General features: G+C 71.1%; 46 protein-coding genes (1 of these 46 running past the window's edge). 32 read left to right on the plus strand and 14 right to left on the minus strand.

Translation table 11 applies throughout. The features are described from left to right. The 5 genes from ACZ69M_RS27970 to serA all read left to right on the plus strand — a co-directional run. Positions 1–209, plus strand: partial view of a putative bifunctional diguanylate cyclase/phosphodiesterase gene (locus tag ACZ69M_RS27970; RefSeq protein WP_470054045.1) — the 3' portion only. Its footprint begins 2794 nt before the window's first position; 209 of the gene's 3003 nt are visible here — the last part of the coding sequence; its start codon lies off the left edge, out of view; its stop codon occupies positions 207–209. Positions 210–435: 226 nt separating this feature from the next. Further along, on the plus strand, positions 436–2289 hold the full coding sequence (locus tag ACZ69M_RS27975) for an acetolactate synthase large subunit (RefSeq protein ID WP_470054047.1): 1854 nt from the start codon (positions 436–438) through the stop codon (positions 2287–2289). A gap of 27 nt (positions 2290–2316) precedes the next feature. After that, positions 2317–2847: an acetolactate synthase small subunit gene (ilvN, locus tag ACZ69M_RS27980; protein ID WP_054234575.1), complete on the plus strand. Its 531-nt coding sequence runs from the start codon at positions 2317–2319 to the stop codon at positions 2845–2847. 115 nt (positions 2848–2962) lie between these two features. Beyond that, a complete protein-coding gene (gene ilvC, locus ACZ69M_RS27985) occupies positions 2963–3961 on the plus strand; it encodes a ketol-acid reductoisomerase (RefSeq protein ID WP_067370909.1) in 999 nt (332 codons plus the stop codon). Positions 3962–4228: 267 nt separating this feature from the next. Further along, positions 4229–5818 carry a phosphoglycerate dehydrogenase gene (gene serA / locus ACZ69M_RS27990; protein ID WP_352049359.1) on the plus strand — a complete coding sequence of 530 codons (1590 nt, stop codon included), beginning with the start codon at positions 4229–4231 and terminating at the stop codon, positions 5816–5818. Positions 5819–5886: 68 nt separating this feature from the next. On the opposite strand, the gene ACZ69M_RS27995 is transcribed toward serA, so the two are convergent. Both ACZ69M_RS27995 and ACZ69M_RS28000 read right to left on the minus strand, forming a co-directional pair. Further along, the gene (locus ACZ69M_RS27995) at positions 5887–8853 is read right to left on the minus strand and encodes a helix-turn-helix transcriptional regulator (protein WP_470054050.1); all 2967 of its coding nucleotides are present in this window, start codon (positions 8851–8853) and stop codon (positions 5887–5889) included. Positions 8854–9449: 596 nt separating this feature from the next. Further along, complete coding sequence (locus ACZ69M_RS28000) at positions 9450–11015, minus strand: MFS transporter (protein ID WP_470054052.1); 1566 nt, start codon at positions 11013–11015, stop codon at positions 9450–9452. 96 nt (positions 11016–11111) lie between these two features. On the opposite strand from ACZ69M_RS28000, the gene ACZ69M_RS28005 reads away from it, so the two are divergent. Continuing rightward, complete coding sequence (locus ACZ69M_RS28005; protein WP_352049362.1) at positions 11112–11699, plus strand: TetR/AcrR family transcriptional regulator; 588 nt, start codon at positions 11112–11114, stop codon at positions 11697–11699. 4 nt (positions 11700–11703) lie between these two features. On the opposite strand, the gene ACZ69M_RS28010 is transcribed toward ACZ69M_RS28005, so the two are convergent. Continuing rightward, complete coding sequence (locus ACZ69M_RS28010) at positions 11704–12900, minus strand: MFS transporter (RefSeq protein ID WP_470054054.1); 1197 nt, start codon at positions 12898–12900, stop codon at positions 11704–11706. A gap of 47 nt (positions 12901–12947) precedes the next feature. Here ACZ69M_RS28010 and pdxR point away from each other — a divergent pair, with 47 nt between their 5' ends. Beyond that, positions 12948–14360: a MocR-like pyridoxine biosynthesis transcription factor PdxR gene (gene pdxR / locus ACZ69M_RS28015; RefSeq protein WP_470054056.1), complete on the plus strand. Its 1413-nt coding sequence runs from the start codon at positions 12948–12950 to the stop codon at positions 14358–14360. A gap of 276 nt (positions 14361–14636) precedes the next feature. Here pdxR and ACZ69M_RS28020 read toward each other — a convergent pair whose 3' ends face one another. Next, a complete protein-coding gene (locus ACZ69M_RS28020; protein ID WP_470054058.1) occupies positions 14637–15920 on the minus strand; it encodes a PucR family transcriptional regulator in 1284 nt (427 codons plus the stop codon). Between the two features lie 163 nt (positions 15921–16083). On the opposite strand from ACZ69M_RS28020, the gene ACZ69M_RS28025 reads away from it, so the two are divergent. The 3 genes from ACZ69M_RS28025 to ACZ69M_RS28035 all read left to right on the plus strand — a co-directional run bounded on the left by ACZ69M_RS28025 (position 16084) and on the right by ACZ69M_RS28035 (position 19051). After that, complete coding sequence (locus tag ACZ69M_RS28025; RefSeq protein WP_470054060.1) at positions 16084–17010, plus strand: proline dehydrogenase family protein; 927 nt, start codon at positions 16084–16086, stop codon at positions 17008–17010. 49 nt (positions 17011–17059) lie between these two features. Beyond that, positions 17060–18691, plus strand: a complete 1632-nt coding sequence (pruA, locus tag ACZ69M_RS28030) for an L-glutamate gamma-semialdehyde dehydrogenase (protein WP_470054062.1) — start codon at positions 17060–17062, stop codon at positions 18689–18691. 114 nt (positions 18692–18805) lie between these two features. Continuing rightward, entirely contained in the window at positions 18806–19051 is a 246-nt protein-coding gene (locus ACZ69M_RS28035) for an alpha/beta fold hydrolase (protein WP_470054064.1), read from the plus strand. Positions 19052–19269: 218 nt separating this feature from the next. On the opposite strand, the gene ACZ69M_RS28040 is transcribed toward ACZ69M_RS28035, so the two are convergent. Further along, positions 19270–19476 (minus strand): DUF5988 family protein, encoded by a 207-nt coding sequence (locus ACZ69M_RS28040; protein ID WP_054234564.1) that lies wholly within the window; start codon positions 19474–19476, stop codon positions 19270–19272. A gap of 156 nt (positions 19477–19632) precedes the next feature. Next, entirely contained in the window at positions 19633–21567 is a 1935-nt protein-coding gene (locus tag ACZ69M_RS28045) for a glycoside hydrolase family 97 protein (protein WP_470054066.1), read from the minus strand. Between the two features lie 117 nt (positions 21568–21684). On the opposite strand from ACZ69M_RS28045, the gene ACZ69M_RS28050 reads away from it, so the two are divergent. Together ACZ69M_RS28050 and ACZ69M_RS28055 are read left to right on the plus strand one after the other, a co-directional pair. After that, a complete protein-coding gene (locus ACZ69M_RS28050; RefSeq protein WP_470054067.1) occupies positions 21685–21855 on the plus strand; it encodes a hypothetical protein in 171 nt (56 codons plus the stop codon). A gap of 240 nt (positions 21856–22095) precedes the next feature. Continuing rightward, positions 22096–22224 carry a hypothetical protein gene (locus ACZ69M_RS28055; RefSeq protein WP_352049372.1) on the plus strand — a complete coding sequence of 43 codons (129 nt, stop codon included), beginning with the start codon at positions 22096–22098 and terminating at the stop codon, positions 22222–22224. A 108-nt stretch (positions 22225–22332) separates the two neighbouring features. On the opposite strand, the gene ACZ69M_RS28060 is transcribed toward ACZ69M_RS28055, so the two are convergent. Further along, entirely contained in the window at positions 22333–23901 is a 1569-nt protein-coding gene (locus ACZ69M_RS28060) for a purple acid phosphatase family protein (RefSeq protein ID WP_470054069.1), read from the minus strand. Between the two features lie 142 nt (positions 23902–24043). Between ACZ69M_RS28060 and ACZ69M_RS28065 the strand changes: the two genes are divergently transcribed. The 4 genes from ACZ69M_RS28065 (at position 24044) to ACZ69M_RS28080 (ending at position 29293) form a co-directional block, all read left to right on the plus strand. After that, on the plus strand, positions 24044–25087 hold the full coding sequence (locus ACZ69M_RS28065) for a 3-isopropylmalate dehydrogenase (protein WP_054234560.1): 1044 nt from the start codon (positions 24044–24046) through the stop codon (positions 25085–25087). A 265-nt stretch (positions 25088–25352) separates the two neighbouring features. Beyond that, a complete protein-coding gene (locus tag ACZ69M_RS28070) occupies positions 25353–26441 on the plus strand; it encodes a branched-chain amino acid aminotransferase (protein WP_470054072.1) in 1089 nt (362 codons plus the stop codon). Between the two features lie 384 nt (positions 26442–26825). After that, on the plus strand, positions 26826–27896 hold the full coding sequence (locus ACZ69M_RS28075; RefSeq protein WP_470054074.1) for a hypothetical protein: 1071 nt from the start codon (positions 26826–26828) through the stop codon (positions 27894–27896). A 14-nt stretch (positions 27897–27910) separates the two neighbouring features. Beyond that, a complete protein-coding gene (locus tag ACZ69M_RS28080; protein ID WP_470054076.1) occupies positions 27911–29293 on the plus strand; it encodes a KamA family radical SAM protein in 1383 nt (460 codons plus the stop codon). Here ACZ69M_RS28080 and ACZ69M_RS28085 read toward each other — a convergent pair. Continuing rightward, entirely contained in the window at positions 29240–30673 is a 1434-nt protein-coding gene (locus tag ACZ69M_RS28085) for a cytosine permease (RefSeq protein WP_470054078.1), read from the minus strand. The two genes, ACZ69M_RS28080 and ACZ69M_RS28085, sit on opposite strands and share 54 nt — an antisense overlap. A 143-nt stretch (positions 30674–30816) precedes the next feature. Between ACZ69M_RS28085 and ureA the strand changes: the two genes are divergently transcribed. The 5 genes from ureA to cimA all read left to right on the plus strand — a co-directional run bounded on the left by ureA (position 30817) and on the right by cimA (position 36913). Then, complete coding sequence (gene ureA, locus ACZ69M_RS28090; RefSeq protein ID WP_470054080.1) at positions 30817–31590, plus strand: urease subunit gamma; 774 nt, start codon at positions 30817–30819, stop codon at positions 31588–31590. Beyond that, entirely contained in the window at positions 31587–33263 is a 1677-nt protein-coding gene (locus ACZ69M_RS28095; RefSeq protein WP_095852443.1) for an urease subunit alpha, read from the plus strand. Before ureA ends, ACZ69M_RS28095 begins: the two co-directional genes overlap by 4 nt. A 14-nt stretch (positions 33264–33277) precedes the next feature. Next, positions 33278–34315, plus strand: coding sequence for an agmatine deiminase family protein (locus ACZ69M_RS28100; RefSeq protein WP_470054082.1), 1038 nt, complete (start codon positions 33278–33280; stop codon positions 34313–34315). 80 nt (positions 34316–34395) lie between these two features. Beyond that, entirely contained in the window at positions 34396–34932 is a 537-nt protein-coding gene (locus ACZ69M_RS28105) for a TetR/AcrR family transcriptional regulator (protein ID WP_079065152.1), read from the plus strand. A 376-nt stretch (positions 34933–35308) separates the two neighbouring features. Then, positions 35309–36913 carry a citramalate synthase gene (cimA, locus tag ACZ69M_RS28110; RefSeq protein WP_470054084.1) on the plus strand — a complete coding sequence of 535 codons (1605 nt, stop codon included), beginning with the start codon at positions 35309–35311 and terminating at the stop codon, positions 36911–36913. Between the two features lie 629 nt (positions 36914–37542). Here the strand turns inward: cimA and ACZ69M_RS28115 are convergent. Further along, the gene (locus ACZ69M_RS28115; RefSeq protein ID WP_470054086.1) at positions 37543–39411 is read right to left on the minus strand and encodes a ricin-type beta-trefoil lectin domain protein; all 1869 of its coding nucleotides are present in this window, start codon (positions 39409–39411) and stop codon (positions 37543–37545) included. A 280-nt stretch (positions 39412–39691) separates the two neighbouring features. Here ACZ69M_RS28115 and ACZ69M_RS28120 point away from each other — a divergent pair, with 280 nt between their 5' ends. Continuing rightward, positions 39692–42709 carry a glycoside hydrolase family 3 protein gene (locus tag ACZ69M_RS28120; protein ID WP_470054088.1) on the plus strand — a complete coding sequence of 1006 codons (3018 nt, stop codon included), beginning with the start codon at positions 39692–39694 and terminating at the stop codon, positions 42707–42709. A gap of 149 nt (positions 42710–42858) precedes the next feature. Next, entirely contained in the window at positions 42859–44202 is a 1344-nt protein-coding gene (locus ACZ69M_RS28125) for a hypothetical protein (protein WP_470054090.1), read from the plus strand. Between the two features lie 97 nt (positions 44203–44299). On the opposite strand, the gene ACZ69M_RS28130 is transcribed toward ACZ69M_RS28125, so the two are convergent. After that, the gene (locus ACZ69M_RS28130; RefSeq protein WP_403693612.1) at positions 44300–44755 is read right to left on the minus strand and encodes a MarR family winged helix-turn-helix transcriptional regulator; all 456 of its coding nucleotides are present in this window, start codon (positions 44753–44755) and stop codon (positions 44300–44302) included. Between the two features lie 60 nt (positions 44756–44815). Here ACZ69M_RS28130 and ACZ69M_RS28135 point away from each other — a divergent pair, with 60 nt between their 5' ends. Next, positions 44816–45862 (plus strand): FUSC family protein, encoded by a 1047-nt coding sequence (locus ACZ69M_RS28135; protein WP_470054092.1) that lies wholly within the window; start codon positions 44816–44818, stop codon positions 45860–45862. On the opposite strand, the gene ACZ69M_RS28140 is transcribed toward ACZ69M_RS28135, so the two are convergent. Both ACZ69M_RS28140 and ACZ69M_RS28145 read right to left on the minus strand, forming a co-directional pair. Then, entirely contained in the window at positions 45863–46666 is an 804-nt protein-coding gene (locus ACZ69M_RS28140) for a response regulator (RefSeq protein WP_470054094.1), read from the minus strand. It lies immediately after the preceding gene. Further along, on the minus strand, positions 46663–47853 hold the full coding sequence (locus tag ACZ69M_RS28145; protein ID WP_470054096.1) for a sensor histidine kinase: 1191 nt from the start codon (positions 47851–47853) through the stop codon (positions 46663–46665). The genes ACZ69M_RS28140 and ACZ69M_RS28145 overlap by 4 nt, the downstream gene beginning before the upstream one ends. A gap of 158 nt (positions 47854–48011) precedes the next feature. Between ACZ69M_RS28145 and ACZ69M_RS28150 the strand changes: the two genes are divergently transcribed. The 4 genes from ACZ69M_RS28150 to ACZ69M_RS28165 are packed head-to-tail and all read left to right on the plus strand — an operon-like array spanning position 48012 to position 51788. Further along, positions 48012–48956, plus strand: coding sequence for an ABC transporter ATP-binding protein (locus ACZ69M_RS28150; protein WP_470054098.1), 945 nt, complete (start codon positions 48012–48014; stop codon positions 48954–48956). Then, positions 48953–50503 carry a DUF1349 domain-containing protein gene (locus ACZ69M_RS28155; protein WP_470054100.1) on the plus strand — a complete coding sequence of 517 codons (1551 nt, stop codon included), beginning with the start codon at positions 48953–48955 and terminating at the stop codon, positions 50501–50503. Before ACZ69M_RS28150 ends, ACZ69M_RS28155 begins: the two co-directional genes overlap by 4 nt. Continuing rightward, positions 50500–51375, plus strand: coding sequence for an ABC transporter permease (locus ACZ69M_RS28160; RefSeq protein WP_470054102.1), 876 nt, complete (start codon positions 50500–50502; stop codon positions 51373–51375). The genes ACZ69M_RS28155 and ACZ69M_RS28160 overlap by 4 nt, the downstream gene beginning before the upstream one ends. A 50-nt stretch (positions 51376–51425) precedes the next feature. After that, complete coding sequence (locus ACZ69M_RS28165; protein ID WP_470054104.1) at positions 51426–51788, plus strand: DUF4180 domain-containing protein; 363 nt, start codon at positions 51426–51428, stop codon at positions 51786–51788. A gap of 64 nt (positions 51789–51852) precedes the next feature. Here ACZ69M_RS28165 and ACZ69M_RS28170 read toward each other — a convergent pair whose 3' ends face one another. Continuing rightward, complete coding sequence (locus ACZ69M_RS28170; RefSeq protein WP_470054405.1) at positions 51853–52509, minus strand: class I SAM-dependent methyltransferase; 657 nt, start codon at positions 52507–52509, stop codon at positions 51853–51855. Between the two features lie 217 nt (positions 52510–52726). On the opposite strand from ACZ69M_RS28170, the gene ACZ69M_RS28175 reads away from it, so the two are divergent. The 4 genes from ACZ69M_RS28175 to ACZ69M_RS28190 all read left to right on the plus strand — a co-directional run bounded on the left by ACZ69M_RS28175 (position 52727) and on the right by ACZ69M_RS28190 (position 56675). After that, complete coding sequence (locus ACZ69M_RS28175) at positions 52727–53662, plus strand: ABC transporter ATP-binding protein (RefSeq protein WP_075031636.1); 936 nt, start codon at positions 52727–52729, stop codon at positions 53660–53662. After that, entirely contained in the window at positions 53659–54507 is an 849-nt protein-coding gene (locus ACZ69M_RS28180) for an ABC transporter permease (RefSeq protein ID WP_470054106.1), read from the plus strand. The genes ACZ69M_RS28175 and ACZ69M_RS28180 overlap by 4 nt, the downstream gene beginning before the upstream one ends. 105 nt (positions 54508–54612) lie before the next feature. Next, positions 54613–55983 carry a sensor histidine kinase gene (locus ACZ69M_RS28185; RefSeq protein WP_470054108.1) on the plus strand — a complete coding sequence of 457 codons (1371 nt, stop codon included), beginning with the start codon at positions 54613–54615 and terminating at the stop codon, positions 55981–55983. After that, positions 55980–56675, plus strand: a complete 696-nt coding sequence (locus ACZ69M_RS28190) for a response regulator (RefSeq protein WP_470054110.1) — start codon at positions 55980–55982, stop codon at positions 56673–56675. Before ACZ69M_RS28185 ends, ACZ69M_RS28190 begins: the two co-directional genes overlap by 4 nt. A gap of 101 nt (positions 56676–56776) precedes the next feature. On the opposite strand, the gene ACZ69M_RS28195 is transcribed toward ACZ69M_RS28190, so the two are convergent. Beyond that, positions 56777–57391 carry a YceI family protein gene (locus ACZ69M_RS28195; protein WP_470054112.1) on the minus strand — a complete coding sequence of 205 codons (615 nt, stop codon included), beginning with the start codon at positions 57389–57391 and terminating at the stop codon, positions 56777–56779. Between the last annotated feature and the right edge of the window lie 280 nt (positions 57392–57671).

The raw sequence follows: 57671 nt of genomic DNA on the forward strand, positions 1-57671 counted from the left end.
ACGGACAGGGGATGGCCTTCTCCGGACCGCTCGACGAGTACCGGCTGCGCAGAGCGCTGTCCTGCGGCCACTACCCGGTGCCGCACGGCCCCGCCGAGCCCGCGTTCGCGGGCGGCGGCGCGGGGGTGTATACGAGTGGTGTGCCCGCAGTCTTCGGAGGCGGTACAGCCCTCCGCTCACATAATGAGACTCCCGTCCCACCCACTTGACAGTCAGTGCGTGCCGGGGGGAGGGTCAATGCCATGCGCACCCGAATTCTCGTACTTGGAAAGCGCGTCGGCTGAAGCTGGTGACCACCGGACGGACCCGGAACACCCAGCGACCGCACCCGGCGCGCTCCCCTCGCTTGCCTCACGGCACGAGGGGTTTTTTGTTGCACAGGCACCAGTCGTACACCGCACAAAACTCGCAAAAACCCTCAGCATCGAGAAGAGAATGCCGATGACCGAGCAGGCCACCGGGGCCCATCACCCGCAGCCGCGGCCCCGTTCCGGAGGACAGTCCGCCCCCGAGCACGTCACGGGAGCGCAGTCCCTCATCCGCTCGCTTGAGGAGGTCGGGGCCGAGACGGTATTCGGCATTCCCGGCGGCGCGATCCTTCCGGCGTACGACCCGCTGATGGACTCCACGCGTGTGCGGCACGTGCTCGTGCGGCACGAGCAGGGCGCGGGTCACGCGGCCACCGGTTACGCGCAGGCCACCGGCAAGGTCGGCGTCTGCATGGCGACCAGCGGCCCCGGTGCCACCAACCTGGTGACGCCGATCGCGGACGCGCACATGGACTCGGTGCCGCTCGTGGCGATCACCGGGCAGGTCGCGTCCAAGGCGATCGGCACGGACGCCTTCCAGGAGGCGGACATCGTCGGCATCACCATGCCGATCACCAAGCACAACTTCCTGGTGACCAAGGCCGAGGACATCCCGAGGACGATCGCGGAGGCCTTCCACATCGCCTCCACCGGCCGCCCGGGCCCCGTCCTCGTCGACATCGCCAAGGACGCCCTCCAGGCGCAGACCACCTTCCAGTGGCCGCCCACCCAGGACCTGCCCGGCTACCGCCCGGTGACCAAGCCGCACGCCAAGCAGATCCGCGAGGCCGCCAAGCTGATCACCCAGGCCAAGCGGCCCGTCCTCTACGTCGGCGGCGGCGTCCTCAAGGCCAAGGCCACCGCCGAACTGAAGGTCCTCGCGGAACTCACCGGAGCGCCCGTCACCACCACCCTGATGGCGCTCGGCGCATTCCCCGACAGCCACCCGCTGCACGTGGGAATGCCGGGCATGCACGGTGCGGTCACCGCCGTCACCGCGCTGCAGAAGGCCGACCTGATCGTCGCCCTCGGAGCCCGCTTCGACGACCGCGTCACCGGCAAGCTGGACAGCTTCGCCCCGTACGCCAAGATCGTCCACGCCGACATCGACCCGGCCGAGATCGGCAAGAACCGCGCCGCGGACGTGCCGATCGTCGGTGACGCCCGCGAGGTCATCGCCGACCTGGTCCAGGCCGTGCAGAAGGAGCACAGCGAGGGCCACGCCGGCGACTACGCCGCCTGGTGGAGGGATCTCAACCGCTGGCGCGAGACCTACCCGCTGGGTTACGAGCAGCCGGACAACGGCTCCCTGTCGCCGCAGCAGGTCATCGAGCGGATCGGACAGCTCGCCCCCGAGGGCACCATCTTCGCGGCGGGCGTCGGCCAGCACCAGATGTGGGCCGCGCACTACGTCCAGTACGAGCAGCCCGCGACCTGGCTGAACTCCGGCGGCGCCGGAACGATGGGCTACGCGGTCCCGGCCGCGATGGGCGCCAAGGCCGGTCAGCCGGACAGGACGGTCTGGGCGATCGACGGTGACGGCTGCTTCCAGATGACCAATCAGGAGCTCACCACCTGCGCCCTGAACAACATCCCGATCAAGGTCGCCATCATCAACAACGGCGCCCTCGGGATGGTCCGCCAGTGGCAGACCCTCTTCTACAACCAGCGCTACTCCAACACCGTGCTGCACTCCGGCCCGGACGCGGACGGCAAGCAGCCGAGCGCCGGCACCCGCGTCCCCGACTTCGTGAAGCTGTCGGAGGCCATGGGCTGCTACGCGATCCGCTGCGAGTCCCCCGAGGACCTCGACAAGGTCATCGCGGAGGCGAACTCGATCAACGACCGCCCCGTCGTGGTCGACTTCATCGTGCACGAGGACGCCATGGTGTGGCCGATGGTCGCCGCCGGCACCTCGAACGACGAGATCATGGCCGCCCGGGACGTCCGCCCCGACTTCGGCGACAACGAAGACGACTGAGACCGAGAGAGAGCCGAGTCCACCACCATGAGCACCAAGCACACCCTCTCCGTCCTCGTCGAGAACAAGCCGGGTGTCCTCGCCCGGATCACCGCCCTGTTCTCCCGCCGCGGCTTCAACATCGACTCGCTCGCCGTCGGTGTCACCGAGCACCCCGACATCTCGCGCATCACCATCGTGGTGAACGTGATCGAGGCGCTGCCGCTCGAACAGGTCACCAAGCAGCTCAACAAGCTCGTCAACGTGCTGAAGATCGTCGAACTGGAACCCGGCTCGGCGGTGCAGCGCGAACTCGTTCTGGTGAAGGTGCGTGCCGACAACGAGACGCGCTCCCAGATCGTCGAGATCGTCCAGCTGTTCCGCGCCAAGACCGTGGACGTCTCTCCGGAGGCCGTCACCATCGAGGCCACCGGCGGCAGCGACAAGCTGGAGGCCATGCTCAAGATGCTGGAGCCGTTCGGCATCAAGGAGCTCGTCCAGTCCGGCACGATCGCGATCGGAAGAGGGGCGCGTTCGATCACGGACCGCTCGCTGCGCGCGCTCGACCGATCAGCCTGATCCTTGGTAGGGGCGGTCGGCGATCCCCGACCGCCCGTATACCGAGACCCGAAAACTTCCCTTCCCCCGCCCGCCGTACGGTGGGACGCAACACCGCACACCAAGGAGAACCCCAGTGGCCGAGCTGTTCTACGACGACGACGCCGACCTGTCCATCATCCAGGGCCGCAAGGTCGCGGTCATCGGCTACGGCAGCCAGGGCCACGCCCACGCGCTGTCGCTGCGCGACTCGGGTGTCGACGTCCGCGTCGGTCTGCACGAGGGCTCCAAGTCCAAGGCCAAGGCCGAGGAGCAGGGCCTGCGCGTGGTGACGCCGTCGGAGGCCGCGGCCGAGGCCGACGTCATCATGATCCTGGTGCCGGACCCGATCCAGGCCCAGGTCTACGAGGAGTCCATCAAGGACAACCTGAAGGACGGCGACGCGCTGTTCTTCGGCCACGGTCTGAACATCCGCTTCGGCTTCATCAAGCCCCCGGCCGGTGTCGACGTCGCCATGGTCGCCCCCAAGGGCCCGGGCCACCTGGTGCGCCGCCAGTACGAGGAGGGCCGCGGCGTTCCCTGCATCGCGGCTGTCGAGCAGGACTCCACGGGCAGCGCCTTCCCGCTCGCCCTGTCCTACGCCAAGGGCATCGGCGGCACCCGCGCGGGCGTCATCAAGACGACCTTCACGGAGGAGACCGAGACCGACCTGTTCGGTGAGCAGGCCGTTCTCTGCGGTGGTACCGCGGCGCTGGTCAAGGCGGGCTTCGAGACGCTGACCGAGGCCGGCTACCAGCCGGAGATCGCGTACTTCGAGTGCCTCCACGAGCTGAAGCTCATCGTCGACCTCATGTACGAGGGCGGCCTGGAGAAGATGCGCTGGTCGGTCTCCGAGACCGCCGAGTGGGGCGACTACGTCACCGGCCCGCGGATCATCACGGACGCCACCAAGGCCGAGATGAAGAAGGTCCTCGCGGAGATCCAGGACGGCACCTTCGCCAAGAACTGGATGGAGGAGTACCACTCCGGCCTGAAGAAGTACAACGAGTACAAGACGCAGGACGAGAACAGCCTCCTGGAGACCACCGGCAAGGAGCTCCGCAAGCTCATGTCGTGGGTCAACGACGAGGCGTAAGCCGTACGGCCGAAGGGGCCGGAGCATCCGCTCCGGCCCCTTCGGCCAGCCCTGGGTAACGCCCGTGAGCGCGCCGTTGTCCACCCCGTCCAGCCACGGACGGGTGATCCTTCCACGGAGGCGCAAGAAGGCCCCCGTTGCGGCACTACACTGCTGCACAACATACGCGTCAGGCCCACAGCGTCGTGCGTCTTCCACGCGGCTAGCAACCCTCCACCGCATGCGGCCGTCGGGACGGCCGTCCGCATTGGACCTGTGAGGACTCACGTGAGCTCGAAACCTGTCGTACTCATCGCTGAAGAGCTGTCGCCCGCGACCGTCGACGCCCTGGGCCCGGACTTCGAGATCCGGCACGCGAACGGCGCGGACCGCGCCGAGCTGCTGCCCGCGATCGCCGACGTCGACGCGATCCTGATCCGTTCGGCCACCAAGGTCGACGCGGAGGCCGTCGCCGCCGCGAAGAAGCTCAAGGTCGTCGCACGAGCCGGCGTCGGCCTGGACAACGTCGACGTCTCCGCCGCCACCAAGGCCGGCGTGATGGTCGTCAACGCCCCCACCTCGAACATCGTGACCGCGGCCGAGCTGGCCTGCGGCCTCCTCCTCGCCACCGCGCGCCACATCCCGCAGGCCAACTCGGCGCTGAAGAACGGCGAGTGGAAGCGCTCGAAGTACACCGGCGTCGAGCTCGCCGAGAAGACCCTCGGTGTCGTCGGCCTCGGCCGCATCGGCGCGCTGGTCGCCCAGCGCATGTCCGCGTTCGGCATGAAGGTCGTCGCCTACGACCCCTACGTCCAGCCTGCCCGGGCCGCGCAGATGGGCGTCAAGGTCCTCTCCCTCGACGAGCTGCTCGAGGTCTCGGACTTCATCACCGTGCACCTGCCCAAGACGCCCGAGACGGTCGGTCTCATCGGCGACGAGGCGCTGCACAAGGTCAAGCCGTCGGTGCGGATCGTCAACGCCGCGCGCGGCGGGATCGTCGACGAGGAGGCGCTGTTCTCGGCGCTCAAGGAGGGCCGCGTCGCCGGCGCCGGCCTCGACGTGTACGCGAAGGAGCCCTGCACGGACTCCCCGCTCTTCGAGCTCGACCAGGTCGTCTGCACCCCGCACCTCGGCGCCTCCACGGACGAGGCGCAGGAGAAGGCCGGTGTCTCCGTCGCCCGCTCGGTGCGTCTCGCCCTCGCCGGTGAGCTCGTCCCGGACGCGGTGAACGTGCAGGGCGGTGTCATCGCCGAGGACGTCAAGCCCGGTCTGCCGCTCGCCGAGAAGCTCGGCCGCATCTTCACCGCCCTCGCGGGCGAGGTCGCGGTCCGCCTCGACGTCGAGGTGTACGGCGAGATCACCCAGCACGACGTCAAGGTGCTCGAACTCTCCGCGCTCAAGGGTGTGTTCGAGGACGTCGTCGACGAGACGGTGTCGTACGTCAACGCCCCGCTGTTCGCGCAGGAGCGCGGCGTCGAGGTCCGTCTGACCACGAGCTCGGAGTCCCCCGACCACCGCAACGTGGTCACCGTGCGCGGCACGCTCGGCGACGGCCAGGAGGTCTCGGTCTCCGGCACGCTGGCCGGCCCCAAGCACCTGCAGAAGATCGTCGCCGTCGGTGAGTACGACGTGGACCTCGCGCTCGCCGACCACATGGCCGTGCTGAGCTACGAGGACCGTCCCGGTGTCGTCGGCACCGTAGGCCGCATCCTCGGCGAGGCGGGCATCAACATCGCCGGCATGCAGGTCGCGCGTGCCGCCGCGGGCGGCGAGGCCCTCGCGGTCCTCACCGTCGACGACACGGTCCCGCAGAACGTGCTGAGCGAGGTGGCCGAGGAGATCGGCGCCACCTCGGCGCGCTCGGTGAACCTCGTCTGACCTTCGCAGTACGCGGTACGGGGCCCGGTCACCTGAGGTGACCGGGCCCGGTCATGCGCGGGGGCCGGTCATGTGCGGGAGTCCCGGGGCGGCTCGACCAGCCCCTCCCGATAGGCGATGGCCACGGCCTCGGTGCGCCCCGAGGCGCCCAGCTTGGCGAGGATGTTGGAGACGTGCACGCTCGCCGTCTTCCCCGTGATGAACAGCTCCTCGCCGATCTGGCGGTTGGTACGGCCGCGCGCCAGCAGCCTCAGGACATCGCTCTCGCGGGCGGTCAGCGCCGGGACACGGTCCGCGGCCGACGGTGAGTCGGCGAGACGACCGCGCCGCATCAGGGCGTCCAGCTCCTCGCGCAGCGGTACGGCGCCGAGCCGGACGGCGGTGTCGCGCGCCGCGCGGGCCCGCTCGGCGGCCTCCTCCCGACGGTCCGCCACGAGCAGCGCCTCGGCCAGCCGTCTTTCGCAGCGGGCCAGTTCATAGGGATCGCCGTAGTCGAACGCGGCGACCGCCTCCTCCCAGGCGGCCACCTCGGGACCCGAGTGCGCGCGCAGCCACTCCGCCTCGGCGCGGGCGAGCCAGGCCAGCCCCTCCGGTCCCTGCCGCGAGCCGTCCTCCCCCTTCGCGGCCGTGCTCCGGGCCACCTCCACCAGCTCGGTCGCGAGGTCCGCCCAGTGCTGGGAGCCCGTCTCGTCGCCGGTCAGACGCAGCTCGACGGCGGCGTCCGCGACCGCCGACAGAGCCAGCGCCGCGAGCCGCACACCGATGTCGGGCCGCTCGTTGCCGGAGCTGTTCCTGAGCGATGCGACCGTCGCATGTACGGAGGCGACGGCGCCCTCGGGGTCGCCGCGCAGGGCTGCGGCGTCGGTCAGCACGATGCCCGCGACGACCGTAGCCATGAAGTCGAACGGTCCGTCGAGCAGCGCGCGGGCCCGCTCGGCGGCCCCCTCCTCGCCGCGCGCCAGGGCGACGTACAACGCGGGCCCGACGGCGAAGCCGCCCGCCGGTGGCAGCCGTCGGGCGTCGACGGCGGCGGCCCGCGCGCACTCGTCCCAGCGGCCCAGGGTGTAGAGGATCAGGGACTGGAGGTAGCGCAGCTCCAGCGCGTACGGGGAGGAGACGAGGCCGGAGCGGTTCGCCCACTCGAGTCCCTCGGCGAGCCAGGTCAGGCACTCGTCCAGGGCTCCGGCCTCGTAGGCCCCGATGGCGAGGTTGAAGTGGGCGCGCATCTCGATGGAGACATTGCCGGCGCGCCGGGCCAGGTCGCGGGCCTGCCGAAGCCGCTCCCGGCCCTCGGCCGTACGCCGGTTGTGGTCCTCCAGACCGACCAGGGAGATGATCAAGTCGGCCTGGGCGTCGGCGAGTCGGAGCTCCTCGGCGGTGCGCAGCGCCTGCCGGGCGACGCGCTCGGCGTCCTCGTCGTGGCCCATGTACCGCGCGGCCATGACATGGGTGGCCGCCGCCCACACCCAGGTGTGCGACGGGGGCTCGGCCGGGATCATGGCCAGTGCCTCGCTGCTGTAGGTGAAGGCGGCCTTCAGACTGTCGACGCGCATCAGATTGCCCGCGAGGGTGTAGCGGACGCGGGCGGCGAGTTCCGAGTCCGCGTCCGATCCCGCCCTGGCGAGGGCGGCGCGGGTGAGGGAGACCGCCCGGTGGGTCTGACCGGCGTGCGCGGCGGCGGCGGAGGCGCGCAGGGTGAGCGTGACCGGGTCGCCGTTTCGGGGGCGGGCGTCGGGGTCCACCGCGGGCCACAGTTCGAGCGCGGCCTCCACGTGGTGCAGCTCCTCGGCGGGCGCGCCGACCCGCTGGGCGTGGTCGGCGGCTTCCAGCGAGGCGGTCAGCGCGTCCGCGAGATCGTGGCTCTCCCGCGAGTGGTGGGCGCGCTCGGCCGCGCTTTCCGCCGTGTGACCGCGTCCGGCGAGGAGTCTGGCGAACGCGCCGTGCAGCCGGACCCGCTCGCCGGGCAGCAGATCGGCGTAGACGGCCTCACGGGCGAGGGCGTGCCGGAAGGAGTACGTGGCGTCGTCGCCGGGGACCAGCAGCTGCCGTCCTACGGCCTCCCGCAGCGCCGACTCCAGCTCTTCCTCGGGCAGTTGTACGGCGTCACGCAGCAGGTCGTGCTCGACGCGCCGCCCGGCGACGGCGGCCGTGCGCAGCACCTGCTGGGCGGTGTCGGAGAGTTGCTCGATCCGGATGAGCAGGAGGTCGGCGAGGCCGCTGGGCATGGCGGGCGCCGCCGGGTCGAGGTCGCCCGGCAGCGCGGCGAGCAGCTCCTCCGCGTAGAAGGCGTTGCCCTCGGCGCGGTCGACGATGCGGCGGACGGTGGTGTCGGAGAGGGCGTCCGTCCGCAGGGCGCGCACCAGGCGGGCCACTTCGGCGTCGGCCATGGGGCGCAGTTCGAGCCGCTCCACGGAGGGGAGCCGGGCCAGCTCGGCGAGCAGGGGGCGCAGGGGGTGGCGGCGGTGCAGGTCGTCCGAGCGGTACGAGGCGAAGAGGGCGAGGTGGTGGGCGGGGGAGCCGGGGACCGGATTCTGCAGGACGCCTCGGCTGAGGAGGAAGCGCAGGAGGTCCCTCGATGACTGGTCCGCCCAGTGGAGGTCTTCGAGGACCAGGAGGAGGGGGGTGATGTCGGCGGCGTCGGCCAGCAGGCCGGCGACGCCCTCGAAGAGTCGCAGCCGGCTGCCGGTGTCCGTGTCCGTCCCGCTGCCGGAGCCCAGCAGGCGGTCGACCGCCGGGTGTGCCGCGAGGGCGGCGGTGAACCGCTCGTCTCCGCCGAGCGTGCCGAGGATCTCGGTGAACGGCAGATAGGGCAGGCCCACGTCGCCGAGGTCCACGCAGTGGCCGGTGAGCACCGTCATGCCGGTGTGCGTGGCGTGTGCGGCGGCTTCCGTCAGGACGCGGGTCTTTCCGACGCCGGCGTCTCCGGAGAGGACGACGGCGCGGGGGGTGCCTGCGCGGGCGCGGTCCAGCACGCCGGTGAGCCGGGCGAGTTCGTCGTCCCGGCCGATGAACGGCGTACTGGTTGTCTGTGCCACGCCGCCATCCTGACACGCCTCACCGACAACGCCCCGCCCCCGTTCTCGCCCCCGCCGCCCCTACCCGTCCCATCCCTACTCGGGGGCTCCGCCCCCAAACCCCCCATCGGCCTGAACGCCCTCGTCCTCAAACGCCGGACGGGCTGGGTGGTGCGGGGCCGGAGCGGGTGAGGCATCGGCCTCCGGCCTGGTCCTCAAACACCGGACCGGCTGGATGACGCGGGCCGGCCCCGGGTCGCCAGGGGCGCGGGGAACTGTGCGGTCAGTCCCCGCCGGTCGGCGGGCAAGGTACTTGGGGTGGGTGGGGTTTCGGGGTGTAGCTCCGCCTGGGGGGGGCGGGGAACTGCGTGGTCAGTCCCCGCCGGTCGGTGGGCAAGGTACTTGGGGGGGTGGGGTTTCGGGGCGTAGCCCCGCCTGGGGGGCGCGGGGAACTGCGCGGTCAGTCCCCGCCGGTCGGTGGGCAAGGTACTTGGGGGGGTGGGGTTTCGGGGCGTAGCCCCGCCTGGGGGGCGCGGGGAACTGCGCGACCGGAGCCCGCCCCCCGTAGTCGGAGCGCACAGCCGGGGTTCCAAGGGCGTAGCCCTGGTGAAGGGGTGTCAGACGGGAGCCTGTTCGGGGTGCGGGGCCTCGGCCCCGACCTCCCGCACCCGCACGCGCCGCAACGTCACAGACGCCACCCCCGCCGCCCCCAGCAACAACACCGCCCCCGCGATCGCCGCCGCCTGCATCCCACTGGTGAACGCCTCCCGCGCGGCCCGCACCAGCGCCTCGCCCGCGCCGCCCGGCAACCCGTGGGCGACCGCCAGCGCGCCGCCGAGGGTCTCCTGGGCCGGCGCCGGGACGCCGGACGGAATCTCGTGGCGGTAGACGGCCGTACCGATGGACCCGAGGACCGCCATACCGAGCGCCCCGCCGAACTCGGCACCCGTCTCCAGCAGCGAGGACGCGGCGCCCGCGTTGCCGACGGGGACGGTGCCCAGCGCCAGATCCATCATCTGGGACATCACGGTGACGATCCCCGAGGCGAGGACTCCGGCCCCGGCGAGGACCAGCCACATCGAGTCGGTCCCGGTGAGGGCCAGCAGGCCGTAGCCGCACGCGGCGAGGACGAAGCCGCCGGACACGACGTGGGCGCGGTGGACGCCCTTCTGCACCAGTTGCGCGGCGACCGGCGCGGCGACCCCGACCAGGACCGTCGGCAGCAGTGACCACAGCGCGGCCTCCATGGAGCTCTTGCCGAGGACCGACTGCAGGTACTGGGTGGTGAAGTACGCCGACCCCATCATCCCGAACGCGGAGACCAGGTTGAGCGCGACGGCGGGCGCGAAGCCCCGGCCCCGGAACAACTCGGGGGAGATCAGCGGGGACTTGGCGGTGCGCTGCCGCTGGACGAAGAGCGCGGCGAAGACGAGACCGACGACGATCGAGGCGCCGTACTCGAACTTCCAGCCTTCGGACGGGATTTCCTTCACGCCGTAGATGACGGGCAGCACGGCCGCCATCGACAGCGGCACGCTGAGCAGGTCGAAACGGCCCGGTTCCGGGTTCCTGGACTCGGGGAGCAGGATCGGGCCGAGGACCAGCAGCAGCACCATCGCGGGCAGGTTGACGAGGAAGACCGAGCCCCACCAGAAGTACTCGACGAGGACACCGCTCATCACCGAACCGAGCGCGATACCGCCGGTCATGACGCCGGACCACAGACCGATCGCCTTCGCGCGCTGCCCGGGGTCGGTGAACATCGTGCGGATGATCGCCATCGTCGACGGCATGAGGGTGGCGCCACCGATGCCGAGGACCGCGCGGGCCGCGATCAGCATTTCGGCGCTGTCGGCGTAGGCGGCCATGACCGAGGCCGTGCCGAAGGCGGCGGCGCCGAAGAGGAGGAGCTTGCGGCGGCCTATGCGGTCGCCGAGCGAGCCCATCGTCATCAGCAGTCCGGCGAGCACGAAGGCGTAGATGTCGAAGATCCACAGCTGCTGGGTGCCGCTCGGCTCCAGGTCCGCGCTGATCGCGGGGATCGCGAAGTAGAGGACCGAGACGTCCATCGAGACCAGGAGCAGCGGAAGCATCAGGACGCCGAGGGCGGTCCATTCGCGGCGGCCGGCGAGGCCTCGGCCGGGTGCGGGGGTGGTGCTCGTCGAGTGCTTCGAGTTCGTCATGCCAGGGACTGTACGGACGTCTTAAACGCTTGTCTAGTACGCTTGTTTAAAACGAGCGTATGGGACAGTTGTCTGGATCGGGGTACGCTGATCGGCATGGGACACCGTGAGGATCTGCTCGAAGGCGCCAAGCGCTGCCTGCTGGAGAAGGGGTTCGTGCGCACCACGGCGCGCGACATCGTGAAGGAGTCCGGGACGAACCTGGCGTCCATCGGCTACCACTACGGGTCGAAGGACGCGCTGCTGACGCAGGCCTTCGTGGAACTGGTGCAGGAGTGGGGCGAGAAGTCCGTCCATCATCCGGAGCACGAGGACACGCCCGGGGGTTCCGTGGAGCGGTTCCACAGCGTGTGGGCGCGGATGCTGGAGTCCTTCGAGGAGTTCCGCCCCGTCTGGGCGGCCAGCATGGAGATCGTGACGCAGGGGGAGCGGGTTCCGGAGCTGCGGAATCTGATGGCGAAGGCACAGATCGAGGGACGGTCGGGGCTCGTCGCGATGCTCACGGGCCTGGACGAGGAGACGCTCGACGAGCGCACCGTCCAGTCCCTCGGCGGCTTCTACCAGGCGCTGCTCAACGGTCTGATGGTGCAGTGGCTCTTCGACCCGGCGAGCGCCTCCACGGCGGACGACCTCACGGAGGGGCTGCGACGGGTGATCGAGGGGGCGACCGGCTCGCGGGACTGAGGCCTCACCCGGCCACGACTCCGCCCGGCGTGGCGCCGGACCCGCGATCGGCTCGCGCATCGCGGGAGGCCGGGATCAGCGCCGCCAACATCAGTGCGGCGGTGACGGCGAAGGCCGACGGATACCCCGTCACCCCGGCCAGCACGCCGAAACCCGCCGCCCCGACGCCCATACCACCGTCGTACGCGACGTTCCACAGCGCTGTGACGGTGCCGTATCCCGAGGCCGGGACGCGCGCGTACATCAGGCTCAGCGTGGTGTTCTGGGCGATTCCGAAGCCGGTGCCGAAGACCGCGACCCCGACGAGGACCGCGACGGGACTGCCGGTGACCGCCGTGATCGACAGGCCCCCGGCCGAGAGGACCAGGCCGGGCACGAGGAGCCGCGCGGGCCCGTGCCGGTCGCCGTACCGGCCCGCCGCCAGGCGGGCCGCGGTCGACGCGGCCGGCTGCACGAAGAGGGCCACGGCGACGACCGTGCCGTACGCGGCGGGGACCGCCAGCGGCAGGAACGTGACGACGATCCCGGCGGCGAGGGCGGTGGTCGCGAAGACGGCCCCGGGCCGCATCAGACCACCGGTGCGCAGCCCGGCCAGCACCCCCACCGGTTTCCCGGAGGCCGGCTCCCGGTCCGGCAGGCCCGGTACGGCGGCGATCGCGGCCAGCGCCGCCACGCCCGCGGCCACGGCGACCGGCCCGTACCCGGCGTGCGCGGCGAGCCACACGCCGAGCGGCAGCGCGATCAGCGACGGCACTCCGGAGACCACGCCCACCAGCGCGAGGCCCTCCCCCCGCCGCTCGGCCGGAATGAGCGACGCGGTGAGCGCGCCGCCCGCGACGAGCGTGAGCGCGAAGCCGAGGCCGCGGACCAGACAGACCGTCACGATCCACGCCATGCCGTCGGAGACGGTCAGGACCAGCGCGGGAGCGCCGAGCAGGGTGAGCCCGGCGATCAGCGCGACCCGGTAGCCGTAGCGGCCGACCAGGCGGGGAGCGGCCAGTTCACCCAGGACCGTGGAGAGCATCAGGGCGCCGGTGGCCAGGCCGGCGCCCGACGCCGTGGCGTAGCGGGGCACGACCGACAGGAGCAGGAAGAAGCTCGTCGAGGCCCCGACCATGCTCACGAAACGGAGCAGCAGGGGACGGGTGAGGAGAGGGGGCCTCGAAGCTGCCGCGGGGATGCGGGGCGTGGTCGCTGTCATGGAAACGACGCTAGGCAGCTGCCGGACCCCCGGTAAGCTCCAATTCCATGCCGTTGCAGTGGGCCGGTCTGTCACCCGAACTGCTGCTGTCCGTCGACCGGGAGAGCGGCGAGCAACTGCGCGCCCAGCTCGAACGGCAGCTGCGGGACGCGATCCGCACGGGCCGCCTCGGCGCCGGCGAGCGGCTGCCCTCCTCGCGTGAACTCGCCCGCGAGATGGGGCTGTCGAGGGGCCTCGTCCAGGACTGCTACGCCCAGCTCCAGTCCGAGGGCTACCTCGTGACGCGCGTCGGCTCGGCCACCCGGGTCGCGGCGTGCGCCCACGTGCCGCCCGCGCCCGCGCCGCACCGCAGCGCGCCCGAGCGGCTGATCGCCGACTTCCGGCACGGCGTGCCGGACCTGACCGGCTTCCCGCTCTCCGACTGGCTCTGGGCACTGCGTGAGGCGGGCCGCACCCTGCCGACCGCGGACCTCGACTACGGGGATCCGCACGGCAGTTGCGTGCTGCGCGAGGTCGTCGCCGGATATCTGCGCCGGGTGCGTGCCGCCGCGGCCGACCCCGAGCGGATCGTCGTCTGCTCCGGCTACGCGCAGGGCCTCGGCCTCACCCTGGAGAGCCTGGCCGGAGCGGGGGTGCGTGTCGTGGCGTACGAGGACCCGGGCGCTCCCGCCACGGTGACGGCGGCCGCGGCCGCGGCGGGTCTGACGGCGGTGCCCGTCCCGGTCGACGAGCAGGGCATCGACGTACGGGCGCTGGAGGCGACCGGGGCACGGGCCGTCGTCGTCACCCCCGCCCACCAGTGGCCCACCGGCGTCGTCCTCGCGCCCGAACGCCGGCTCGCGCTGATCGAGTGGGCGACGCGGCGGGACGCGTACGTCGTCGAGGACGACTACGACGCCGAGTTCCGCTACGACCGTGAACCTGTCGGAGCCCTGCACGGACTGGCCGCCGACAGGGTCGTCTCCATCGGCACCGTCAGCAAGTCCCTCGCCCCGGCGCTGCGCATCGGCTGGCTGCTCTGCCCGCCCGCGCTCGCCGCCCCGATCACGGCGGCCAAGCTGCGCACCGACCGCGGCTCCCCGACTCTCGACCAGCTCGCCCTCGCCCGCCTCGTCGAGTCCGGCCGCTACGACCGCCATCTGCGGCGCATGCGCACGACTTACGCGGCCCGGCGTACGGCCCTGGTCACGGCCCTCGCCGCACACGCCCCCGAGGTCCGGCTGACGGGTCTCGCGGCCGGGTTCCACGCCGTCGCGCACCTGCCCGGCACGGACGCGGCCGCCGAACGGGCCGTCATCGACGGGGCGCGCGCACGGTCCGTCGGCCTGTACGGGATGAGCGCCTGTCGCGCGGACCGGGCGACTGCGCCGCCCCAACTCGTCCTGGGCTTCGGTGACGTGGGGGAACGCGCGATCACGGAAGGCATCGCGACGATCGGCGACCTGCTCGTGGCGGGCTAGGCCCTGTCAGGGAGGGACCCCCTGCGGCGTGCCGGGCGCAGACCCAGGTACATCCAGTACGAGGGCCCGTGCCCGGCACGCCGAGAGCACGCACCTGACGCCGCAGGGCCCGCCCTTTGGGCGGACGACGGGAATGTGACGACAGGACCCAGGACCGGCGCAGGGCCGCGCGCCAGGGGTCGGGTACCGTCTCGCCGTACTCGACGTCCGTGGCTCCCACGAGGGCCGCCAGGTCGGCGAGTTGCCCGGTGACGGCCTTGCGCAGGGCCACCGTCGTTACAGTCGCGCCCCCTTCAACGCCATGTGCAGCAGCAGGCGGTCCTCGCCGTCGTCCAGGTCGAGGCCGGTCAGCTGCTCGACGCGGGACAGGCGGTAGTAGAGGGTCTGCCGGTGGATGCCCAACTCCGCCGCCGTGCGCCCCGCCTGACCCGCGCAGTCGAGGAACACCTCGGCGGTGCGGGCGAGTTCGCGGTGCGCGGGGGAGAGGAGGGTGCGGACGACCGGGTCGTGGGCCGCCTCCGGGGGCAGGGCCGTGAGGAGACGGAACGGGCCGATGGAGGCCCACTCGGCGACCGGGCCGAGGCGCGGCTCCGCGAGGACCGCGCGGGCGGCGGCGGACGCCTCCTGCCAGGCCGCCCCCAGCTCGGCGAGACCCACCCGGGCCCCCGCGACGCCGGCGGCCACGGTCGTCCCGGCACCCTTCGCCGTTCCCTGCGCACCCCCGCGCTCCCCGTCCGCCTCCCGTACGAAGCGGGTCGCCGCCGTGAGTGCCGGAGTCAGTACGTCCGCCGAGCGCAGCCGTACGAGAAGGGCCAGGCTCTGGCCGGTGGCCCCCCACGGCACCGTGCACAGCGCGGTCGCGCCCGGCACCGTACGGACCGAAGGGGCGTCGTCCGGGTCGGCGGAGGGCCAGGGGGCGACGCACACCACCGCGTGCAGGCCGTCGCCGCGCGGGCCGAGGGCGGTGCGCAGCTCGGCCACCGCCATGTCCCGCTGCCAGCCGCGCTCGGCGGTCAGGACCGCCCGCAGCTCGCGGGTGAGGTCCGCGCCCGCCTGTGCCTCGTCCGCGAGCAGATCGCCGATGCGGGCGGCGACCTCCATCGCCGCGGAGAGCTGCGCCTCGGACGGGCCGGGGTCGTCCTCCAGCAGCCAGACATAGCCGAGGACGACACCCCGATGGCGTACCGGCAGACAGATCCGGCCCCGGTACACGCCCGCCTCCGGGGTGGGCGGGATGTGTACGGGGGCCGTCGCGCGCGTGATGCCGAAGCCCTCGAACCAGGTGCGGACCGCCGCCGTGGAGCGACGGGTGAGGATCGAGCGGGTCCGCACGGGGTCCAGGGCCGACGGGTCGAGCTCGCCCTCGCTGTCGTAGGCGCCGAAGGCGATCAGCTCGAAGTCCCGGTTCTCCAGCGTCGCGGGCACGCCGAGGAGCGCCGAGATCTCGTCGACCAGCTCCTGATAGCCGCCGTGGTCGCCACGGTGATCTCGGTGCTCCCGGTGATCCCGGGGCTCTCTGTGATCCCTGTGTTCGTCGCTCACCCGGGCATTCTCCCGCAATTCCGCAGCCCTTCATACATCTGTCTGAGATCCAGGGCACGGATGCGTGACAGCTGTCGATGGCTCAGGATCGGAGGGATCCTTAGGTTTCACGGTGGTTCTCCGTGCCGTACCCGAATGGTCGGGATACGGCCTTCTGCTCGCCTTGTTGTGGAGGTGCCCCGTGCTGGGTCCCGTGATTCTCGCCGCGTCGCGCAGCGACCGGATGCGCCGCTTCGTGTCGGCGGCGCCCGGCACCAAGCAGGTGGTCGCCCGTTTCATCGCCGGTGAGAGCGTCGACCAGGTCGTTCCGGTCGTCCGGGACGCCGTCGCCAAGGGTCTGGAAGTCACCCTCGACGTCGTCGGCGAGGACATCACCACCCGCGAGCAGGCCTTCGCCGCCCGGGACGCGTACCTGGAGCTCATCGAGCACCTGAAGGAGCTGGACCTCGGCACCAAGGCCGAGATGTCGATCAAGCTGTCGATGTTCGGGCAGGCCCTGGAGGGCGGCCACGAGCTGGCCCTCGCCAACGTGCGCCCCGTCGTCGAGGCCGCCGCCGCCATCGGCACCACCGTCACCCTGGACGCCGAGGACCACACCACCCTCGACTCGATGTTCGCCATCCACGAGGAGCTGCGGAAGGACTTCCCGCAGACCGGCTGCGTCATCCAGGCCTACCTGTACCGCACCGAGGCCGACGCCCGCCGCCTCGCCGCGAGCGGCAGCCGCGTCCGCCTGGTGAAGGGCGCCTACAAGGAGCCCGCCGAGGTCGCGTACCAGGACAAGGCCGAGACCGACAAGGCGTACGTCCGTGTCCTGCGCGTCCTGATGGAGGGCGAGGGGTACCCGATGATCGGGTCCCACGACCCGCGCCTCATCTCCATAGCCCAGGAGCTGGCGCGCAAGGCCGGGCGCAAGCTGGACGAGTACGAGTTCCAGATGCTGTACGGCATCCGTGGCGAGGAGCACCTGCGGCTCGCCGCCGAGGGCCACCGCATGCGGGTGTACACCGCGTACGGCACCGACTGGTACGGCTACTTCATGCGCCGCCTGGCCGAGAAGCCGGCCAACCTCCTCTTCTTCGCCCGCTCGATCCTCACCAAGGGCTGATCCACGGGCCGAGCCCGAACCACCCGCTCATAAAGGAGTTACGGAAATCATGGACGCTGTGACCCAGGTCCCCACCCCCGTCAACGAGCCGGTGCACGGCTACGCCCCCGGTTCGCCCGAGCGCGCCCGCCTGGAGGCCAAGCTCAAGGAGCTGGCGGAGAACCCGATCGAGCTGTCGATGACCATCGGCGGTGAGAAGCGGCTCGGCGGCGGTGAGCGCTTCGAGGTCGTGCAGCCGCACAACCACAAGGCCGTCATCGGCACCGGCGCGCACGCCACCCAGCAGGACGCGCAGGACGCCATCGACGCGGCCCTCGCCGCCGCGCCCGCCTGGCGCGCGATGTCCTTCGACGACCGCGCCGCGATCATCCTGCGCGCCGCCGAGCTGCTGGCCGGCCCCTGGCGCGAGACGCTGGCCGCCTCCACCATGCTCGGCCAGTCGAAGACCGCCCAGCAGGCCGAGATCGACACCCCCTGCGAGCTCGTCGACTTCTGGCGCTTCAACGTCCACTACGCCCGCCAGATCCTCGCCGAGCAGCCGCCGGCGAACTCCCCGGGCGTGTGGAACCGCATGGACCACCGTCCGCTGGAGGGCTTCGTCTACGCGATCACGCCCTTCAACTTCACGGCGATCGCGGGCAACCTGCCCACCGCTCCGGCGCTCATGGGCAACGTCGTCGTGTGGAAGCCGTCCCCGACACAGACCCACGCCGCCGTGCTGCTGATGCGGCTCCTGGAGGAGGCGGGCCTGCCCAAGGGCGTCATCAACCTCGTCACCGGCGACGGCATCGAGGTCTCCAAGGTCGCCCTGGAGCACCGCGACCTCGCCGGCATCCACTTCACCGGCTCGACCAAGACCTTCCAGTACCTGTGGAAGACGGTCGGCAACAACATCGAGAAGTACCGCTCCTACCCGCGTCTGGTCGGCGAGACCGGCGGCAAGGACTTCGTGGTCGCCCACCCGTCGGCGGACCGCGCGGTCCTCAAGACCGCCCTGACCCGCGGTTCCTTCGAGTACCAGGGCCAGAAGTGCTCGGCGAGCTCCCGCGCCTACATCCCGGCCTCCATCTGGAACTCCGGTTTCAAGGAGGAGTTCGCGGCCGAGGTCGACTACCTGACCATGGGTGACGTCACCGACCTGTCGAACTTCATCGGCGCGGTCATCGACGAGCGCGCGTTCGCCAAGAACAAGGCGGCCATCGACCGCGCGAAGGCCGACCCGACCTGCACGATCGTCGCGGGCGGCTCGTACGACGACTCGGTCGGCTACTTCGTGCGCCCGACCGTCGTCGAGTGCTCGGACCCGGAGAACGAGGTCTTCACGACCGAGTACTTCGGCCCCTTCCTCGCCGTGCACGTCTACGAGGACGACAAGTACGACGAGATGCTGACCCAGATGGAGTCGGCGTCCGACTACGCGCTCACCGGCGCGGTCATCTCCGGCGACCGCGCGGCGGCCGCGTACACGATGGAGAAGCTCCGCTACGCCGCGGGCAACTTCTACATCAACGACAAGTCGACCGGTGCCGTCGTCGGCCAGCAGCCCTTCGGCGGCGGCCGTGCCTCCGGCACCAACGACAAGGCGGGCGCCCCGCAGAACCTGATGCGCTGGACGCTGACCCGCGCCATCAAGGAGACCCTGGTCCCGCCGACCGACTACGCGTACCCGCACATGGGCTGATCAGCCCTACCGAACCCGGGCCGGGAAGCCCGACCCCCCGAGCAGGCTTCCCGGCCCGTCTCCATGTCCGGGCGTCTGCGGGCAGAATTTCCCCATGGCCCCGGCCTGTGGGACATGTTCGAGGACGTGGCCGGATCACTGACGGACCGGGCCGCCGTCCACCGCTGGGACCAGCGCGGTCGCGGACGGCCGGGGCCGTGCGCCGGGCCCTGGACGAGCGAGCGGTTCGTCGCCGACCTGGAGGCCGTACGGCGGCACTTCGGGCTGGAGCGGATGACGCTTCTCGGCCATTCGTGGGGTCGGACCCGACTCCGACTGGTTCGACGGTTTCAGGGCGAACCTCGTCGCCCGGCTCGGTGAGCGCCCCGAACGCCTGGCCCGCTGGCGTGAGTTGACGGGCCGTCCGGTACGCCCCGAGGCGGCGGAACGGGAGCGTGCGGTGCTGCAGTGGTCCGCCGAGTTCGTGGACCGGCCTTCGACGCCGAGCGGGGAAGGACCCGAGGACCCGAGGGGTTTTCGGGAGGCGGTGACGGCGGCGTTGCGGTGAGCCGCCGTCCCTCGCCGCGGCGGAGGTGGCGTTACCCGGCGAACTCCGTCCGCTCCCACCACTCGTACACGGGCAGCCTGCCCTCCGGAGTGTCCGCCTGCCGTGGGGTCGCCCTGAAGTGTTCGTATCCACCGCGCAGCTCGATCTTCACGTCCGTTCCAGGGGGCGGGACCGGGACGATCCGCTCGGGCAGATCGTCCGGGCCGCCCTCGAGCAGTGCTTTGGTCGTGTCGCTCATGACGTCACCGTTCCCCCTGCCGGAGCCCGATGTCGCATGCCGCGCGGAGGATCAGTCGTGTGGGCGATCCGCCGCTCAGCCGTCGGCGGTCGCCGTGCACGAACGGCTCCCCCGACCCCGTTCGGGGCCAGGGGAGCGGTGGGTGGCTTCGGCGGGTCAGTTCTCGCAGGTCGTACGGCCTTCGTGGGCGCGACAGGCGAGCGCCGCGAAGCCGCCGTCCGCCACGACGGGTACGGCCAGCGTGCTGTCGCCCCGGACGACGTGCGTCTCGCGCACCAGGCCCGACGGACCGTCCGTCAGGGTCTCCACCAGCCAGCGGCCCGCACCCAGCCGCAGCGGTACGTCGACCGTGCGGGCCGCGCCCGTGAACGTGCCGCCGATGAACCACCGGCCGTCGGCGGCGCGCCGGGCGAGGACCGCCGAGCGGCCCGGATCGCCGGTCAGCAGCCGGGTCTCCTCCCAGCGGGCGGGAAGCTGCTCCAGATAGCGGCGGGCCTCGGGCCGCGCGTCGTAGGACTCCGGGGTGCCGGAGAGGTTCTGGATCCCGGACTCGTACAGGACGCTCAGGCCCAGCTCACCGGCGTCCGAGGCGACGTTCGGACGGTACGGGCGGTGGAAGGCGCCCGGGGTGAAGTCCATGGAGCCGATGACATTGCGGGTGAAGGGGAGCGAGGCCAGCTGCTCCGCCGTGTTGTTGCGCTTCTCCTCGCCGCCGACCCCCTCCATCGACATGACCTGCGGCCAGGTGCGCTGGATGCCCTTGGGGATCGTCGAGCCGTGGAAGTTCACCATGAGGTGGTGGCGGGCCGTGGACTCCAGCACGTCGTCGTACCAGCGCATCCGCTCCTGGGACTCCGAGTCCATGAAGTCGATCTTCACGCCCTTGACGCCCCAGCGCGCCAGCGTGGAAAGCCACTTCTCGCGCTCGACGGGATCGGTGAGCAGGCTGTAGTGCAGCCAGACGTGGATGCCCACGCCCTTGGCCGCCGCGTAGCGCACCAGCTCCGGCATCCAGCTGTCCGTCTGCCACTGGGGATCGATCACGTCCCAGGCGTCGGTCTTGAAGTACCAGCCCGCGTCCACCACTTCGTACGGCCAACCGCGCTCGGCCGCGTAGTCCACGTACTTCTCCTGCGCGGCCAGGCTCTGCCCCGCCTCCTTGCCGCCCGCCAGCCAGGTCCACAGCGCCGGGCCCGGCTTGATCCAGGAGGTGTCGCGGACCCGGGACGCCGGGGCGAGGTCGTCGACGAAGGTCGACTGGGTGACGGTCGCGAGATCACCGGTGATGATCGCGCGCCAGGGGGTGGTGAGCGGGCCTGTCGTCAGGATCGGCTCGTCGTTCCAGAGACTCAGCCCGTACGTCGACGAGTCCGCGGTGTGCGTCAGGTGGGCCCCCGCGTAGGTGCCGTCGACGTCCGACTCGGCGATCAGGGCGTAGTCGCCGTCGGCGGCGGCGCCGTTGCCCCCGTCCGTCCTGAACAGGCCCTGCATCATGTACGCGCCCGCCGGCACCGCCGCCGCGGAGTCGTAGCGGGTGAAGCGGAGCTCGTTGTCGGCGCGGTAGCCGCCGAGGAGGGCGTTCGCGCCGGTGGGGAGGGTGAAGGCGGAGGCCTCGCGCAGTACGTTGCCGTGATTCCGCGGCAGGACGTAGCGGTAGGCGACGCCGTCGCGGGCGACCCGTGTCACCAGGTCGAGCCGGGCGCCGTCGGCGGTGCGGAAGCGGAAGCGGGCCTCGGTCATGCGGGCGACACGGTCGCGGGACTTGCCGGTCGGGCTCGTGTAGTGCTCGGTGATCGTGCGCTGGGAGCGTCCGGTGAGGGTCAACCCCCGGGAGAAGTCGGTCTGTTCGGTGACCAGGCCGAGGGGGGAGGGCTCCAGGACCGTTCTGCCCTCGCGTCTCACGGCGAGCGTGGGATGTCCGTCGGTCCGATCGAGCGCGACGACCGCCGTCGGGGAGCCGTGCGGCCCCTTCACCTCCCAGGCGGCCCGCGCCGTCTCCTCGGCGCGGGCGGGGAGCGCCGCCACCGCCGTGGCGAGCAGGGTGGAACAGAGCGTCAACACGATGGTGCGGGCCCGTAACTGGACCGACATCAGGAACCCTCCTTCTCGCAGTCATCTCCTGTAGTCATCCGATGATTGTGAGAGTGAAGGTGCACAATGTGCCTGTCAAGGCGTACGACCGCATCAGAGGTAGGATCAATTCTCTCCATGCTCGGGCTCGCGGTCACCACCGCAGCCTGCGCGCTGTTCACGCGGGGGACGCCGGTCGCGGTGATCGCGGTCGTCGCGGTGCTCTCCGGTGTCGCCCGTTCGGTCGGCCTCAGCGGCCGGCGGCCGGCGATGCCGCGCGCACTGTTGTCCCAGCTCAGAGCCGTGTGACCCAATCCACCGTCTCAGATAGTAGGAAGTCCGAGTAACTGTGGAGACAGATGCCCCTTCCTCGCTTAGTTTTGTAGGAGCCGAACGTCTCGCTAGACCCAGCGAATGGCGGTCGTGAGCCGGAGCCCCTGGCAGGCAACCCCTGCGGCACCGCTCCCCGCCCCCGGCGTCTCGTATCCCTCATCGCACTTCCGGTGGTCCCATGCGGGCCGCTTCCCGGAGGTAAGGAGTCGATTCATCATGGCCGAGACGACCGTCCGCCGAGTCCGCCACGTTTCCCGTACGAGCGAGTCCGACCGCAGGAACGCGGCAGCCGCGCTCCAGCGCGCCCTCGACCGCAGGGACAACGGCGGCGAGACGGGTCACTGACCCGCCCGCACCGCACCACCCCTTTACCGGGAGCCGCACCCGCACGGGGTGCGGTGCGGGGTCCACGCCCCGTGCCGCACCTCGGAGCACTCAGCCGCCGCCGTGCGCTCAGCCATCGCGCCGCACCTCGAAGTGGTCGATGCGCCTGCCGCTCTCCGCGAGCGCCGACACCTTGAGCCGGGGCGTCGTGCCCGCCTCCGCCTCCACCGAGAGGAAGGAGAAGCCGGCGTACCGCACCCGGGACCACTCCACCGTCTCCCGCTGCTGGTCCTGCGACTTGGTCCAGTGGAAGCTGTTCACGGACTCGTGGCGGGCGACGTGCCCCTCGTAGCTGTCCTTCACGCCCGACGGGAAGCCGTACAGATCCTTGCCGCCGCCGCCCGCGGTGACGTAGACGATCCCGTCCCGTGTCGGGTCAGTCGAGCCGCCCACCGGCACCGCACGGCCCACCGCACCCTTCTTGACGGCGTCCGTCCGCTCGTACACGTGGTTGTGCCCGTTGATCACCAGGTCCACCTGGTGCTTGGCGAACAGCGGCAGCCACGCCGCGCGCACCCCGCCGTCGGAGGCGTGCGCGGACGTCGAATAGGCGCAGTGGTGGAAGAAGACCACGATGAAGTCCACCGCCGCCGAGGAGCGCAGCTCGCCCAGCTTCCTGTCCAGCCACGTCGTCTGCTTCCCGCCCGTGTAGCCCTGGTTGGCGGGAATCTCGTACGACACGTCGTTCGCGTCCAGTGCCACGACGCCGACGTTGCCGTACGTGAAGGAGTAGACGCCCGGTGCCGTCCGCGGGTCGAAGCCGCTGTCCGGGAGGGAGAAGCGGGCCGCCTGGCCGCCGTAGCCGTCCGGCGAGTACCAGGCCTCCATGTCGTGGTTGCCGGTCGTCACCATCCACGGCACCGACTTCGCCACCGGCTCGGTCTGCTTGAGGAACAGGTCCCAGTACCCGGGGTCGAACCCGTCCGACTTCTTGCCGCGCCCGGTCCCGTCCGCGTAGCAGATGTCACCCGCGTGGAGGTGGAAGGCGGGCTTCTGACGCAGCAGCACCTTGTCGTTGGCGAGCGCGGCCGAGCTGACGCCCTGGTCGCCGAAGGCGGTGAACACGAACTTCTCCGGGTTCACGGGCGCCGTGCGGAAGGAGCCGACGGTCGAGCTGTGCGCCGGTGAGGCCGGGTCGAAGCCGTCGTGGCCGACGCCGTAGTAGTACGTCGTGCCGGGCCGCAGACCGTCCAGGGCCGCGTGCACGTAGTACTGGTCCAGTGCCAGCCGTACGCCCGCGACCCCCGGCGTGTGCAGCGCGCGGACCTCGGCCCCGACCTTCCGGCTCAGCTGTCCGGGATGCGTGCCCACCCGCAGATACGGCCTCCGGACCGCGAGCGGTACCTGCCAGGAGACCCGCATCTGGGTCTTCGGGTCGGCGCCGAAGGCGAGGTGACGGCCGAACGGGGTGACCACGGAACCGTGCACCTGCCCGGTGACGCTCGTGCCCGGGGCGGAGCCGCGCGTCACCGTCCCCGACGGGGACGAGCAGCCGGCCAGCAGCCCGCCGCTCGCGAACGCACCCGCCGACACCAGGGCGCGGCGCCGCGTGAGCTTCGTACGCAGGTACTCGTACTGCTCCGCCATGCTCATCCGGCTCGCGAGCTGCTGCGGAATGCCGAAGTCGGGAATGTCCATGCTGCTGAACTTCCCAGCATGTCCCAACGCCCGCCATACGTACGGGTGAACGCACGTCGACGAAACGGTCCGCGACACCCCGAGGCAGTCCGGATGGCGGACACCCCGTGTCATTCCATGGGACACGGAGTACGGTGCCTTCATGTCTCGCAGCATCAATCTCGCAGTGATCCCCGGTGACGGCATCGGCCAGGAGGTCGTGGCCCAGGGGCTGAAGGTGCTCTCCGCCGTCCTTCCGCAGGATGTGAAGCTGGAGACCAAGGAGTTCGACTTCGGGGCCAAGCGCTACCACGCCACCGGTGAGACCCTCACCGAGGCAGACCTCGACGCCCTCAAGCAGCACGACGCGATCCTGCTCGGCGCGATCGGTGACCCCTCGGTCCCGTCCGGCGTCCTGGAGCGCGGCTTCCTGCTCAAGCTCCGCTTCGCCTTCGACCACCACGTCAACCTGCGTCCGTCGAAGCTCCTTCCGGGTGTCGCCACCCCGCTGGCCGGCCAGCCGGAGATCGACTTCGTCGTGGTCCGCGAGGGCACCGAGGGCCCGTACACGGGCAACGGCGGCACGATCCGCAAGGGCACCGAGCACGAGGTTGCCACCGAGGTCTCCGTCAACACGGCGTTCGGTGTGGAGAGGGTGGTGCGCGACGCGTTCGCCCGCGCCCAGGCCCGCCCGCGCAAGAAGCTGACGCTGGTCCACAAGAACAACGTGCTGACCTTCGCGGGTCACCTCTGGACGAACGTGTTCAACAAGGTGGCCGAGGAGTTCCCCGAGGTCACCACGGACTACATCCACGTGGACGCCGCGACGATCTACCTCGTCACGGACCCCGCGCGTTTCGACGTGATCGTCACCGACAACCTCTTCGGCGACATCATCACCGACCTCGCCGCGGCCGTCTCCGGCGGCATCGGCGTCGCCGCGAGCGGGAACATCAACCCCTCCGGCGAATTCCCCTCGATGTTCGAGCCCGTGCACGGTTCGGCGCCCGACATCGCAGGCCAGGGCAAGGCCGACCCCAGCGCCACCGTCCTGTCCGTCGCCCTCCTGCTGCGCCACCTCGGCTACGAGGCCGAGGCCGCCCGCATCGAGGACGCCGTCTCGGCCGACCTCGCCGAGCGCGTGGGCAAGCCCGCCCGCAGCACCGAGGAAATCGGCGACGCGCTCGCCGTACGAGTAGCCGGCTGACCCGCCGCGCCACTTACGTCTCGTAGGAGCCGCCGGGTCGCATCCGCACCCGGCGGCTTTTCCTATGCCCTCGCCGGGTGCCACCATCAACAACCCCTGGGCAACCCCTGGGCCGTCTTCACCCCGTTTCGTCCACGGCTTCGCGCGCGCGATAATCGAACGCGGAGCCGCGGGAATGAGGGAATGCTCGGACGTCCTAGTACTGGCCACTGGCAGTACAGGCGTGAGCGCGGCCCGTCACACACAACCGGTGAAGGACAACCACATGACGACGCCCACGATCGAGCTCAAGCCCTCTTCGCAGCCCCGCTCCGCGGCGGACCGCGAGGCGATCCTCGCCAACCCCGGGTTCGGCCGCCACTTCACCGACCACATGGTGACGATCAAGTGGACCGAGGGCCGCGGCTGGCACGACGGCCAGCTCGTCCCGTACGGCCCGCTCTCCCTCGACCCCGCGAACATGACCCTGCACTACGCGCAGGAGATCTTCGAGGGCCTCAAGGCCTACCGCCAGCCCGACGGTTCCGTCGCCACCTTCCGCCCGGACAAGAACGCCCGGCGCTTCCAGGCCTCCGCCCGCCGGCTCGGCATGCCGGAGCTGCCCGTGGAGACGTTCATCGAGGCCTGTGACGTGCTGGTCCAGCAGGACCGCGACTGGGTCCCGGCGCACGGCGGCGAGGAGTCCCTCTACCTGCGCCCGTTCATGATCGCGACCGAGGTCGGCCTGGGCGTGAAGCCCGCCAACGAGTACCTCTTCCTGGTCATCGCCTCCCCGGCAGGCGCCTACTTCCCAGGCGGAGTCAAGCCCGTCTCCATCTGGGTCTCCGAGGACCACGTCCGCGCCGTGCCCGGCGGCATGGGCGACGCCAAGACCGGCGGCAACTACGCCGCCTCCCTCCTCGCCCAGGCCGAGGCCGCCGCCAAGGGCTGCGCCCAGGTCTGCTACCTCGACGCGGTCGAGCACAAGTGGGTCGAGGAACTCGGCGGCATGAACCTGTACTTCGTGTACGGCGACAAGATCATCACCCCGTCCCTGACCGGTTCCATCCTGGAGGGCGTCACCCGCGACTCCCTCCTCTCCGTCGCCCGCGACCTCGGCTACACCTCCGAGGAGGGCCGCGTCTCCATCGACCAGTGGCAGCGTGACACGGAGAACGGCACCCTGACGGAGGTCTTCGCCTGCGGCACCGCCGCCGTCATCACCCCCGTCGGCACGATCAAGCGCGCCGGCGGCGAGTGGCAGCAGTCCGGCGGCGAACCCGGCGGGGTCACCCTGAAGCTGCGCGAGGCGCTCCTCGACATCCAGCGCGGCATCAGCGAGGACAAGCACGGCTGGATGCACCCGCTGGGCTAGGCCCTGTCGTCGAATTCCCGTCTGCCCCGCGACGCCCTGCACGCGCCCCCGAGTTCTCGGCTTCACTCGAACAGGGAGGGACCCCCTTCGCCGCACCGGGCGCAGACCCAGGTACATCCAGTACGAGGGCCTGTGCCCGGCACGCCGAGAGCACGCACCTGACGCCGCAGGGCCCGCCCTTTGGGCGGACGACGGGAATGTGATGACGGGAATGTGACGACAGGTCCCAGGACGACCCTCCCGCCGGCCCCTCTCTCCCCAACAGGAGTGCGGGGACCGGCGGTTCGTTCGACGCGTAGCCGCTCCGTGACACGGGTATCCACAGATTCCACGGGGGAGCGTGCCGCCCTCCCGTGTGCCCGCACGGCCACGGAGGGAGCGCAGGTGAGCGCAGGGTCGCCGATACCACGACTGCGCTGGCTGCTGCGCACCTTACGCACCCCGCGCCGCCCCCAGAGCCTCACCGTCCTCCTCCTGCTCGCCGCCGTCGCAGCCCTCCTCCTCTGGAGCAGCTCGCGGATGGACAACTACGAGGAGAACCTCACCCTCAACCTGGGCACCGACATCGTCGGCGTCGTCGTCACCGTCTTCGTGATCGGCCCGCTGATCAGCCGCGCCCAGGAGGGCCGGGTCCGCGAACACACCCGGCTGGACTACGAGTGGTTCAGCGCCCAGGTCTACGGCTCGACCTCGAACGTGAAGGTCCTCGACACCTTCTCCAACGTGTTCGGCCCGCAGTTCTCCGAGCGCCTCTTCCGCGGCATCAAGGCGGCCACCGGGCACGGCGCCCGCGTGCAGATCCTCCTCCTCGACCCCGACTCCCTCGCGGTCATCCTGCGCGGCCGTGAACTGGGCGAGCAGAGCGCCGACATCCGCCGCGACATCATGCGCAACCTGCGCACGCTGGACCGGTTCGCGCTCCGGCTCGACGAGAACGCCCGTCAGCTCCTCGAAGTACGCCTCTGCTCCACCTCCCCCGGCGTGACCCTCTACCGCTGGGACGAGCGCTCCCTGGTCTCCTTCCTGACCGTCGGGCGTCTGTCCGGCGAGGGAGTCCAGCTGGAGGTCGCCGTCCACTCCCCGCTCGGCACCTTCGTCGAACAACGCTTCGACGAACTGTGGCAGCAGAGCAAGCCGATGGAGCGATTCACCCATCTGCCGCTGACCCTCGTCGACGCGACCGACGGCCGCCGGGCGTTCAGCTGCCGCTTCGTCTACGTGGACGACTGCCTGTACGTCGCCGGACACGACCTCGTGTCGTACATGGCCCGCCACCGCCTTGATCAACTCTCCGCCTACAGCGATGCCTTGACCGCGTCCGGCGCGCACGAGCTGATCGTCGTGGACGACGAGAGCGAGCTGCACGGGCTGCTCATGCAGCGCTTCGCGGAGAAGTACGATGCGTCGGCGGGCGCCTTCGTCGAGTTGCGGCCGTCGGTCCTGGTCAGGGAATAGAGGCACCGGCACACATGAGTTCAGCGCTCCACCCCGCTCAGCCCGCGAGACCCGGCTCCGCGCACCTGAGCCTCCGGTCCCCGGACACCAGCTCCCGGTCTTCGCACCCGAGCCCCCGCTTCCGCGCCTTCACACCCCGTGACCTGGACGGTCTGCTGCGGCGCGTGTCCCTGCCGCCCGCCGAGCGACTCGCCCTGCGGGCCGTGGCGGCCGTTCTGCCGTTCCGTACGAACACCTATGTGGTCGACGAGCTGATCGACTGGTCGGCCGTGCCCGACGACCCGATCTTCCGGCTGACGTTCCCGCAGGCCGAGATGCTGCCCGAGCCCGACCTCAGGCAGATGGCGGAGCTGCTGGCGCGGGACGCCCCGAAGGCCGACGTCCTGCGCGCGGCCCACGAGATCCGGATGAAGCTCAACCCGCATCCCTCCGGCCAGCTCGACGCCAACGTCCCCGTGCACGAGGGGCGGCGCCTCACCGGCCTCCAGCACAAGTACCCGGAGACGGTGCTGATCTTCCCGCGCCAGGGCCAGACCTGCCACGCCTACTGCACGTACTGCTTCCGCTGGCCCCAGTTCGTCGGCGAGTCCGACCTGCGCATCGCCACCGACGACATCGCCACCACTTCCGCCTTTCTGCGCGCCCACCCGGAGGTCACCAGCGCGCTCATCACGGGCGGCGACCCGATGGTGATGAGCACCGAGGTGCTGCGCCGCTATGTCGAACCGCTCCTGGAGATCGAGTCGGTCCGGTCGATCCGCATCGGCACCAAGTCGCTCGCCTTCTGGCCGTACCGTTTCCTCACCGACCGCGACGCCGACGACGTGCTGCGCCTCTTCGAGAAGGTCGTCGCGAGCGGCCGTCACCTCGCGCTGATGGCCCACTTCACCCATCCCCAGGAGCTGCGACCCCCGGTGGTGCGGGAGGCGATGCGCCGGGTGCGTGACACGGGTGCCGTGATCCGCTGTCAGGGGCCGCTGGTCAGGGGCATCAACGACAGTGCCGAGGCGTGGGCCGGGCTGTGGAACGAGACGACAGCGCTGGGGGCGGTGCCCTACTACCAGTTCGTGGAGCGGGACACCGGCCCGCAGGGCTACTTCGGGGTGCCGCTCGCCCGCGGTCACCAGATCTTCCGTGACGCCTACGCCCAGGTGTCAGGCCTCGCGCGGACCGTGCGCGGCCCGGTCATGTCGGCGATGCCGGGCAAGGTGTGCGTGGACGGGATCACGGAGGTGGCCGGTGAGAAGGTCTTCGTGCTCCACCTCATCCAGGCCCGCGACCCGGAGCTGGTGGGCCGCCCGTTCTTCGCCGTGTACGACGAGAACGCCACCTGGTTCAGCGACCTAAAGCCCGCTTTCGGCGCGAGCCAGTTCCTGCCCGGCCTCGATCCGGTGTGAGGCCCGCTTCGGTGAGAGGGCCATGTAGACGAGGCCGCCGACCAGGCCCGACAGGACGAAGCTGCAGTCCACTCCTCCGGTGAGGGACAGCAGCGGTCCCTGGTACGACGGGAGGGAGACGGCGAGGAGGCCGGCGAACGCGCCCAGTGCCCAGGCCACCGTCGCCTGGACGTTCCAGCCGGCTCGGTACCAGTAGATTCCGCCCCGGGAGCGGCGGTTGAAGACCTGGAGGGCGTCCGGGTCGTAGATTCCGCGGCAGTGGGCGAAGCCGATCAGGGTGATGACCGCCCACGGAGTGCCGATGGCGGTCAGGAGAAGGACGAAGGACGTCATCGCGGACTGCGCGTTCCAGGCGTAGTGGCCGACGAAGACACAGACGGTGGCGACGACGGCGACCGTGAGGGTGGCCCGGGCGCGCGAGGCCTTCGGCAGGATCGCGTCCAGGTCCAGGCCCATGGAGTACAGCATCAGGCCCGCGTTGCCGACCGACCCCGCGGAGGCGGCGAGCAGCAGCGGGACCAGGTACCAGGTGGGGGAGGCGGAGACCAGCGGCCCCGCGTAGTCGAGGGCCGCGCGGGCGGCGTACGCCGTGAAGGTGCCGAAGAGCTGCGGCACCAGCAGCCCGGCGATCAGGCCCAGCCAGGTGGCGTGCAGGACCTTGCGGGAGGAGTGCCGGGACGGGGAGATGTAGCGCGTGTAGTCGCCGAGCAGGGTGATGAACGCGATCGGTCCGGACAGGCCCGCCGCGACCGCCGCCAGCAGCCAGGTCGGCCAGAACGAGCCCAGCAGATAGCCGCCGGCGTCCGGGAGCGCGGCGGTGGTGAAGTGCGGCGCGTACGCGAGCACACCGAGCGCGAGGAGCGCGGTCATCCCGACCGCGAGGACCCGGGACATCGCGAGCAGCACGCGGTAGCCGTACACCGCGCCCGCGACGGTGGCGGCGGCGAGGACGGCGTACACGACGGCGTACGACAGTCCGTTCGCCGGCAGCCCGAACAGGCGGCCGAGCACGCTCACCATCACATCGCCGCCGATCCAGACGGTCAGCGCGGTGTAGCCGAGGGCGAGCAGCAGCCCGACGACCGAGCCGACCAGCCGTCCGCGCACCCCGAACTGGGCGCCGGAGGAGGTGGAGAGGTTCGTCGCCGTGCGCAGCGACACCAGCGCGAGCGGCGCGGTGAGCGCCGTGCCGATCACCGTGCCCGCCACGATCGCGCTCACCGACGACCACCAGTCGAGCCCGAAGGAGGGGGGCAGCCAGCCGAAGATGATCACGCCGAGACAGAGGTTCGACCCCAGCAGGATCGAGACGAGGTCCTTGGGCCCGCTGGTCCGTTCCTCGTCGGGGATGGTGTCGACTCCGCGCTGTTCGATCGGCATGGCTGGTCTCCTTCGACGGCCGCCTGAGAGTTAGAGCGACGTTCAATGTCTGTGACCAGATTCTGGATGTCAATGTTTCCGTTCCATGAATCTCATGTTTAGAGTGGTGCTCTAAATCGAGGAAGGCAAGGAGGTGCCCGGACATGAGACTGACCCCCACGGAACGTGACCGGCTGCTGCTCTTCGGGGCCGCCGAGCTGGCCCGTGCCCGCCGGGCCCGGGGCCTCAGGCTGAACGTTCCCGAGGCGACCGCCCTCATCGCGGACACCGTGTGCGAGGCGGCCCGGGACGGGCGCCGGCTCGCCGAGGCGATCGCGGCGGCCCGGGCGGTGCTCGGCCCGGACGACGTCCTGCCGGGCGTCGCCGATGTCGTCACCGAGGTGCACGTCGAGGCCGTCTTCGACGACGGGTCCCGGCTCGCGGTCGTCAGCGACCCCCTCGGGGGCGGGCTGGGGGAGCGGGCGCCGGGCGCGCTGCTGCCGGGGCCGGCGCACGCCGAGCCCACCGCGGTCGTCCGGCTGACGGTCACCAACACCGCGACCGTGCCCGTCTCCGTCACCTCGCACTTCCACTTCTTCGAGACCAACCCGCGGCTCGACTTCCCGCGGGCGGCGGCCTACGGGATGCGGCTCGCGGTCCCCGCCGGGTCCTCCGTGCGCTTCGGACCGGGGGAGAGCATCGAGGTCGGGCTGCTGCCCATCGGCGGTGAGCGGATCGCCATCGGCTTCGCGGGGCTGGTCGACGGGCCGCTGGACGCGCCCGGGGCCAGGGAAGAGGCCCTGCGCAGGGCCGCCGCCTGCGGATACCTCGGGGCCGGGGGCGCCGGGGGCGCCGGGGACACCGGGAACAACGGGAACAACGGGGACACCGAAGATGCCGGGGACGTCGGGGAGAACGAGGGAGCTGAGCGGCGATGAATCCTTACGAGTACGCGGCCACCCACGGGCCCCGCGCCGGCGACCGCGTCCGCCTCGGTGACTCCGGGCTGACCATCCGCGTCGAGTCCGACGCCCAGCGCTACGGCGACGAGTTCCTCGCCGGCTTCGGCAAGACCGCCCGCGACGGACTGCACCTCAAGGCCGCCGCCGTCCGCGAGACCTGCGACGTCGTCATCAGCAACGTAGTGGTGATCGACGCGGCCCAGGGGATCCGCAAGGTCTCCATCGGCATCCGCGAGGGGCGGATCTGCTCGATCGGGCGGGCCGGGAACCCCGACACCCTCGACGGGGTCGACGTGGTGGTCGGTACGGGGACGTCGATCGTCTCGGGCGAGGGACTGATCGCCACCGCCGGAGCCGTCGACACCCACGTGCACCTGCTGTCGCCGCGCATCATGGAGGCCTCGCTCGCCTCCGGCGTCACCACGATCATCGGCCAGGAGTTCGGGCCGGTGTGGGGCGTCGGCGTCAACTCGCCCTGGGCGCTGCGCCACGCCTTCAACGCCTTCGACGCCTGGCCGGTCAACATCGGCTTCCTGGGCCGGGGTTCGTCCTCCGACGCCGCCCCCCTCGTCGAGGCCCTGGCCGAGGGCGGCGCGAGCGGCTTCAAGGTGCACGAGGACATGGGCGCCCACACCCGCGCCCTCGACACCGCGCTGCGCGTCGCCGAGGAGCACGACGTCCAGGTCGCCCTGCACAGCGACGGGCTGAACGAATGCCTGTCGGTCGAGGACACCCTGCGCGTCCTCGAAGGCCGGACCATCCACGCCTTCCACATCGAGGGCTGCGGCGGCGGTCACGTGCCGAACGTCCTGAAGATGGCGGGGGTCCCGAACGTCATCGGTTCCTCCACCAACCCCACCCTGCCCTTCGGCCGGGACGCGGTCGCCGAGCACTACGGCATGATCGTCTCCGTCCACGACCTGAAGACCGACCTGCCCGGCGACGCGGCCATGGCCCGCGACCGGATCCGCGCCGGGACCATGGGCGCCGAGGACGTGCTGCACGACCTGGGCGCGATCGGGATCACCTCCTCGGACGCGCAGGGCATGGGACGCGCGGGCGAGACCGTACGCCGCACCTTCGCGATGGCCGGAAAGATGAAGGCCGAGCGCGGCGCCCCGGCGGACGTGGACCACGACAACGAGCGCGTCCTGCGCTACATGGCCAAGCTCACCATCAACCCGGCCATCGCGCACGGACTCGCCCACGAGGTCGGCTCGATCGAGGTCGGCAAGCTCGCCGACATCGTCCTGTGGCGCCCGGAGTTCTTCGGCGCCAAGCCGCAGCTCGTCCTCAAGTCCGGCTTCCCGGCGTACGGCGTCGTCGGCGACCCCAACGCCGCCACCGACACCTGCGAACCGCTCGTCCTGGGGCCGCAGTTCGGGGCGCACGGCGCGACGCCCGCCGAGATCTCGGTCGCCTTCGTCGCCCAGGCCGCGCTCGACCAGGGCAATGACCTCATGCCGACGCGCCGGCGCCGGGTCGCCGTGCGCGGCACCCGCGGGATCGGCCCCGCCGACCTGCGCCTCAACTCCCGTACCGGATCCGTCGACGTCGACCAGCGCACCGGCCTGGTCACCCTCGACGGCGACCCGCTGCGCTCCGAGCCCGCCGACTCGGTCTCCCTCAACCGCCTCTACTTCCTGTGATGAAGGTGCACGTCATGACCCCTGCCGCCGACGGTTTCCGGATGCCCGCAGAGTGGACCCCGCACGAGCGCACCTGGATGGCGTGGCCGGGCCCCAACCCGACCTTCGACAACCCCGACGACCTCGCCGAGGCGCGTGCGGCCTGGGCGGCGGTGGCGCGCGCGATCCGCCGGTTCGAACCGGTGACGGTCGTGTGCGGGCCGGGCCAGTCGCAGACGGCCCGCGGGCTGCTCGGCCCGGACGTCGACACCGTCGAACGCGAGCTCGACGACGCCTGGATGCGTGACATCGGCCCCACCTTCCTCACCAACGGGAAGGGCGAGCTGGCCGCCGTGGACTGGACGTTCAACGGCTGGGGCGCCCAGGAGTGGGCCCGCTGGGAGAACGACGCCAGGATCGGCGCGTATGTCGCGGACCTCGCGGGGGCGAAGAGGTACGCCTCGAAGCTGGTCAACGAGGGCGGCGCGATCCACGTCGACGGCGAGGGAACCGTGCTCCTGACCGAGACCGTGCAGCTCGGCCCCGAGCGCAACCCCGACTGGACGCGCGAGCAGGTGGAGACGGAGATCCACGCCCACCTCGGCACCCGCAAGGCGATCTGGCTGCCGCGCGGGCTGACCGGCGACTACCCCCCGCACGGCTTCGGCACGCTCGGCCATGTCGACATCGTGGCCGCCTTCGCCCGCCCCGGAGTCGTGGTCGCGCACTCCCAGCCCGACCCGGCGCACCCCGACCACGAGGTGACCAAGGAGGTCATCGGCCTGCTCAAGGCCGCGACCGACGCGCGCGGGCGCCGCCTGGAGGTCGTCGAGGTCCAGGCGCCGACGATCCTGGAGGCCGACGGCCACTGGGCCGACTACTCCTACATCAACCACTACCTCTGCAACGGCGGCGTGGTCCTGTGCGGCTTCGACGACCCGCGCGACGAGCTCGCGGCGGGCATCTTCCGCAGGCTCTTCCCCGAGCGGACGGTGACACTGGTGGACGCACGTACGATCTTTGCCGGAGGCGGTGGCATCCACTGCATCACCCAGCAGCAGCCGAGGATCTGAACCAGGAGTCGCACGTGGCAGGGGACAGCGCGCCGCGGAGGAAGAACGCGCCTCCGCGCGAGGACGTGCTGGCAGCCGCCATGGACATGATCGCCGAGCGCGGTCTGGAGAAGCTCACCATGGCGGCGCTCGGCCGCGAGGTCGGCATGAGCAGCGGTCATCTCCTCTACTACTTCCATTCCAAGGACGAGCTGCTGCTGCAGACCCTGGAGTGGAGCGAGGGGCGGCTCGGTGCCGAGCGCGGCCGGTTGCTCGCCGCCCGGGGCACCGCCCGTGAGCGGCTCGACGCGTACGTCGACCTGTACGTCCCCGACGGCCACCGCGACCCGCACTGGACGCTCTGGCTGGAGGTCTGGAACCGCTCGCAGAACGCCGACGACGCCGCCCGTGAGCGGCAGGTCGCCATCGAGGGCGCCTGGCACCGCGACCTGGTCGCGCTGCTCGCCGAGGGTGTCTCGCGCGGCGAGTTCCGGCCGGTCGACCCGGACCGCTGCGCCGCCCGGCTGCGGGCCCTGCTCGACGGCTTCTCCATCCATGTGGCGATCGGACTGCGCGGCACGGACCGGGAGCGGATCCTGCGCCACGTGAGGGAGTTCCTGGACGAATCCCTGAGCTGACCGTTCCCGGCACGTATGTACGGGATCTGCGCACTGGCCGCGTCCCGCACCTCCCCGGCGCCTCGAAGCCGAAGGCGCGGCTCGCATCCTGAGACGACCCGTGAGGATGGGGGCGGTATGTGCCAGACTGCCCCCGTGCTCTCGTTCGCCATGATTATTGGCAGCAGGCGCGCCGGTCCGCAGTGACCGCCACGTACCACCACGTACGGGCGGACATCGTCGTCCTCGACCCGCGCGCAGACCTCTCGCACCCGCGAGAGGTTTTTCGTTTTCCTGGCCCACCTCAAGCCGGGAAGGGAGCGCGAGGGATCATTGGAGGACGGTGGAGCCGGTCATTCCGGTACAGACCGAGATCCGACATCAGGAGCCGAACACCATGACCGAAACCAGCGAGCTCGACGATTCGTTCCACGTCTTCGACACGACCCTGCGCGACGGCGCGCAGCGTGAGGGCATCAACCTCACCGTGGCGGACAAGCTGGCCATCGCACGGCACCTGGACGACTTCGGCGTGGGCTTCATCGAGGGCGGCTGGCCCGGCGCCAACCCGCGCGACACCGAGTTCTTCGCCCGCGCCCAGCAGGAGATCGACTTCAAGCACGCCCAGCTGGTCGCGTTCGGCGCCACCCGCCGGGCGGGCGGCAAGGCGAGCGAGGACCCGCAGGTCAAGGCCCTTCTCGACTCCGGCGCCCAGGTGATCACCCTGGTCGCCAAGTCCCACGACCGCCACGTCGAACTCGCGCTGCGCACCACCCTCGACGAAAACCTGGAGATGGTCCGCGACACGGTCTCCCACCTGTGCTCGCAAGGCCGCCGCGTCTTCGTCGACTGCGAGCACTTCTTCGACGGCTACCGCGCGAACCCCGAGTACGCGAAGGCGGTCGTCCGCGCGGCCTGGGAGGCGGGCGCCGACGTCGTCATCCTCTGCGACACCAACGGCGGCATGCTCCCCGCCCAGGTCCAGGCGGTCGTCGCCACGGTCCTCGCCGACACCGGCGCCCGGCTCGGCATGCACGCCCAGGACGACACGGGTTGCGCGGTCGCCAACACGCTGGCCGCCGTCGACGCGGGCGCGACCCACGTGCAGTGCACCGCGAACGGCTACGGCGAACGGGTCGGCAACTCGAACCTGTTCCCGGTCGTGGCCGCCCTGGAACTGAAGTACGGCAAGAAGGTCCTCCCTGACGGCGCCCTGCGCGAGATGACCCGCATCTCGCACGCGATCGCCGAGGTCGTCAACCTCACCCCCTCCACGCACCAGCCCTACGTCGGCGTCTCGGCCTTCGCCCACAAGGCGGGCCTGCACGCTTCCGCGATCAAGATCGACCCGGACCTCTACCAGCACATCGACCCCGAGCAGGTCGGCAACACCATGCGGATGCTGGTCTCCGACATGGCGGGCCGCGCGTCGATCGAGCTCAAGGGCAAGGAACTCGGCATCGACCTCGGCGGTGACCGCGAACTCGTGGGCCGCGTCGTGGAACGCGTCAAGGAACGCGAGCTCAAGGGCTACACGTACGAGGCCGCGGACGCCTCCTTCGAACTCCTGCTCCGCGAGGAGGCGGAGGGACGGGCCCGCTCGTACTTCCAGGTCGAGTCCTGGCGCGCGATCGTCGAGGACCGCCCCGACGGCACCCACGCCAACGAAGCCACCGTCAAACTCTTCGCCAAGGGTGAGCGCATCGTCGCCACGGCGGAGGGCAACGGTCCGGTGAACGCCCTCGACCGTGCCCTGCGGGTCGCCCTCGAAAAGATCTACCCTCAGCTCGCCAAGCTGGAGCTCGTCGACTACAAGGTCCGCATCCTCGAAGGCAAGCACGGCACCCAGTCCACCACCCGCGTCCTCATCTCCACGTCCGACGGAGCGGGGGAGTGGTCCACGGTGGGCGTCGCGGAGAACGTGATCGCGGCGTCCTGGCAGGCACTGGAGGACGCGTACACGTACGGCCTGCTGCGCGCGGGCGTGGAACCGGCGGAGTAGCCGCCCCCCCGCCCGGCCGGTCCGCTTGTCCGGCGGCCGGGCGGGGGCTGGTCGCGCAGTTCCCCGCGCCCCTGAAGACCGCGGGTCGTCCGGCGATCGAGGGCTGAGCCGGAGGAGGTACCCCGCCCACCCCGGCGCGCGCCCTTGAGCCCGTCCGGCGTTCGGGGACGGGGTGGGGGGCCGATGCCCACCCACCCCCGTCCTCCCACCCGCCTCGGCCCGCCCCCCCAGCCCGTCTGGCGTCGGAGGACGGGGTCGGAGGTCGATGCCCCACCCACCCCCGGTCCCTCCACCGGGGCCCGCATCTTTCAGCCCGTCTGGCGTCGGAGGACGGGGTCGGAGGTCGATGCCCCACCCACCCCCGGTCCCTCCACCGGGGCCCGCATCTTTCAGCCCGTCCGGCGTTAGAGGACGGGGTCGGAGGCCGAGGCCGGGGGCCGATGCCCACCCACCCCCGGTCCCTCCAACCCCGGCCCGTATCTTTCAGCCTGTCCGGCGTTTGAGGACGAGGCCGTTCAGGCCGTGCGGGGGTCCAGGGGGCGCAGCGCCCCTGGCGGGGTGGAAGGGGCGGAGCCCCTGGGGATGGGACGGGTAGGGGCGGCGGGGGCGAGGAAACAGGGCGAGCCCCGTCAGCGCAGCGCCCACTTCTGATTGGCCGCCCCCGTACAGGACCAGATCTGCGCCCGAGCCCCATTCACCGCCGAGTTGCCCGTCACATCCAGACACTTACCCGCCGCCGAATTGACCACGTCACCCGTCGACCCGTTGTACGACCACCGCTGCGCCCCGGTCCCATTGCAGTCGTAGAGCTGAACCTTCGCCCCATCAGCCGTGGACGCCGACGTCACGTCGAGACACTTGCCCAGCGCCTGGACCGACCCGTCCCCCGCCACCGTCCACCGCTGCGCGTCCGAGCCATTGCAGTCGTACAGCTGAACCGCCGTACCGTTCGCCGACGACCCCCCGGCCACATCAAGACACTTCCCCGCGAGCCCCACGAACGCCCCCGTCTGGCCACCCCCACCGACCTGCTCCCCAGCCCAGGTGAACGTCGCGGACGTCTTCCCCGGCAGCGAGTACGTCGCGTGCTGCGAGCCCCAGTTGATGGTCACGGTCTTCGCGGACGAGGAGTCGTTGTAGGCGATCAGCGCCTTGGAACCGTCAGGATTGCGCCACGCCACGTTCGGCACGGACGTACTCGCCGTAGAGGCCACCCGCTGCGCCCCCGGCCGCACGAACTTCGTCAACTGTCCCATCGTGTAGTACTCGATCGTGTAGTCGACCTGCCCACTCGCCCCATCCCCGTTGTGGACGGTGATCAGCCCGGAGCAGGTCCCGCACCCCCCGTTGTGCGGCCCCCGGTTCTGATCGACGGCCAGCGACCACTTCGTCACCGACTTCGCCCAGTTCCGCGTGTAGTCGACGATGTTGAGCATGTCCTCGCGCTGCTGGTTGGCGATCCAGGTGCCGCCGGAGTGCTCCGTCCCGAAGGCGTCCACCCCCGGGTACTGGTTGTGCACGCTCGTCTGTTTGCCCACGTCCCCGCCGTACCCGTGCCAGGCGATCCCTCCGAAGTTCGGATGCGCGCGCACGGCCGCGTCGTCGACGGTCTGGGCGGCGTACGAGTCGTACACGTCCCAGTTCCAGTCGTGCGCCAGCACCTTCGTGGACAGCCCCGCCGCCTGCAGCTTCGGCAGCAGCTCACTCTTCGTGAAGTACGCGAGCCCCGACGCGTTCCAGCTCATCGACGGATACCCCGAGCAGCACGTCGGCTCGTTCTGCGCCGTGACGTAGGAGACCGGCACCCCCTGGTCCCGGTACGCCTGGAGGTACTTGACGAAGTACGAGGCGTACGCCCCGTAGTCCTCCGCCTTCAGCCAGCCCCCGTTGAGCTGCCCGCTGTCCTTCATCCAGGCGGGCGCGGTCCACGGCGAGGCCATCACGGTGAGCGAGGGGTTCAGCTGGAGCGCCTGCCTGGTCAGCGGCACCACGTCGGCCAGATCGTGCGCGATCGAGAACGACGAGAGGGACGGATCGCTCTGCCCGGCCGGCACGTCGTCGTACGTGTACCCGTACCGGGCGAGATCGGACGCGCCCATCGGATTCCGCAGGAACGAGAGCCCGATGCCCTCGGCCGGCGAGAACAGCTTCCGCATCGTCGCGTCCCGGGTGGCTCCCGACAGCGCCCCGCTGCTGTTCATCAGCCAGGCCGCGGTGTCGGTGAAGGACGCGCCGCCGCCCGTGAAGGTCTGGTAGCGGGTGTTCTCGTCGATGGTGATGTTCTCGCCGCCGCCACCGGTACCGGCCTGGAAGGCGAACGGCGTCTGGGCCTGGAGCCCGCGCACGACATGGCGTCCGCCGTCGTCGTCCGTCGTGGTCAGCCAGGCCGTGACGGGTTCGCCCGCGGCGTGCGCGGGCGCCGCCGTGAGAGTGGTCAGCCCGGCGGTGGTGAGCAGTCCGGCGAGAAGAAAACGGACCGCCCGAGTGGGTCTCCTCATGACGCGTCGCCCTTCTGGGTGTGGGGGAGGGGGCGTGCGAGCCGTGAGTAAATGACGGCTTCGGGTCCACGTCAAGGGGTCTCGCGTTCAGAGCGTGAAAGAACAACTGCCCTGATCCGGCCGCTCATTGCCCGTGTACCGGTTCTGACGTGAAGTCTTGACGGCCTCCCGGGACGCCAGTTAACTCACGCCGTGATCTAAGTCGTAAGAGACCACCGGAGATGCCGTCAGGCGCCCGGTCAGGCAACACCAGGGACTACGTAGAGTCGAGGGAAGGTCCATGCGAAGAACCGCCCTGCTCGCCTCCGCCGCTTTGCTCACGGGGCTGCTGCCGCTCCTTTCGGCCGGAGCGGCCACGGCCGACGAACCGGCCCCCGTCCCCGTCGACCGCTTCGAGGGCGAGGTCCCCTTCGCCAATCCCCCCGCCGGGGGCCTGTTCACCTGGGGCGGTGACGCGGACGACCCGCCCGCGCTCGCCCTGACCGCCCGTACCGACGCCCCCGAGGGCGCCAAGGTCCTCTCCGGCACCTACGACATCAGCGGTTACGGCGGCTTCACCCACGACTTCGCCTTCGACCAGCCGGCCCACGACTGGTCGGCCCACAAGGGCATCCGCTTCTGGTGGGACGGCCAGAACAACGCCAAGAAGGTCGCCTTCGAGATCAAGGACGGCGGTGCCAACGGCGAGGCCTCCGAGCTGTGGACGACGTCCTTCACCGACGACTTCACCGGCTGGAAGCAGATCGAGATCCCCTTCACCGACTTCACCTACCGTACGGACTACCAGCCCGTCGGCGGCATCGACCAGGTCCTCGGCCTCACCCAGATGTGGGGGTACGCCCTCACGCTCCCGGTCGGCGTCAAGGGCCGGTTCGCCATGGACGACGTCGAGTTGTACGGCAAGGCCGATCAGTCCCTGCGCGCCTCCGTCACCGCCGACTCCGCCGTCCACCCGGTGAAGGAGGGAGCGACGGCGACGGTGAAGCTCTCCGTCGCCACCACCGGAGCCGCCCCGATCGACGAACCCGTGACCGTCGCCTACGAGAGCGCGGGCGGCACCGCCGAGCCCGGCAAGGACTACACGCCGGTCAAGGGCGAGATCACCTTCCCGGCGGGCACCACCTCCGGCACCTCCCGCACCATCCAGGTCCCGACGCTGCGCGACAAGTCCGCCGAACCCGCCGAGACGATCCCCCTGAAACTCACGGTCACCGGTGCGAAGGCCCCCGCCGAGACCCCGCAGATCGTCATCGACGCCCACGGCCTGCCGTACCTGGACCCGAAACTGCCCGTGAAGAAACGGGTCGCCGACCTCGTGTCCCGCATGTCCCTGGAGGAGAAGGCCGGGCAGATGACCCAGGCCGAACGCGGCGCGCTCACCACGCAGGGCGACATCGCGACGTACGACCTCGGCTCGCTCCTGTCCGGTGGCGGCTCGACCCCGACGCCCAACACCCCTGAGGCCTGGGCGAAGATGATCGACGCCTTCCAGCTCCGGGCGCAGGCGACACGGTTCCAGATCCCGCTGATCTACGGCGTGGACGCGGTGCACGGCCACAACAACCTCACCGGCGCGACGATCATGCCGCACAACATCGGCATCGGCGCGACCCGTGATCCCCAGCTGGCCGAGCGGACAGGCTCCGTGACGGCGGCCGAGGTGCGCGCCACCGGCATCCCCTGGGACTTCGCCCCCTGCCTCTGCGTCACCCGCGACGAACGCTGGGGCCGCTCCTACGAGTCCTTCGGCGAGGACCCCGCGCTCGTCGAGTCCATGGAGACGATGATCCAGGGCCTCCAGGGCGCCGCGAACGGCAAGGACCTGAAGGACAACGACAAGGTACTGGCCACGGCCAAGCACTTCGTCGGCGACGGCGGCACGGAGTACGGCTCGTCCACGACTGGCTCGTACACCATCGACCAGGGCGTCACGAAGGTCACCCGGCAGCAGCTGGAGGCCGTCCACCTGGCGCCCTACCAGACCGCGGTCGACCGTGGCATCGGCTCGGTCATGCCGTCCTACTCCTCACTCGACATCCTCGGCGACGGCCAGGGCCCGGTGAAGATGCACGCCCGCGCGGACATGATCAACGGCGTGCTCAAGGACCGCATGGGCTTCGACGGATTCGTCATCAGCGACTGGCAGGCCATCGACCAGATCCCCGGCGACTACGCGTCCGACGTCCGTACGTCGATCAACGCGGGCCTGGACATGATCATGGTTCCGTACGCCTACAAGGACTTCCGTACGACACTGGTCGACGAGGTACGGGCGGGACGCGTCAGCGAGGCGCGGGTGAACGACGCCGTGTCCCGCATCCTCACCCAGAAGTTCAAACTCGGCCTCTTCGAGAAGCCGTACGCGGACACGAGCGGCGCGGCGGCGATCGGCTCCGCCGGTCACCGGGCGGTCGCCCGAGAGGCGGTGGCCAAGTCCCAGGTCCTCCTGAAGAACGCGGCCGGTGTACTGCCCCTGAAGAAGTCCCAGAAGGTGTACGTGGCCGGTTCGAACGCCGACGACCTCGGCAACCAGACCGGCGGCTGGACGATCACCTGGCAGGGCGCGTCCGGGAAGCACACGGACGGTACGACGATCCTGCAAGGCATGCGGAACGCCGGCGGTGACGTCACGTACTCGAAGGACGCCTCAGCCCCGACGTCCGGCTACGACGTGGGTGTGGTCGTCGTGGGCGAGACCCCCTACGCGGAGGGCGTCGGCGATGTGGGCAACGGCAACGACCTCGCTCTGACCCCCGCCGACCAGGCCGCCGTGGACAAGGTGTGCGCGGCCATGAAGTGCGCGGTCCTGATCGTCTCGGGCCGCCCGCAGCTCATCGGCGACCGCCTGGGTGAGATCGACGCCCTGGTGGCCTCGTGGCTGCCCGGCACGGAGGGCGACGGCGTGGCGGACGTCCTGTACGGCAAGCGCGCCTTCACCGGCCAGCTCCCCGTCACCTGGCCCAAGTCGGAGACCCAGCTTCCGATCAACGTCGGCGACGCGTCCTACGATCCCCAGTTCCCCTACGGCTGGGGCCTGACCACACTCACGAAGGTTCCCGGGGGCGGCGAGGCCACGCTCAAGGCCCTCACCCTCCTCGCCCGGACCGCGGACCGAACCGGCTCGGCGCGACTGGGCCGCGCCGCGGTCACCCAGGCCCGCCTCCTGGTCCAGCAGAGCACAGGCTCGACCATCACCCCAGCCCTCGCCAAACCCTTCGCGGAAGCCGACCACCTCCTCCTGACCGCCCACTACACCCAGGCCCTGACGAAACTCCTCCAGGCCTACCGAGCCAGATGACGGCCAGAGGCTGATGCGCGGCGGGGGCGTGGGGGCTGATCGCACAGCTCCCCACGCCCCTGGCCGGGGTTTCGCCCCGCCTCTGGGGCCACCCCACCCCCACCAACCCCAATGCCCAGTTTTGCGCACGTTCAGGTAGCTTCGGAGATATGAAGGCCGCACTGATCCGAGGACTCCCCGGACTGCTGATCGCGCTGGCACTCGCCGCCCTCACGGCACTCACTCTCACCGCATCCCCCGCCCACGCGACCACCGACGTGGGAACAGTCGCGGCAGCTCTCCGCAAGAGCCCCGTCTACGTGGACCCGGCAGCCTCCGCGCAACTCTCCAAGGCGGACGCCGACACCCTGGCCAAGAAGATCAAGAACGCGAACAAGCCCGTCTTCGTGGCCGTCCTCCCCGCGGACTTCCCCACCCAGAACCTCTTCCAGAACCTCCGCACCGACACCGGCATCACCGGCCTGTACGCCATCAGACTGGGCACCCGCTTCGACGCCCGCGCCGACGCCGCCGTCATGCCCCGCACCGCCGTCCAGAACCTCGTCACCAGCGTCAAGGGCGAACCCACGAAGACGCAGCTGAACAACTTCACGGACCGCGCCCTGGCCAACATCAACGGCTCGGCCCCCAAGAGCTGGGGCTCGGCCGACGGAAACGGCGTCTCCGCCGGCACCCTCATCGCGGTGGCCGCGGTAGCCGTGGCCGGCGGCGCGGGCGCCTACACCCTCGTGCGCCGCAACCGCCGCCGCAAAGAACAGGAACAACAGGAAGCACTGGACAAACTCCGCGTGGTCGTCGACGAGGACATCACCGCGTTCGGCGAGGAACTCGACCGGCTCGACTTCCACCCCGCCGAAGCCGGCGCCGACGACGCGATGCGCGCCGACTACGAACGCGCGCTCGACGCCTACGAACAGGCGAAGTCGTCCATGGCGGCGGCCCGCCGCCCGGAGGACGTACGCGCCGTCACCCAGTCCCTGGAGGACGGCCGCTTCTCCCTCGCGCTCCTGTCCGCCCGTCGCGAGGGCAGGCCCCTGCCCGAACGCCGCGCCCCCTGCTTCTTCGACCCGCGACACGGCCCGTCGGTCGCCGACGCGACCTGGACCCCGGCAGGCGGCGCTCCCCGCGAGGTCCCGGTCTGCGCGGCGGACCAGGCCCGTCTGGCGGACGGCCGCGCCCCGGCGGTCCGCGAGGTCGACACCGACTACGGCCGCCGCCCGTACTGGGACGCCGGCCCGGCCTACGGCCCCTGGGCGGGCGGCTACTTCGGCGGCGGCCTGCTCCCCGGCCTCCTCGTCGGCACCCTGCTGGGCAGCGTGATGGCCACCCCCTCCTACGCGTCCGACTACGGCTCCGGTTACGGAGACTTCGGCGGATACGGCGGCGGTGACGTCTCCGGCTCCGACTTCGACCCCGGCGACTTCGGCGGCGGTTTCGGGGACGGCGGTGGCGGCGACTTCGGCGGCGGAGGAGACTTCGGCGGCGGCTTCTGAAACGAGTGCTTCTGAAGCGAGTGCTTCTGAAACGAAGGCTTCTGAAACGCGGCAGTCCCCGACAGATCTGAAGCACAGCCGTCCCGGACAGGGGCTTCTACAGCGCGGCCGTCCCGGACGAAGTCCCCCGAGGCTCGGTATCCGCAAGGCGGTCCATCAGCGCCCCCGCCAGTCGCAACACCTCACATTCGGTCTCGTTCAACGTGCCGAGCGCCTCCGCCAGCCAGGCATCCCGCTCAGCCATGTCATGCTCCAGCGCCCGCAGCCCCTCCGCGGTGAGCGTCAGCAGGGACTGGCGCCGGTCCGCGCTGTCGGCCGTCCGCGCGATCAGCCCGTCCGACTCCAGCTCGGCGAAGACCCGGGTCAACGACTGCGGCCGCTGCCGCTCGGCCGCCGCGACCTCGCCGGGCGTCGCCGCCCCGTGCCGACGCAGGTGTCCCAGCACCCCCAGCTGATTCGGACTGAGGCTGCCCTCGCCCCGCTCCTGCCGCAGCCGCCGGTTGAGCCTGACGACACCACGCCGGACCTGGGCTGCATAGGAGAGATGATCCATCCATTTATCGTAAGCTAAAACTTACTACTCATCACTCCAAATCCCCCTACCATCGGCACTATGCCCGGCAAACACATACGCAATGCTTACGAGGCGGCGCTGACCATGACGGCCGTGCTGCTCTCCTACTCCCTCGCCCTGTGGCTGGAGGACGCCGCCGCACTGCACACGGACGTCCTCGTCCTCGCGGTCGCGCTGACCCTCACCCTGGCCCGCACCCAACGGACCGCCGACGCCCGCCGCCGCCTCATGGCCTGCGTCCTGCTGCCCGCCCTGGCCGGTGCGGCGACCCTGCTCGGCCACCTGATCGCCGACCACTACGCACTCGGCGCCGCGGTTTTCACCCTCGCCATCTCCCTGCCGATCTGGATCCGCCGCTTCGGCCCGGCCGCGACGAAGGCGGGCACGCTGATGACCTTGCCGCTGGTCGCCCTGCTCGTCGTCCCCGGCCCCGCGCTGCCGCCCGGGGCCCAGAGCGCGCTGGTGAACTGGGGCTGGTCGGCGGTGACCGGGCTGCTGGCATGCGGCTGCGTCTGGCTGGTCCAGATGTCCGCCGACCGCCTCGGCCCCTGGCACCCCGACCCGGAACCGGACCGCCCCCGACGAGCCTCCCGACTGCGCCCCGTCCCCAGCACCCGCATGGCGTGGCAGATGGCCGCCGCCGTCGCCGCTGCCTTCAGCCTCGGACGGCTCCTCTTCGACCACCACTGGCCGTGGATGGTCCTGACCGTGTACGTGGTCGCGAGTGGCAACCGCGGCCGAGCCGACGTCATACGCAAGGGAGTCGAACGCCTGGTCGGCGCCTGCGCCGGCACACTGCTCGCCACCGTGGTGGCCGCCGCCGGCATCACCGGCCGGACCTCCGTCGTCCTGATCTTCGCCGTACTGGCCGTCGCCCTGTGGCTCCGTCCGCTGAACTACGCCTACTGGGCCGCCGGCATGACCACCGCCCTCTCCCTCCTTCTCGGCTACTTCGGCCAGGACGCGCAGGACCTGCTGCCCACCCGTCTCGGGGCGATCGCGGTCGGCGCGGTCCTGGCGGTCGCGTCGGCCTGCTGCGTTCTGCCGGTCCCACGCCGCCGGGCACCGGCCCCCAGCCCCGCCTGACTAACCCCGCAACCCCTGTCCACGCAGTCCCTCCCCTTTCGCTCTCATCCCGCGCTCGCCCTCCCCCCGCGGATCCTGCCTCCCGAACGCCTCCGGAGCCGCCGCACGCGGCACGACCAGCCCCGTCTCGTACGCCGTCACGACCGCCTGTGTACGGTCGCGCAGCCCCAGCTTGGACAGCACTCGGCTGACATGCGTCTTCACCGTCTCCTCGCCCACGTGAAGCCGCGCGGCGATCTCCGGGTTGGACAGCCCTTCCGCCAGCAGCCGCAACACCTCCGTCTCGCGCGGGGTGAGCACGCCGAGCGTCGTCCCCGTCGGCGCCCTGGGCTTGAGCCGGGCGAACTCGGCGATCAGCCGCCGGGTGATGACGGGCGCGAGCAGCGCCTCCCCGGCGGCCACGACCCGTACCGCCTCGAACAGCCGCTCCGCCGTCACGTCCTTCAGCAGGAACCCGCTCGCCCCGGCCGCCAGCGCGTCATACACATGCTCGTCCAGGTCGAAGGTGGTGAGGATGAGCACGCGCGGCGCGTCCCCGGCCTCCGGTCCCATCAGCTCGGCGGTGGCCTGGATCCCGTCCATGACCGGCATTCGTACGTCCATGAGAACCACGTCGGGACGCCGCTCCTGGCAGACCCGCACCGCCTCGGCGCCGTCGCGCGCCGTGCCGACGACGGTGAAGTCCGCCTGGGTGGCGAGAAGCCCGGCGTACCCGGCGCGCACCACCTCGTGGTCGTCGGCCACCACGATCCGCACGGCAGGAACCCGTCCTTCGGCTTCCGAGTCCTCTACAGTGGTCGTCATACGAGAGCCTCCGCCCGCACCGGCAGCCGCGCCTCGACCAGGAAGCCACCGCCACGCGCCGGACCGGTGCACAGGGTGCCGCCGACCGTGGCGGCCCGCTCGCGCATGCCGAGCAGGCCGTGCCCGGCGGTCGGGGACGCGGGCCCCGGCCCGTTGTCGCGCACGCGGATCACCAAGTCGTCCCGCGCGTAACGAAGTTCGACATCGACGGCGGCACCCGGAGCATGCCGGCGGGCGTTGGTGAGGGCCTCCTGCACGATCCGGTAGGCGGTGACCTCGATGCCCGGGTCGAGCGGGGCGACCGGCCCGCTGACGATCAGCCGCGTACGGGAGCCGGAGGCGTCCCGGGACTCGTCGACGAGCTCCAGGAGCTGGCGCAGCCCCGGCTGCGGACGCCGGTTGACCCCCGTGTCGGCGTCCTCCCGCAGCACCCCCAGCAGGCGCCGCATCTCCGTCAGCGCGCTCCGCGCGGTGTCCCCGATGGCGAGCAGCCGGGTGGCACCGTCGGCAGGGAGCCCTGCCGTGGTCAGCCGGGCCGTCTCCGCCTGCACGGCGATCATCGAGATGTGGTGCGCGACCACGTCGTGCAACTCCCTCGCGATGCGCGCCCGTTCACCCCGTGCGGCGTGGGCGAGGAGCGTGTCCGCGAAGGCCCGCTCCGTCGCGCTGTGGGCCAGCGCGGCGCTGCGGACGTGGTGCGTGATGCCCGTCGCGGCCGCCGCCGAGGCGAGCGTGGCCACCAGCACGGCCATCACCCGGGTGGTGAGGTCGTCCTGACTGACGAGGGCCAGCACGACGTACGGCACGACGAGCATTCCGCTGAGCCGGGGCGCCCCCGCTCGTCCCAGCCAGTACACCGAGGCCAGCTGGGCCGCCACCCCCGCCAGCGTGAGGGTGCGGAACGGCGCCAGCGCCAGCACGCCCGCCGAGGTCACGGCCACGGCGGCCCCAGCCCGCGCCGGCAGGACCCGGTCGGTGCCGAGCACGAAGGTGAGTGGCAGGGTGGTGCAGACCCCGAGCAGCAGGGCGAGCGACAGGTTGTCGCGCGGACCCCCGAGTCGGATCAGGACCTCGGCGCAGGCGAGGAGCGCGAGGGCGACCGGGTAGGTCACGGAGGCGGGGAAGTGCCGCAGCAACTTCCGCACCCCCGCGATTCCTTCGCCGCGTCGCGCCGTGTCCTCGCCCATGCCGCCATTGTGCCGTCGGACGCGCCGCGGCGCGTCACCCTGGGGTTTCTCCCTCACACGGGGGACCCGGCCCACGATCCGTCCCTCGTGACAGGGGCGCCGAAGACGGCTCCGTGGCGGGACGACGCCGAGGCCCGCCCGTCCCTAATCTCGCTGGCATGAGCGATGCAACGATCGAAGTCCAGGACCTGCGCAAGCGGTTCGGGCGGACCGTCGCGGTCGACGGACTCACCTTCACCGTCCGGCCGGGACAGGTCACCGGTTTCGTGGGTCCGAACGGGGCGGGCAAGTCCACCACCATGCGGGCCGTGCTCGGCCTGGACACTCCCGACGAGGGTCGCGCCCTCATCGGCGGCCGTCCCTACCACGCCCTGCGCTCACCGCTGTTGGAGGTCGGCGCGCTCCTCGACGCGGCCGCCCTGCACCCCAGCCGGCGCGGACGCGACCATCTGCGCTGGCTGGCGCACTCGCACGGGCTGTCCCTGCGCCGGGTCGACGAGGTGCTCGAACAGGTGGGCATGGACCAGGCCGCCCGCCGCCGCGCGGGCGGCTACTCACTCGGTATGCGCCAGCGCCTGGGCATAGCGGCCGCGTTGCTCGGAGACCCTCCGGTGCTCCTGCTCGACGAACCGGTCAACGGCCTCGATCCCGAGGGCATCCAGTGGATCCGCGGCCTGCTGCGCCGGCTGGCCGGGGAGGGCCGCGCCGTCCTGGTCTCCAGCCACCTCATGAGCGAGCTGGAGGACACCGCTCACCACCTGCTGGTCGTCGGCCGTGGCCGCCTCATCGCGGACACCTCCGTCGCCACCCTGCTCGCCGCCGCGTCCGGCGGCCGCGTGGCCCTGCGCACGGGCGCCCGCACGGAGGCGATGGAGCTGCTCACCCGGGAGGGCGGCACGGTCGCGGTCACCAGCGCCGACACCCTCACGGTCACCGGTCTGCCCGCGGAGCGGATCGTCGCGCTGCTCGCCGCGGCCCGCGTCCCCTTCGCCGAGGTCGGCGCGCACCGGGCCTCGTTGGAGGAGGCGTACATGGAGCTCACCAGGGACGCGGCGGAGTTCACGTCGACTCCGGAGCCGACGGACCGCGAGGTGACCCGATGACCTCGACCTTCACCCCCTACCGTTCTCCGCTCAAGCCCGCCCGCGAGGGATTCGGGCGCCTGTTGCGCGCGGAATGGAGCAAGTTCTGGACGGTACGCGTGTGGGTGCTGGCGCTCGCCGTGGCGGCCGCGGTCACGGTCGCGATCTCCCAGCTCGCCGCGAGCGGCTCCGTCGACGATTCCAACGAGCACCCGCTCACCGTCGGGCCCGACGGCACCCGCGTCAACGACACCTTCCACTACGTCCACCGGTCCCTCCCGGCGGACGGCGGCGTGACCGTCCGCGTGTCCGACCTGAAGGGCGGCGGCGGCCGGGACCCGGAGCCGTGGGCGAAGGCCGGCGTGCTGGTCAAGGCGAGCACGAAGGCCGGCAGTCCGTACGCGGCCCTGATGCTCACTCCCGACCACGGTGTCCGCCTCCAGTGGAACTTCACGCACGACAAGGCCGGCAGTGCCGCCTCCGGCACGGCCCCCCACTGGCTGCGCATGACCCGCTCGGGCACCCACCTGACCGGATACGAGTCCTCCGACGGCGCCCACTGGACGAAGGTCGGCGCGGTCACCCTGCCGGAGCTGCCGAACACGGCGCAGGCGGGCCTGTTCGTCGCCTCACCGCTGCACAACACTCTGCGCCGCTCGTTCGGTGGCACGTCGGCGACGGCCGGTAGCGCGACCGCAGGGGCGACTTTCGACCACCTGGCCCTGAGCGGTGCCACCTCGACCGGCTCGGCCGCCTGGACGAGCACGGACGTGGGCGCCCCCGATCCGAACGACCCGGACACCCCGCAGTCCGGCCCCGCCCGCGTCGAGCCTGGCACCACCGCCGTCTCGGCGACCGGTGTCTACACCCTCACCGGCCAGGGAGACATCGCCCCCGAGGACACCGGCGGCGACGTCGTCCAGATGAGCTTCCAGGGCGTCTTCGTGGCCGTTCTCTTCATGGTCGCCCTGGGGACCCTGTTCATCACGACCGAGTACAAGCGCGGCATGATCCGTACGACGTTCACGGCGACCCCGCGCCGGGTGCGGGTCCTCACCGCGAAAGCCCTGGTGATCGGGAGCATCACCTTCGCCGTCAGCCTGCCGGCCACGGCGATCGCCTTCCTCCTGGCCCAGCGCACGATGCGTTCCCAGGGCTTCGCGCCACCCGCCTACCCCGACCTGTCACTCCTCGACTCGCCCGCCCTGCGCGCGGTGGTGGGCAGCGCGGCACTGCTGTCCCTGGTGGCGGTCCTCGCCCTCGCCCTGGGAGCGATACTCCGCAACAGCGCGGGCGCGATCACGGCCGTCGTGGTCCTGGTGATCCTGCCGCAGATCCTCGCCTTCGCCCTCCCGCTCCCGGTCGGGCAGTGGCTGCTGCGTGCGACGCCGGCCGCGGCTTTCGCGGTCCAGCAGGGCAAGACGTACTACCCCCAGGTGCAGCACAACTGCCTGCCGGAGAGCGGCTGTTACCCCATGGCCCCGTGGAACGGCTTCGCCGTGCTGTGTGCGTACGCGGCCGTGGCGCTCGCCCTCGCGGCCTGGCGCCTGCGCAGGAGGGACGTATGAGGCCTGCGAGGCCGGCATCCAGCGCCCACCCCGCGGGGCCCGCACCTCACCCCGCACCCCACCCTCTGCTCCGCACGCAGTCCGCACTTCGCGCACTCCACGCCGAGTGGACCAAACTCCGCACGCTGCCCAGCAGTTGGCTGCTGCTGGCCGCGACGGTGGCCCTGACCTTCGCGGTGGGCACTGCCGCAGTGTCCTCGGTCAGCACCCGGGAGTGCGCGAGCGCCGCGGCCTGCCACGAGGACACGGTGAAGCTAGCCCTGACGGGTGTGTGGCTGGGCCAGGCGACCGTCCTCGTCCTGGGCGCCCTGTCGATGGGGGCGGAGTACGGCACGGGCACGGTACGGACGACGCTGACGGCGATCCCGCGCCGGGCGAGGGTCCTGGCGTCGAAGGCGGCGGTGCTGGCCGCGGCGACGGGTGTCGCGGCCGGCACGGCGATCCTCGCCTCCCTCGCCACGGCCCGCTGGATTCTCCCGGCCAACGGCTTCACCCCTGAGGCGGGCTACCCCCTCCTCTCCCTCACCGACATCCCCACCCTCCGGGCTGCCCTCGGCTCCACCCTCTGCCTGATCCTCATAGCTCTCCTGGGCCTGGGGCTGGCGGTCCTGCTCCGCGATAGCGCGGCGGCGATCACCACAGGCCTGGGCGTCCTCTACGTGGTCCCGCTCATGACGGACCTCCTGGGCTCACCCACCTGGAAGGACCGCCTCGAACGCTGGGCCCCCATACCGGCGGGTCTCGCCATCCGGGCGACGAAGGACCTCGCCCGCCTGCCGATCGGCCCCTGGCCGGGGCTGGGGGTGCTGGCGGCATACGCGCTGGGGGTGCTGCTGGTGAGCGGCGCGACATTCACACGCCGGGACGCGTAGCCGGGAAATCCGTGGCCCACAGGGTGTCTTCACGCCTAGCCTCGATCCTCATGAGCACCCTGCAGACGATCCACGACGTACCCGTGATGATGTGTGCCGCCGAGGGCGAGGTCATCGGAAGCGAGGGCGACGTCCTGGATCTCATCGGCAACGCCTCCTACCAGGGTGCCCAGTGGGTGGTCATTCCCGCCGAGCGGTTCGACGAGGCCTTCTTTCAGCTGCGTACCCGCGTGGCCGGTGACATCGTCCAGAAGTTCGCCAACTACCGGATGGCACTCGCCGTCCTCGGCGACATCTCCCGCCACATGGAGGCCAGTTCGGCGCTGCGGGACTTCGTCCGTGAGTGCAACCGGGGGCGGCAGACCTGGTTCCTCACCGATGTCGAGGAACTGCGGGAACGCCTGAAGGGCTGACGAGTGAGGGGCTGACGGCTGAAGGGCCGGGCGTGTTGCGCGGTGGCGTTGCCGGCATCCGGCCTCATGACCGTTCAGGCTTTCGGGCGAGGAACGTGGCGACCGTCCTCTTGGCGCCCTCGCCGGGCTCCTGTACCAGCCGCGCGGTGACGACGAGCCCGGCCCGCTCCAACAGCTCGGCAACCCGGTCCGGCGGCACCAGGTAGGACTCGAAGGACACCGGATGGCCGCCGTACGCCTGCGTCGGACGCAGACGCTCTCCGGCTCCCACGTAACCGGCGATCATCAGACGGCCGCCGGCCGCGAGCGTGCGAGCGAACTCGGCGAACACGACGGGCAACAACTCCGGTGGCGTGTGGTGGACGGAGTAGTAGGCGAGGATGCCGCCGAGCTCGTCGTCCTCGAGGGGCAGCTCGGTCATCGACCCGACGGCGAAACGCAGCCCCGGGTGGGCCCGACGGGCCAGCTCGACCATCGCGGGCGAGAGGTCGATGCCGAAGACGGACACCCCCAGGTCGGCGAGATGGGCCGTCACCAGGCCGGGCCCGCATCCCAGGTCCGCGAGGGCGCCGACGCCGGCCGTCCGCACCATCTCGGCGAACGCGACGAGCATCGCGCGCGACAGCGGATCCAGCTGCGCCGGGGTCTTGACCCATTCGGCGTAGTCGGCGGCGACCCTGTCGTACGACTCCCGGACGGCGGCGAGGTAGGCGAGATCCATCACGCGGACGACAGTAGGGGAGAGCCCTCGACCTCCGTAACCACCAGGGCGTATGCGGGAGGTGACGTCATCCCCCACCCGGGGCCCCGTGGTACCTCGGTACTACCTGCCGCACCTCATTGAGCTCCCGGGTACCACGGATCCCGGTCCGCGGGCCCCTAGCGTGGCGAGTGAGCAGTCTGGCGGGGTCAGGCCCCCCGAGCGTGAGGGAAGAACGATGATCGAGGCACATCAGCTGACGAAGCGGTACGGGGAGAAGACGGCGGTCGACCGGCTCGACTTCGTCGTCAGGCCCGGCACCGTCACCGGCTTCCTGGGCCCGAACGGCGCGGGCAAGTCCACCACCATGCGCATGATCGTCGGACTGGACGCGCCGTCCGGCGGCAGCGTGACGGTCAACGGCAAGCACTACGCCGAGCACACCGCGCCGCTCCAGGAGGTCGGCGCGCTGCTGGAGGCCAAGTCGATCCACCCCGGCCGCTCCGCGTTCGACCACCTGATGGCGCAGGCCTACACCCACGGCATTCCGCGCCGCCGGGTGGACGAGGTCATCGAGCTGACCGGTCTGCAGTCCGTGGCCAAGAAGCGCGCGGGCGCCTTCTCCCTCGGCATGGGCCAGCGGCTGGGCATCGCCGCCGCGCTCCTCGGCGACCCGGCCACCATCATGCTCGACGAGCCCGTCAACGGACTGGACCCCGAGGGCGTGCTGTGGATCCGCAACCTGCTGACCGGACTCGCGGCGGACGGCCGCACGGTCTTCGTCTCCTCGCACCTGATGAGCGAGATGGCGCTGGTCGCCGACCACCTGATCGTCGTCGGCCGCGGGCGCCTGCTCGCCGACACCACCGTGCAGGAGCTGGTCCAGCAGGCCGGCGGCGACACCGTCACCGTGGCCTCCGACCAGTCGGCCCGCCTGCGCGAGGTGCTGGCCGGCCCCGGCGTCGAGATCACCGGCGAGGTCGGCTCCGAGGAGCTGCACGTGACGGGCCTGTCCGCGCGGGCCATCGGTCTCAAGGCCGCCGAGCACGGCATCCCCCTGTTCGAGCTCAGCTCCCGGACCGTCTCGCTGGAACAGGCCTTCATGGACCTGACCCGTGACGCCGTCGAGTACCACGCCACCGCCACCGTCGAGGCCCCCGGGAGGGCGGCATGAGCACCATCACCATCACCGACAGCTCAGCGCCCGCACCGGCGCGGACCCTGCGTCCCGAGTACAAGGTCACCGGCCGGCGCGTGCTGCGCTCGGAGTGGGCCAAGCTGTGGTCCCTGCGCTCCACCTGGATCACCCTCGGTCTGGGCCTGCTCTTCCTGGTCGCGTTCGGCGTGATCGCCGCCGCGCACTACAAGTCCCAGATCAACTCCGGTGAGCGGCTGCGCCCGGACGAGGCCACGGCCACCGCGCTCAGCCTCTCCGTGTTCGGTACGAACTTCGCCCAGCTGGCGCTCGGCGTCCTGGGCGTGCTGGTCACCGCCGGCGAGTACTCCACCGGCATGATCCGCTCCACGCTGGCCGCCGTCCCGCGCCGCCTGCCGGTGCTGTGGTCCAAGTCGGCGGTGTTCGGCCTGGTCGCCCTCGTCGTCTCCACCATCGGCGTCTTCATCGCGTTCATGATCACCAGTGGGATCGTCTCCGGCACCCCGGCGGCCCTCACGATCTCCCACTCCGGTGTCGTGCGCAGCCTGCTGGGCGCGGGCCTCTACCTCGGCCTGGTCGGCGTGATCGGCACCGCTCTGGGCGCCCTGCTGCGCTCGGTCGCCGGCGGCATATCGGTCCTGGTCGCCTCGCTGATGCTGATCCCCGGCCTGATCTCGCTGCTGCCCACCTCGTGGCAGGACAACATCAGCCCGTACCTGCCAAGCAACGCGGGTGAGTCGATGTTCGCGCTCACCCACGACTCGACGGCCCTCGCGCCCACGGCCGGGCTCCTGGTCTTCCTCGGCTGGACCGTGCTCGCCCTGGCGGGCGCCGCCTACCGCCTCCTGCGCACCGACGCCTGACGTTCTGACGCCTGACGAAGAGGCACCCGGAGAGACACGCGGACAGAGAGGCGGCCGGACACACAATGGACAGGTGACACCCATGAACGCGGACGAGTGATCCCCATGAGCATCGACACCGCCCACCCAGGGACGACTCCCTCCGACCTGTCCCTCGCGGAGGCGGAGCTCCCGTGGAACCACCCTCTGGCCCGTGGGCTGTCCCGGCTCGGCCGACGGCTCAAGCAGGGCGACCGGAACCATCCGTGGGTCCTGGACACGGGCGTGATCGTGGTCGTGGCGCTGATGTTCTGCGTGCCGGACCTGGTGCACGACGACGACGGCCGACGACACGCCTTCGACACCCAGGTCACCCACCTGCCCTGGCCGGTGACCGTCGCCCTGCAGGCCGGACTGGTCCTGCCGCTGCTGTGGCGGCGGCGAAGGCCGTCACTCGCCTTCGCCGTGATCGCCGCGGTGCTCTTCCTCCAAGTGGCGCTGGGAGTCTGGCTCCGCGCCGACGTCGCCCTGCTGATCGCCCTCTACAGCCTGGTGCTGCACGGACAGCTGCGGCGGCTGCCCATGGCCTGCGCGGTCACCGCGGCCGCCCTCGGCCTGGTCGCCCTGCGGCTGCCGTCCGCGGTGTCCGTCCTGGACGCGCTGTTCTTCCTGTTCAGCACGATCACCGCGGCGGTCGCGCTCGGTCTGGCCGTACGGATCCGGCGCGCCCAGCTCGCCGTCCTGCGCGACCGCGCGACCCGCCTGGAGATCGAACGCGACCAGCGCAGCAAGCTCGCCGCCGCCGCCGAACGCACCCGGGTGGCCCGCGAGATGCACGACATCGTCGGCCACAACCTCTCCGTCATCATTACGCTCGCCGACGGTGGCGCGTACGCGACCGACATCGCACCGGAACGCGGCAAGCAGGCCCTGCTGCTCATCGGTGACACCGGGCGTCAGGCGCTGGGCGAACTGCGCCGCATGCTCGGCGTGCTGCGCGAGCAGACCCAGACCCCCGCCGCGCCCCAGCTCAGCCCCCAGCCGGGCATCGCGGACATCGACGCCCTGTGCGCCCGGATCCGCGCCGCCGGTCCCCAGGTCGTCTACCGCACGGGCGGCGAGCTGGACACCCTCGACCGCGGGGTCCAGCTGACGGTGTACCGCATAGTGCAGGAAGCACTCACCAATGCCCTCAAGCACGCGGGCCACGACACCCGCGTCGAGCTCGCGGTCGGCGTCAAGGACACGCGGCTGCGCATCGACGTCCACGACACCGGCCGGGGCGGCGGTACCGTCCCTCCCGGGCCGTCCCAGGAGGAAGGACACGGACTCGCCGGCATGAGAGAACGCGCAGCCCTCTACAGCGGGACCGTCGTTGCGGGGCCCGCCCCCGGCGGGGGATGGACGGTGCGGGCCACCCTCGACCTCACCCCGCCGGCCGAGACCTCGGCCGAGACCGATGTCACCCCGCCGGCCGCCACGGGCGGTGCGGTGTGACCACCGTGCTCATCGTGGACGACCAGCCACTGCAACGCCTCGGCTTCCGGATGCTCCTGGAGAGCACCCCCGACACCGAAGTCGTCGGCGAGGCGGCCCACGGCGCCGACGCCGTGCGCAGGGCCGCCGAACTGCGCCCGGACGTGATCCTCATGGACGTACGGATGCCCGGCATGGACGGCATCGAGGCCACCCGTCGCGTGGTCGCCTCCGGCGACCGCTCCCGCGTCCTCATCCTGACCACGTTCGACCTGGACGAATACGCCCACGCGGCGCTGCGCGCGGGAGCCAGCGGATTCCTCCTCAAGGACGCCCACCCCGAGGAACTGCTGGCCGGCATCCGCGCGGTCGCGGCGGGCGACGCGGTGATCGCTCCGGCACTGACCCGCCGCCTCCTCGACGCCTACGCCAAGCACCTGCCCCGGGATTCGTCCGGCCGGCCGGGTGAGCCGGGTCCAAGGACGGCGGACGACCCCCGGGTACGCGCTCTCACCGAACGGGAGTACGAGATCTTCGTCGCCATCGGCCAGGGGTGGAGCAACAGCGAGATCGCCGAGCGTCTGGTCGTCGCCGAATCCACCGTGAAGACCCATGTCGGCCGGGTCCTGGCGAAGGTGGGAGCCCGCGACCGCGTCCAGGCCGTCATCCTCGCCTACGACCTCGGCCTCGCCCACCCGAACCCACCCGAATAAACGGGCAGCGGGGCGGCGTACGCGGATATGCCGAGCGCCCGCCCTCCCGCTGGGGGAGTCAGAGGGCGGGCGCGCTCAGGGCACCGGCGTGAGCCGAGGGCTCAGGCGTTCTTGATCGCCGAGATGTCGAAGGTCAGCTTGATCTTGTCGGAGACGAGGACGCCACCGGTCTCCAGGGCCGCGTTCCAGGTCAGGCCCCACTCGGAGCGCAGGATCTCCGCCTTGCCCTCGAAGCCGACGCGCTCGTTGCCGAAGGGGTCCTTCGCGGAGCCGTTGAACTCCAGGTCGATGGAGAGCGGCTTGGTGACGCCGAGGATCGACAGGTCGCCGGTGATCCGGTAGTCGTCGCCGCCGAGGGCCTCCGCCTTGGTGGAGCGGAAGGTCATCGTCGGGAACTCGTCGATCTTGAAGAAGTCGGAGCTCTTCAGGTGGCCGTCACGGTCCGCGGAGCCCGTCTCGATGCTGTCCATCTTGACGTCGATCGTGGCGGTGGACTTGGACGGGTCCGTGCCGTCCAGGTGCAGGGTGCCGTCGAAGTCCTTGAAGTAGCCCTTGACGTTCGTCACCATGGCGTGACGGGCGACGAAACCGATCTCCGAGTGGGACGGGTCGATCGTGTACTCGCCCGTGAGCGCCGCGAGTTCGGGGCTCACAGCGGCGGGGGCCGTGGTCGCGGCGGCGGGGGTGTCGGTGGTCTTGCGGCCGAAGATGCCCATGACGTGCTCCTAGGGGGACGGGTCGCGGTTTCGTCGGGAAGCCGAAAACCGCGGCAGAGAGTTTGTTGAAGATTCAACGAGGCCAACAAGGGAGACAGTAGACCTATTCCGTTCAAGTTTCAACATCATCCGCCATGTGTTTACGACGTTACGTTGCGCTTCGTCGACCCGCTTCCCGGCGGTCACTCCCCGGTCTCCCGCGGCGGTCTGCGTATCCTCGCTCCACCTGTACAGGGGTCGGGCCGAAGGCCCGGTGTACTCCGAACGGGTCCCGTCCAAG

It is taken from the genome of Streptomyces sp. NPDC107454, from assembly GCF_055582885.1.

Coding starts and splice junctions, on each gene's coding strand:
- ACZ69M_RS27975 (WP_470054047.1), top strand. CDS start 436: ATGCCGATGACCGAGCAGGCCACCGGGGCCCATCACCCGCAGCCGCGG.
- ilvN (WP_054234575.1), top strand. CDS start 2,317: ATGAGCACCAAGCACACCCTCTCCGTCCTCGTCGAGAACAAGCCGGGT.
- ACZ69M_RS28000 (WP_470054052.1), bottom strand. CDS start 11,015: ATGACGAACTCGAAGCACTCGACGAGCACCACCCCCGCACCCGGCCGA.
- ACZ69M_RS28005 (WP_352049362.1), top strand. CDS start 11,112: ATGGGACACCGTGAGGATCTGCTCGAAGGCGCCAAGCGCTGCCTGCTG.
- ACZ69M_RS28010 (WP_470054054.1), bottom strand. CDS start 12,900: ATGACAGCGACCACGCCCCGCATCCCCGCGGCAGCTTCGAGGCCCCCT.
- pdxR (WP_470054056.1), top strand. CDS start 12,948: ATGCCGTTGCAGTGGGCCGGTCTGTCACCCGAACTGCTGCTGTCCGTC.
- pruA (WP_470054062.1), top strand. CDS start 17,060: ATGGACGCTGTGACCCAGGTCCCCACCCCCGTCAACGAGCCGGTGCAC.
- ACZ69M_RS28035 (WP_470054064.1), top strand. CDS start 18,806: ATGTTCGAGGACGTGGCCGGATCACTGACGGACCGGGCCGCCGTCCAC.
- ACZ69M_RS28040 (WP_054234564.1), bottom strand. CDS start 19,476: ATGAGCGACACGACCAAAGCACTGCTCGAGGGCGGCCCGGACGATCTG.
- ACZ69M_RS28045 (WP_470054066.1), bottom strand. CDS start 21,567: ATGTCGGTCCAGTTACGGGCCCGCACCATCGTGTTGACGCTCTGTTCC.
- ACZ69M_RS28050 (WP_470054067.1), top strand. CDS start 21,685: ATGCTCGGGCTCGCGGTCACCACCGCAGCCTGCGCGCTGTTCACGCGG.
- ACZ69M_RS28055 (WP_352049372.1), top strand. CDS start 22,096: ATGGCCGAGACGACCGTCCGCCGAGTCCGCCACGTTTCCCGTACGAGC.
- ACZ69M_RS28060 (WP_470054069.1), bottom strand. CDS start 23,901: ATGGACATTCCCGACTTCGGCATTCCGCAGCAGCTCGCGAGCCGGATG.
- ACZ69M_RS28065 (WP_054234560.1), top strand. CDS start 24,044: ATGTCTCGCAGCATCAATCTCGCAGTGATCCCCGGTGACGGCATCGGC.
- ACZ69M_RS28070 (WP_470054072.1), top strand. CDS start 25,353: ATGACGACGCCCACGATCGAGCTCAAGCCCTCTTCGCAGCCCCGCTCC.
- ACZ69M_RS28080 (WP_470054076.1), top strand. CDS start 27,911: ATGAGTTCAGCGCTCCACCCCGCTCAGCCCGCGAGACCCGGCTCCGCG.
- ACZ69M_RS28085 (WP_470054078.1), bottom strand. CDS start 30,673: ATGCCGATCGAACAGCGCGGAGTCGACACCATCCCCGACGAGGAACGG.
- ureA (WP_470054080.1), top strand. CDS start 30,817: ATGAGACTGACCCCCACGGAACGTGACCGGCTGCTGCTCTTCGGGGCC.
- ACZ69M_RS28095 (WP_095852443.1), top strand. CDS start 31,587: ATGAATCCTTACGAGTACGCGGCCACCCACGGGCCCCGCGCCGGCGAC.
- ACZ69M_RS28100 (WP_470054082.1), top strand. CDS start 33,278: ATGACCCCTGCCGCCGACGGTTTCCGGATGCCCGCAGAGTGGACCCCG.
- ACZ69M_RS28105 (WP_079065152.1), top strand. CDS start 34,396: ATGGACATGATCGCCGAGCGCGGTCTGGAGAAGCTCACCATGGCGGCG.
- cimA (WP_470054084.1), top strand. CDS start 35,309: ATGACCGAAACCAGCGAGCTCGACGATTCGTTCCACGTCTTCGACACG.
- ACZ69M_RS28115 (WP_470054086.1), bottom strand. CDS start 39,411: ATGAGGAGACCCACTCGGGCGGTCCGTTTTCTTCTCGCCGGACTGCTC.
- ACZ69M_RS28120 (WP_470054088.1), top strand. CDS start 39,692: ATGCGAAGAACCGCCCTGCTCGCCTCCGCCGCTTTGCTCACGGGGCTG.
- ACZ69M_RS28125 (WP_470054090.1), top strand. CDS start 42,859: ATGAAGGCCGCACTGATCCGAGGACTCCCCGGACTGCTGATCGCGCTG.
- ACZ69M_RS28130 (WP_403693612.1), bottom strand. CDS start 44,755: ATGGATCATCTCTCCTATGCAGCCCAGGTCCGGCGTGGTGTCGTCAGG.
- ACZ69M_RS28135 (WP_470054092.1), top strand. CDS start 44,816: ATGCCCGGCAAACACATACGCAATGCTTACGAGGCGGCGCTGACCATG.
- ACZ69M_RS28140 (WP_470054094.1), bottom strand. CDS start 46,666: ATGACGACCACTGTAGAGGACTCGGAAGCCGAAGGACGGGTTCCTGCC.
- ACZ69M_RS28145 (WP_470054096.1), bottom strand. CDS start 47,853: ATGGGCGAGGACACGGCGCGACGCGGCGAAGGAATCGCGGGGGTGCGG.
- ACZ69M_RS28150 (WP_470054098.1), top strand. CDS start 48,012: ATGAGCGATGCAACGATCGAAGTCCAGGACCTGCGCAAGCGGTTCGGG.
- ACZ69M_RS28155 (WP_470054100.1), top strand. CDS start 48,953: ATGACCTCGACCTTCACCCCCTACCGTTCTCCGCTCAAGCCCGCCCGC.
- ACZ69M_RS28160 (WP_470054102.1), top strand. CDS start 50,500: ATGAGGCCTGCGAGGCCGGCATCCAGCGCCCACCCCGCGGGGCCCGCA.
- ACZ69M_RS28165 (WP_470054104.1), top strand. CDS start 51,426: ATGAGCACCCTGCAGACGATCCACGACGTACCCGTGATGATGTGTGCC.
- ACZ69M_RS28170 (WP_470054405.1), bottom strand. CDS start 52,509: ATGGATCTCGCCTACCTCGCCGCCGTCCGGGAGTCGTACGACAGGGTC.
- ACZ69M_RS28175 (WP_075031636.1), top strand. CDS start 52,727: ATGATCGAGGCACATCAGCTGACGAAGCGGTACGGGGAGAAGACGGCG.
- ACZ69M_RS28180 (WP_470054106.1), top strand. CDS start 53,659: ATGAGCACCATCACCATCACCGACAGCTCAGCGCCCGCACCGGCGCGG.
- ACZ69M_RS28185 (WP_470054108.1), top strand. CDS start 54,613: ATGAGCATCGACACCGCCCACCCAGGGACGACTCCCTCCGACCTGTCC.
- ACZ69M_RS28195 (WP_470054112.1), bottom strand. CDS start 57,391: ATGGGCATCTTCGGCCGCAAGACCACCGACACCCCCGCCGCCGCGACC.